Origin of the sequence: Pseudonocardia sp. Ae331_Ps2, from assembly GCF_001932405.1 — a bacterium.
Classification (GTDB): domain Bacteria; phylum Actinomycetota; class Actinomycetes; order Mycobacteriales; family Pseudonocardiaceae; genus Pseudonocardia.
In genome coordinates this window covers 4,999,296-5,056,532 of record NZ_MCIM01000001.1, presented here as the reverse complement: position 1 = coordinate 5,056,532, position 57,237 = coordinate 4,999,296, and the positions used below count along the sequence as shown (strand labels likewise).

The 57,237-nt window shown below is 75.6% G+C and carries 52 protein-coding genes (2 of these 52 running past the window's edge); 30 read left to right on the top strand and 22 right to left on the bottom strand.

Features of this window, described 5'->3' with window-relative positions; translation table 11 throughout:
- The 3 genes from cydD to Ae331Ps2_RS23650 form a co-directional block, all read left to right on the top strand.
- Positions 1-717 carry the 3' end of a thiol reductant ABC exporter subunit CydD gene (cydD, locus tag Ae331Ps2_RS23660; protein ID WP_083695903.1) on the top strand. 1,077 nt of this gene lie to the left of the window's left edge, so the window shows 717 of its 1,794 coding nt (coding positions 1,078-1,794); its start codon lies beyond the left edge, outside the window; the stop codon is at positions 715-717.
- Entirely contained in the window at positions 714-2,420 is a 1,707-nt protein-coding gene (gene cydC, locus Ae331Ps2_RS23655; RefSeq protein ID WP_075306462.1) for a thiol reductant ABC exporter subunit CydC, read from the top strand. The genes cydD and cydC overlap by 4 nt, the downstream gene beginning before the upstream one ends.
- 290 nt (positions 2,421-2,710) lie before the next feature.
- Positions 2,711-4,057 carry a hypothetical protein gene (locus Ae331Ps2_RS23650; RefSeq protein WP_020623148.1) on the top strand — a complete coding sequence of 449 codons (1,347 nt, stop codon included), beginning with the start codon at positions 2,711-2,713 and terminating at the stop codon, positions 4,055-4,057.
- Positions 4,058-4,125: 68 nt separating this feature from the next.
- Here Ae331Ps2_RS23650 and fabG read toward each other — a convergent pair whose 3' ends face one another.
- A complete protein-coding gene (fabG, locus tag Ae331Ps2_RS23645) occupies positions 4,126-4,884 on the bottom strand; it encodes a 3-oxoacyl-ACP reductase FabG (RefSeq protein ID WP_075306464.1) in 759 nt (252 codons plus the stop codon).
- Positions 4,885-5,050: 166 nt separating this feature from the next.
- Between fabG and Ae331Ps2_RS23640 the strand changes: the two genes are divergently transcribed.
- From Ae331Ps2_RS23640 to Ae331Ps2_RS23630, 3 genes are all read left to right on the top strand, one after another.
- Positions 5,051-5,809: a class I SAM-dependent methyltransferase gene (locus tag Ae331Ps2_RS23640; RefSeq protein ID WP_075306466.1), complete on the top strand. Its 759-nt coding sequence runs from the start codon at positions 5,051-5,053 to the stop codon at positions 5,807-5,809.
- Positions 5,810-6,076: 267 nt separating this feature from the next.
- Positions 6,077-6,895: an iron-siderophore ABC transporter substrate-binding protein gene (locus Ae331Ps2_RS23635; RefSeq protein ID WP_369804835.1), complete on the top strand. Its 819-nt coding sequence runs from the start codon at positions 6,077-6,079 to the stop codon at positions 6,893-6,895.
- Positions 6,896-6,914: 19 nt separating this feature from the next.
- Positions 6,915-7,676, top strand: a complete 762-nt coding sequence (locus Ae331Ps2_RS23630) for an SDR family NAD(P)-dependent oxidoreductase (RefSeq protein WP_075306470.1) — start codon at positions 6,915-6,917, stop codon at positions 7,674-7,676.
- A 70-nt stretch (positions 7,677-7,746) separates the two neighbouring features.
- Here Ae331Ps2_RS23630 and Ae331Ps2_RS23625 read toward each other — a convergent pair whose 3' ends face one another.
- From Ae331Ps2_RS23625 to Ae331Ps2_RS23605, 5 genes are all read right to left on the bottom strand, one after another.
- Positions 7,747-8,811: an ABC transporter substrate-binding protein gene (locus Ae331Ps2_RS23625; protein WP_233147537.1), complete on the bottom strand. Its 1,065-nt coding sequence runs from the start codon at positions 8,809-8,811 to the stop codon at positions 7,747-7,749.
- Positions 8,808-9,575, bottom strand: a complete 768-nt coding sequence (locus Ae331Ps2_RS23620) for an ABC transporter ATP-binding protein (protein ID WP_075306472.1) — start codon at positions 9,573-9,575, stop codon at positions 8,808-8,810. Before Ae331Ps2_RS23620 ends, Ae331Ps2_RS23625 begins: the two co-directional genes overlap by 4 nt.
- The gene (locus Ae331Ps2_RS23615; RefSeq protein WP_075306474.1) at positions 9,572-10,582 is read right to left on the bottom strand and encodes an iron ABC transporter permease; all 1,011 of its coding nucleotides are present in this window, start codon (positions 10,580-10,582) and stop codon (positions 9,572-9,574) included. The genes Ae331Ps2_RS23620 and Ae331Ps2_RS23615 overlap by 4 nt, the downstream gene beginning before the upstream one ends.
- Positions 10,583-10,646: 64 nt before the next feature.
- Positions 10,647-11,753 carry a cytochrome P450 gene (locus Ae331Ps2_RS23610; RefSeq protein WP_075306476.1) on the bottom strand — a complete coding sequence of 369 codons (1,107 nt, stop codon included), beginning with the start codon at positions 11,751-11,753 and terminating at the stop codon, positions 10,647-10,649.
- 38 nt (positions 11,754-11,791) lie between these two features.
- Complete coding sequence (locus tag Ae331Ps2_RS23605) at positions 11,792-13,381, bottom strand: Na+/H+ antiporter (protein WP_249265396.1); 1,590 nt, start codon at positions 13,379-13,381, stop codon at positions 11,792-11,794.
- 104 nt (positions 13,382-13,485) lie between these two features.
- Between Ae331Ps2_RS23605 and Ae331Ps2_RS23600 the strand changes: the two genes are divergently transcribed.
- From Ae331Ps2_RS23600 to Ae331Ps2_RS23585, 4 genes are all read left to right on the top strand, one after another.
- On the top strand, positions 13,486-14,019 hold the full coding sequence (locus Ae331Ps2_RS23600; RefSeq protein ID WP_075306480.1) for a YbhB/YbcL family Raf kinase inhibitor-like protein: 534 nt from the start codon (positions 13,486-13,488) through the stop codon (positions 14,017-14,019).
- 11 nt (positions 14,020-14,030) lie between these two features.
- The gene (locus tag Ae331Ps2_RS23595) at positions 14,031-15,074 is read left to right on the top strand and encodes a hypothetical protein (RefSeq protein WP_075306481.1); all 1,044 of its coding nucleotides are present in this window, start codon (positions 14,031-14,033) and stop codon (positions 15,072-15,074) included.
- A gap of 108 nt (positions 15,075-15,182) precedes the next feature.
- A complete protein-coding gene (locus tag Ae331Ps2_RS23590) occupies positions 15,183-15,647 on the top strand; it encodes a nitroreductase/quinone reductase family protein (RefSeq protein WP_083695901.1) in 465 nt (154 codons plus the stop codon).
- 7 nt (positions 15,648-15,654) lie between these two features.
- On the top strand, positions 15,655-16,479 hold the full coding sequence (locus Ae331Ps2_RS23585; RefSeq protein WP_075306483.1) for an LLM class flavin-dependent oxidoreductase: 825 nt from the start codon (positions 15,655-15,657) through the stop codon (positions 16,477-16,479).
- Here the strand turns inward: Ae331Ps2_RS23585 and Ae331Ps2_RS23580 are convergent.
- Complete coding sequence (locus Ae331Ps2_RS23580; protein WP_075306485.1) at positions 16,463-18,181, bottom strand: class I adenylate-forming enzyme family protein; 1,719 nt, start codon at positions 18,179-18,181, stop codon at positions 16,463-16,465. The two genes, Ae331Ps2_RS23585 and Ae331Ps2_RS23580, sit on opposite strands and share 17 nt — an antisense overlap.
- Before the next feature lie 144 nt (positions 18,182-18,325).
- On the opposite strand from Ae331Ps2_RS23580, the gene Ae331Ps2_RS23575 reads away from it, so the two are divergent.
- Entirely contained in the window at positions 18,326-19,405 is a 1,080-nt protein-coding gene (locus tag Ae331Ps2_RS23575) for an AbrB family transcriptional regulator (protein WP_075306487.1), read from the top strand.
- Positions 19,406-19,412: 7 nt separating this feature from the next.
- On the opposite strand, the gene Ae331Ps2_RS23570 is transcribed toward Ae331Ps2_RS23575, so the two are convergent.
- The gene (locus tag Ae331Ps2_RS23570; RefSeq protein ID WP_075306489.1) at positions 19,413-20,294 is read right to left on the bottom strand and encodes an ABC transporter substrate-binding protein; all 882 of its coding nucleotides are present in this window, start codon (positions 20,292-20,294) and stop codon (positions 19,413-19,415) included.
- Positions 20,295-20,348: 54 nt separating this feature from the next.
- Between Ae331Ps2_RS23570 and pgm the strand changes: the two genes are divergently transcribed.
- The 3 genes from pgm (at position 20,349) to Ae331Ps2_RS23555 (ending at position 23,524) form a co-directional block, all read left to right on the top strand.
- Entirely contained in the window at positions 20,349-22,007 is a 1,659-nt protein-coding gene (gene pgm / locus Ae331Ps2_RS23565) for a phosphoglucomutase (alpha-D-glucose-1,6-bisphosphate-dependent) (protein WP_075306491.1), read from the top strand.
- The gene (gene ppgK, locus Ae331Ps2_RS23560; RefSeq protein WP_075306493.1) at positions 22,004-22,753 is read left to right on the top strand and encodes a polyphosphate--glucose phosphotransferase; all 750 of its coding nucleotides are present in this window, start codon (positions 22,004-22,006) and stop codon (positions 22,751-22,753) included. The genes pgm and ppgK overlap by 4 nt, the downstream gene beginning before the upstream one ends.
- 159 nt (positions 22,754-22,912) lie before the next feature.
- Positions 22,913-23,524: a TetR/AcrR family transcriptional regulator gene (locus Ae331Ps2_RS23555; RefSeq protein ID WP_158071490.1), complete on the top strand. Its 612-nt coding sequence runs from the start codon at positions 22,913-22,915 to the stop codon at positions 23,522-23,524.
- Between the two features lie 13 nt (positions 23,525-23,537).
- Here Ae331Ps2_RS23555 and Ae331Ps2_RS23550 read toward each other — a convergent pair whose 3' ends face one another.
- Together Ae331Ps2_RS23550 and Ae331Ps2_RS23545 are read right to left on the bottom strand one after the other, a co-directional pair.
- Entirely contained in the window at positions 23,538-24,083 is a 546-nt protein-coding gene (locus tag Ae331Ps2_RS23550; protein ID WP_075306496.1) for a dihydrofolate reductase family protein, read from the bottom strand.
- A gap of 74 nt (positions 24,084-24,157) precedes the next feature.
- A complete protein-coding gene (locus Ae331Ps2_RS23545; protein WP_075306498.1) occupies positions 24,158-25,639 on the bottom strand; it encodes a mannitol dehydrogenase family protein in 1,482 nt (493 codons plus the stop codon).
- A 207-nt stretch (positions 25,640-25,846) separates the two neighbouring features.
- Between Ae331Ps2_RS23545 and Ae331Ps2_RS23540 the strand changes: the two genes are divergently transcribed.
- From Ae331Ps2_RS23540 to Ae331Ps2_RS23505, 8 genes are all read left to right on the top strand, one after another.
- On the top strand, positions 25,847-26,767 hold the full coding sequence (locus Ae331Ps2_RS23540) for a TetR/AcrR family transcriptional regulator (protein WP_020626422.1): 921 nt from the start codon (positions 25,847-25,849) through the stop codon (positions 26,765-26,767).
- The gene (locus tag Ae331Ps2_RS23535; protein WP_075306500.1) at positions 26,764-27,657 is read left to right on the top strand and encodes a 3-keto-5-aminohexanoate cleavage protein; all 894 of its coding nucleotides are present in this window, start codon (positions 26,764-26,766) and stop codon (positions 27,655-27,657) included. Before Ae331Ps2_RS23540 ends, Ae331Ps2_RS23535 begins: the two co-directional genes overlap by 4 nt.
- A 61-nt stretch (positions 27,658-27,718) precedes the next feature.
- A complete protein-coding gene (locus Ae331Ps2_RS23530) occupies positions 27,719-28,720 on the top strand; it encodes a 3-hydroxyacyl-CoA dehydrogenase NAD-binding domain-containing protein (RefSeq protein WP_256371357.1) in 1,002 nt (333 codons plus the stop codon).
- Complete coding sequence (locus tag Ae331Ps2_RS23525; RefSeq protein ID WP_020622745.1) at positions 28,717-29,178, top strand: thioesterase family protein; 462 nt, start codon at positions 28,717-28,719, stop codon at positions 29,176-29,178. Before Ae331Ps2_RS23530 ends, Ae331Ps2_RS23525 begins: the two co-directional genes overlap by 4 nt.
- A 51-nt stretch (positions 29,179-29,229) precedes the next feature.
- Entirely contained in the window at positions 29,230-30,780 is a 1,551-nt protein-coding gene (locus tag Ae331Ps2_RS23520) for an ABC transporter substrate-binding protein (RefSeq protein ID WP_075306504.1), read from the top strand.
- The gene (locus tag Ae331Ps2_RS23515) at positions 30,777-31,751 is read left to right on the top strand and encodes an ABC transporter permease (RefSeq protein ID WP_020622743.1); all 975 of its coding nucleotides are present in this window, start codon (positions 30,777-30,779) and stop codon (positions 31,749-31,751) included. Before Ae331Ps2_RS23520 ends, Ae331Ps2_RS23515 begins: the two co-directional genes overlap by 4 nt.
- Positions 31,748-32,629, top strand: a complete 882-nt coding sequence (locus Ae331Ps2_RS23510; protein WP_075306506.1) for an ABC transporter permease — start codon at positions 31,748-31,750, stop codon at positions 32,627-32,629. Before Ae331Ps2_RS23515 ends, Ae331Ps2_RS23510 begins: the two co-directional genes overlap by 4 nt.
- Positions 32,626-34,203, top strand: a complete 1,578-nt coding sequence (locus tag Ae331Ps2_RS23505; protein WP_075306508.1) for an ABC transporter ATP-binding protein — start codon at positions 32,626-32,628, stop codon at positions 34,201-34,203. Before Ae331Ps2_RS23510 ends, Ae331Ps2_RS23505 begins: the two co-directional genes overlap by 4 nt.
- Positions 34,204-34,224: 21 nt before the next feature.
- Here Ae331Ps2_RS23505 and Ae331Ps2_RS23500 read toward each other — a convergent pair whose 3' ends face one another.
- The 4 genes from Ae331Ps2_RS23500 to Ae331Ps2_RS23485 all read right to left on the bottom strand — a co-directional run bounded on the left by Ae331Ps2_RS23500 (position 34,225) and on the right by Ae331Ps2_RS23485 (position 40,688).
- Positions 34,225-34,848, bottom strand: a complete 624-nt coding sequence (locus Ae331Ps2_RS23500; RefSeq protein ID WP_043276998.1) for a malonic semialdehyde reductase — start codon at positions 34,846-34,848, stop codon at positions 34,225-34,227.
- Between the two features lie 69 nt (positions 34,849-34,917).
- Positions 34,918-35,820, bottom strand: coding sequence for an aldose 1-epimerase family protein (locus Ae331Ps2_RS23495; protein ID WP_249265565.1), 903 nt, complete (start codon positions 35,818-35,820; stop codon positions 34,918-34,920).
- A 57-nt stretch (positions 35,821-35,877) separates the two neighbouring features.
- Positions 35,878-39,465 (bottom strand): AAA family ATPase, encoded by a 3,588-nt coding sequence (locus tag Ae331Ps2_RS23490; RefSeq protein ID WP_075329796.1) that lies wholly within the window; start codon positions 39,463-39,465, stop codon positions 35,878-35,880.
- A complete protein-coding gene (locus tag Ae331Ps2_RS23485; protein WP_075306513.1) occupies positions 39,462-40,688 on the bottom strand; it encodes a DNA repair exonuclease in 1,227 nt (408 codons plus the stop codon). Before Ae331Ps2_RS23485 ends, Ae331Ps2_RS23490 begins: the two co-directional genes overlap by 4 nt.
- Before the next feature lie 224 nt (positions 40,689-40,912).
- On the opposite strand from Ae331Ps2_RS23485, the gene Ae331Ps2_RS31465 reads away from it, so the two are divergent.
- Complete coding sequence (locus Ae331Ps2_RS31465) at positions 40,913-41,095, top strand: hypothetical protein (RefSeq protein WP_075306515.1); 183 nt, start codon at positions 40,913-40,915, stop codon at positions 41,093-41,095.
- Positions 41,092-41,319 (top strand): hypothetical protein, encoded by a 228-nt coding sequence (locus Ae331Ps2_RS31460; protein WP_139318720.1) that lies wholly within the window; start codon positions 41,092-41,094, stop codon positions 41,317-41,319. Before Ae331Ps2_RS31465 ends, Ae331Ps2_RS31460 begins: the two co-directional genes overlap by 4 nt.
- Positions 41,320-41,326: 7 nt before the next feature.
- Here Ae331Ps2_RS31460 and nhaA read toward each other — a convergent pair whose 3' ends face one another.
- From nhaA to edd, 3 genes are all read right to left on the bottom strand, one after another.
- Positions 41,327-42,652 (bottom strand): Na+/H+ antiporter NhaA, encoded by a 1,326-nt coding sequence (nhaA, locus tag Ae331Ps2_RS23470; RefSeq protein WP_369804834.1) that lies wholly within the window; start codon positions 42,650-42,652, stop codon positions 41,327-41,329.
- Positions 42,653-42,965: 313 nt separating this feature from the next.
- Positions 42,966-43,583: a bifunctional 4-hydroxy-2-oxoglutarate aldolase/2-dehydro-3-deoxy-phosphogluconate aldolase gene (eda, locus tag Ae331Ps2_RS23465; RefSeq protein ID WP_020627317.1), complete on the bottom strand. Its 618-nt coding sequence runs from the start codon at positions 43,581-43,583 to the stop codon at positions 42,966-42,968.
- 31 nt (positions 43,584-43,614) lie between these two features.
- Positions 43,615-45,462 carry a phosphogluconate dehydratase gene (gene edd / locus Ae331Ps2_RS23460; RefSeq protein WP_075306519.1) on the bottom strand — a complete coding sequence of 616 codons (1,848 nt, stop codon included), beginning with the start codon at positions 45,460-45,462 and terminating at the stop codon, positions 43,615-43,617.
- Between the two features lie 139 nt (positions 45,463-45,601).
- Between edd and Ae331Ps2_RS23455 the strand changes: the two genes are divergently transcribed.
- A complete protein-coding gene (locus tag Ae331Ps2_RS23455; protein ID WP_075306521.1) occupies positions 45,602-46,780 on the top strand; it encodes an ROK family transcriptional regulator in 1,179 nt (392 codons plus the stop codon).
- 5 nt (positions 46,781-46,785) lie between these two features.
- Here Ae331Ps2_RS23455 and Ae331Ps2_RS23450 read toward each other — a convergent pair whose 3' ends face one another.
- A complete protein-coding gene (locus tag Ae331Ps2_RS23450) occupies positions 46,786-47,523 on the bottom strand; it encodes a GNAT family N-acetyltransferase (protein WP_337819505.1) in 738 nt (245 codons plus the stop codon).
- Positions 47,524-47,677: 154 nt separating this feature from the next.
- On the opposite strand from Ae331Ps2_RS23450, the gene galK reads away from it, so the two are divergent.
- A complete protein-coding gene (gene galK, locus Ae331Ps2_RS23445; protein WP_075306525.1) occupies positions 47,678-48,814 on the top strand; it encodes a galactokinase in 1,137 nt (378 codons plus the stop codon).
- Between the two features lie 118 nt (positions 48,815-48,932).
- The gene (gene zwf, locus Ae331Ps2_RS23440) at positions 48,933-50,450 is read left to right on the top strand and encodes a glucose-6-phosphate dehydrogenase (RefSeq protein ID WP_198932174.1); all 1,518 of its coding nucleotides are present in this window, start codon (positions 48,933-48,935) and stop codon (positions 50,448-50,450) included.
- Between the two features lie 7 nt (positions 50,451-50,457).
- Here zwf and Ae331Ps2_RS23435 read toward each other — a convergent pair whose 3' ends face one another.
- From Ae331Ps2_RS23435 to cobT, 4 genes are all read right to left on the bottom strand, one after another.
- Complete coding sequence (locus tag Ae331Ps2_RS23435) at positions 50,458-51,135, bottom strand: cutinase family protein (protein ID WP_020627323.1); 678 nt, start codon at positions 51,133-51,135, stop codon at positions 50,458-50,460.
- A gap of 139 nt (positions 51,136-51,274) precedes the next feature.
- Positions 51,275-52,018 carry a precorrin-4 C(11)-methyltransferase gene (gene cobM, locus Ae331Ps2_RS23430; protein ID WP_075306527.1) on the bottom strand — a complete coding sequence of 248 codons (744 nt, stop codon included), beginning with the start codon at positions 52,016-52,018 and terminating at the stop codon, positions 51,275-51,277.
- Between the two features lie 10 nt (positions 52,019-52,028).
- Positions 52,029-53,240, bottom strand: a complete 1,212-nt coding sequence (cbiE, locus tag Ae331Ps2_RS23425) for a precorrin-6y C5,15-methyltransferase (decarboxylating) subunit CbiE (RefSeq protein ID WP_075306528.1) — start codon at positions 53,238-53,240, stop codon at positions 52,029-52,031.
- Positions 53,233-54,951, bottom strand: a complete 1,719-nt coding sequence (gene cobT / locus Ae331Ps2_RS34375) for a nicotinate-nucleotide--dimethylbenzimidazole phosphoribosyltransferase (RefSeq protein ID WP_198932173.1) — start codon at positions 54,949-54,951, stop codon at positions 53,233-53,235. The genes cbiE and cobT overlap by 8 nt, the downstream gene beginning before the upstream one ends.
- Positions 54,952-55,051: 100 nt before the next feature.
- Between cobT and Ae331Ps2_RS31455 the strand changes: the two genes are divergently transcribed.
- From Ae331Ps2_RS31455 to Ae331Ps2_RS23405, 3 genes are all read left to right on the top strand, one after another.
- On the top strand, positions 55,052-55,438 hold the full coding sequence (locus Ae331Ps2_RS31455; RefSeq protein ID WP_075306530.1) for a YchJ family metal-binding protein: 387 nt from the start codon (positions 55,052-55,054) through the stop codon (positions 55,436-55,438).
- 124 nt (positions 55,439-55,562) lie between these two features.
- Entirely contained in the window at positions 55,563-56,159 is a 597-nt protein-coding gene (locus tag Ae331Ps2_RS23410) for a hypothetical protein (RefSeq protein WP_075306531.1), read from the top strand.
- Between the two features lie 92 nt (positions 56,160-56,251).
- A protein-coding gene (locus Ae331Ps2_RS23405) for a CaiB/BaiF CoA-transferase family protein (RefSeq protein WP_075329795.1) crosses the window boundary here: on the top strand, positions 56,252-57,237 show its 5' portion. Its footprint extends 199 nt past the window's final position; only the first 986 of its 1,185 coding nucleotides appear in the window; its start codon is at positions 56,252-56,254; its stop codon lies off the right edge, out of view.

Below are 57,237 nucleotides of genomic sequence, written 5' to 3'. Positions count from 1 at the left end.
GTGCCGGCCGCCGACCCGGCCGGGCGCGGCCTGACCGTCGACGGGCTGCGGGTGCGCTACCCCGGTGCGGACACCGACGCCGTCGCCGGGCTGTCGCTGGGCCTCGCCCCCGGTGAGACGGTGCTGCTGCGCGGCCCGTCCGGGGCCGGGAAGTCCACCCTGCTCGGGGTGCTGCTCGGCACCGTCGCCCCGACCGGCGGCACCGTGATCGTGCACGGCCGGGACGGAACCGCCGCCGAGCTCGCGGAGCTGGACCTCGACGCCTGGCGGCGCGGGGTGGCCTGGGTCCCGCAGCAGCCGCACCTGTTCGCCGACACCGTCGCCGCCAACGTCCGGCTCGGCGCCGGACGGGACAACGTCACCGACGACGCCGTCCGCGCGGCCGCACGCCGGGCCGGACTCGACACCGTCGTCGCCCGGCTGCCCCGGGGCTGGGACACCGTGCTCGGTGAGGGCGGCACGCAGCTGTCCTCCGGCGAGCGCCAGCGGGTCGCGCTGGCCAGGGCGTTCCTGCGCGACGCGCCGCTAGTCCTGCTCGACGAGCCGACCGCGCACCTCGACCCCGACTCCGCCGCCGCGGTCCGCACCGCGGCCACCGAGCTGCTGCGCGGGCGCACCGCGGTCGTCGTCGCCCACGACGCGGGCTGGGCCGAGCACACCGACCGCACGGTCACGATCGCCCCCGCCACGATCACCCCGGCCGGGGGTCCCCGATGAGCCCCTGGTCGCTGGCCCGCAGCGTGCTGGCGCCCCGGCTGCGCGGCGTCGTCGGTGGCGCGCTGCTCGGCGCGCTCGCCACCGCCTGCGGTGCCGGGCTGCTGTCGCTGGCCGCCTGGCTGCTCGCCACCGCCGCCCAGCACCCGTCGGTGACGGCGCTGTCGGTCGCCGTCGTGCTCACCCGTGCCCTCGGCGTCGGACGCGGGGTGGCTCGCTACGCCGAGCGGCTGGTCGGGCACGACGCCGCCCTGCGCGCGCTGTCGGACATGCGCGGCCGCGTCTACGCCCGGCTCGCCGCCACCGAGCCGGTCCACCGGTTCCGGTCCGGCGAGCTCGTCGCCCGGCTGGTCGGCGACACCGACTCCGTGCAGGACCTGGTCGTGCGCGGGATGCTGCCGGTCGTCGCGGCCGCGGTCGCCGGGTCCGGTGCGGTGCTGCTCGCCACCGCGCTCTACCTCCCCGGCGGCGCGCTGCTCGCGGGCGGGCTGCTGCTCGCCGGGGTCGCGGTGCCCGCCCTCGCCGCGGCGCTGTCGCGGCAGCCCGCCGAGCGCGCCGGCGTCGCGCGGGACCGGCTGGCGACCGCCCTGGTCGACCTGCTCGACGGCGGCCCCGAGCTGCTGGCCCACGGAGCGACCGGCCACGCCGTCGACGCGGTCGCCCGGGCCGACGCCGAGCTGACCCGCACCGCCCGCCGCGACGCCGCGCTGCTCGGCCTCGGCGCGGGCTCCGGCGCCCTGGTCGCCGGGCTCACCCTGGCCGGGACGCTGCTGCTGGGCGTCGCCGCCGTCGACGCCGGTGCCCTCGGCGCGGTCCCGCTGGCCGTGCTGGTGCTGACCGCGCTGGCCGCGTTCGAGATCGTCGCGCCGCTGCCCGCCGCCGCGGCCCGGCTCGCCGCGGTACGCGCCGGGATGGCCCGGCTGGTGCCGGTGCTCGACGCCGCGCCCGCCGTCGCACACCGCGAACCGGGCGCCACACCGCTGCCCCGTCGCGGCGACCTGGCGATCCGCGGTCTCACCGCGGCCTGGCCGGGACCGGGACCGGACGGCCGCGGCCGCACCGTCCTGCAGGGGGTGGACCTCGACGTCGGGCGCGGGGAGGTCGTGGCGCTGGTCGGCCCCAGCGGGTCGGGCAAGTCGACGCTGGCCGCGGTGCTGTTCCGGTTCCTCGACCCGCGCGCGGGCACCGTCCGGCTCGACGGGCACGACCTGGCGGTGCGGGCACCCGAGGAGGTCCGCGCGGTGGTCTCCGGGGTGCCGGCCGACCCGCACGTGTTCGACTCGACGGTCCGGGAGAACCTGCGCCTGGCCGCCCCCGACGCCGACGACGCCGTCCTGCACGACGTCCTGCGCCGGGTCGGGCTCACCGGCCTGGCGCTCGACGACGAGGTCGGCGCACACGGTGCCCGGCTGTCCGGTGGGATGCGCCGGCGGCTCGCGCTGGCCCGCGCGCTGCTCGTCGACCCGGCGGTGCTGGTGCTCGACGAGCCCACCGCCCACCTCGACCCGGACACCCGCGACGCCGTCCTCGACGACCTGCTCGCCGCCGCGGCGGGGCGCGCGGTGCTGCTCATCACCCACGACCCGGCGGTGCTGCCGCGGGCCGACCGCGTGTACACGCTGCGCGACAAGAAGGTCCACCTGCGTGACGGGGCTGCGTGCAGCCCTCGCGAACCGCGGCCCTACCCTGCTCCGAACGTCCGATAGCGGGCTCGCGCCGGCTCCGGGCGTGCCCGGGGTTCTCTCAGTCAGGTCACAGGAGGCCCCTGACACGCTGGGAGCACCTCGCCGGGACACCGTCCCGCGCAGGAGTGCAGGAGTCAGTACGAGCCCGCGCGCGCCACGGCATCCGCCCGGCGCCGCGTCCGGTCAGAACGTGAGGTCACCACCCCGTGCGAGCGTCACGCCGTCCCTCCCCGACGACGTCAGGACCGAGGTCCGCGTCCCGGACCCCCCGGTTCCGGTCCGGCCTGCGCCGGGCCCCGGCCCTGGCCCTGGTGCTCTCGGGGGTCCTCGCCCTCGCCGCCTGCACCTCGGGGGTCGGCGGTGACGACACCGCCGGCGGCACCGCGCCGTCGTCGGCCCTGGAGGCCTCCGCGAAGGCCGTCGACCTGGGCAGCTGGCGGTGGGACAAGCAGCCGGGACCGATGGAGATCGGGGTGACCCACACCCAGGACAGCCTCGACGACACCGAGCCGGCGCAGGCCCGCCAGCGCGGGGTCGACATCCTGTCGAGCCTCGGCCAGGAGTACCAGAACCACCACATCATGGGCTTCGGCACGCTCAACCCCGAGCCGCGGCCCGGTGAGTTCGACTGGGGCTCGCTGGACCGCCGGATGCAGCTCACCGAGGAGACCGGCGGCAAGGCGATGCTGACGCTGTGCTGCTCCCCGGACTGGATGAAGGGCGCACCGCGCGACAGCGGCGACACCCGCTGGGACCGGCTCGAGAAGGCCCCGCTGCCCGAGCACTTCGCCGACTTCGCCAACCTCGCCCGCGAGGCCGTGCAGCGGTACCCGCAGGTCGACCGCGTCCTGGTGTGGAACGAGCTGAAGGGCTTCTACAACCAGGCCGAGAACCGCTGGGACTACGAGGGCTACACGAACTTCTACAACCAGGTCTACCAGGCCGTGAAGTCCGTCCGGCCCGACGTGCAGGTCGGCGGCCCCTACGTCGTCATGAGCAGCGTCCCGGTGGACTCGCACGACGCCTCGAACATCCGCGGCCCCTGGGGGGCGCTCGACCAGCGCCCGCTCGACGTCCTGGACTACTGGCTGAAGAACAACGTCGGCGCGGACTTCATCGTCGTCGACGGCTCGACCACCAACCGCGGACAGCAGGACGCGATCTCCCCGGTCGACGTCGGCGCGGAGAAGTTCTCGGTGATCGACCGCTGGATCCAGGAGCGGACGCAGCTGCCCATCTGGTGGGCCGAGTTCTACGCGAACGTCCCCGCCGACGCCCAGGCCGGCTTCGACTCCCCCGCCAGCGCGGTCTCGACGATCGCCGCCCTGCAGGCGATGGCCCGCTCCGGCACCCAGGGCGCGCTGCTGTGGGGTCCCGAGGGCAGCAGCTCGCTCGAGTACTCCTCGCTGTGGACCCCGGCCACCGAGGAGAACGGCGGCCAGGCGACCCCGCTGACCGAGGCGTGGCGCTGGCTGGTGCCCCGGCTCCGGGAGGGCACCGTAGAGCTGGGCCGGGCCACCGACGGCTCCTCGCTGGGCGGTTTCCGCGCGGCCGACGGCTCGATGCTGCTGGTCAACTTCTCCGCCGACGCGGTGCCGGTGTCCGGCCAGGAGGACATCCCCGGCTGGGCGATCGTGCCGATGACCACCAGGTCCTGACAGCTCCGCGACGGCCACGACGGGCCGGCACCGCAGCAGCGGTGCCGGCCCGTTCGTCGTGGGGCGGGTCAGGCCTTCGGGCCACCGGCCACGTAGATGACCTGGCCGCTCACGAACGACGAGCGCTCGTCGACGAAGAACGACACGGTCTGAGCGATGTCCTCGGGCGCGCCGGGGCGCTGCACCGGGATCTCCTTGGCCCGGGCGGCCTTGAAGTCCTCCCAGTCCACGCCGATCCGCTCGGCGGTCGCCTTGGTCATCTCCGAGGCGATGAAGCCGGGGGCGATGCAGTTCACGGTGACGCCGAACTTGCCGAGCTCGATCGCCAGGGTCTTGGTGAAGCCCTGCATGCCGGCCTTCGCCGCGGAGTAGTTCGCCTGCCCGCGGTTGCCCAGCGCGGAGGTCGACGACAGGTTCACGACCCGGCCCCAGGCGGCGTCGACCATGTGCTTCTGCACCGCACGGGTCATCAGGAAGGCCCCGCGCAGGTGCACACCCATGACCGCGTCCCAGTCGTCGACGGTCATCTTGAACAGCAGGTTGTCCTTGGTGATGCCGGCGTTGTTGATCAGCACGGTGGGTGCGCCGAGGCGCTCGGTGACCGCGTCGACGGCGGCGGCGACGGCCTGCTCGTCGGCGACGTTCGCACCGAACGCGGCCGCGGTCCCGCCCGCGGACTCGATGGCCTCGACGGTCGCCTTCGCGGCCGACTCCTCCAGGTCCAGCACCGCGACCTTGTGTCCGTCGGCGGCGAGCCGGATCGCGGTGGCGGCCCCGATGCCGCGCGCCCCACCGGTGACGATCGCGGTCCTCTGCTGCTGGGTCATGTCTCTCCTCGCTGATCGACGGTGATCTCCGGGTGTCTCCCGCTGCCGATCGTGTCACCCCCTACCGCCGCGTCACATCGCGGTCCGTGCGACGTCGCTCACCCCCGATCGGATGCCTCGGGTGCACTAGCGTCGAGGTGTCCGTTCCCGACCAGGAAGGATTTTCATGGCCGTCGAGCGTTCCGAACCGACCTACCGGCTTGCTCTGCCGGAGCCCACGACCTCGTTCGAGCAGGACGCGGAGTACTGCGTCATCGACCTCGGACACGGGTGGACCGAGTACCGCTTCCACGACTACGACGAGCTGTTCAAGATCCCCGGCCTCTACGAGAAGCTGTTCTACGACATCCTGCAGTGCCAGTCCCCGGCCGTGGTCGCGGGCGCGCTGGCCGAGCAGCTCGACGCCGTCGGTGTCGACCCGTCCGGGCTGCGCGTCCTCGACGTCGGCGCCGGCAACGGCATCGTCGGCGAGGAGCTGCGCGCCCGCGGCGTCGGGAAGGTCGTGGGGATCGACATCCTGCCCGAGGCCCGCGACGCCGCCGAACGCGACCGCCCCGGGGTCTACGACGACTACCACGTCGTCGACCTCACCGCCCTCGACGACGAGACCGTCGAGAACATCTCCTCGGGCGGCTTCGACGCCCTGACCTGCGTCGCCGCGCTCGGCTTCGGTGACATCCCACCCGCTGCGTTCCGCACCGCGTTCGACATGGTCGCCGACGACGGCTTCGTCGCGACCACCCTGCGGGACGACTTCCTGACCGACGGCGACACCTCCGGGTTCGCCGGCCTCATCTCGTCGCTGCTGGCCTCCGGCGAGCTCGAGGAGCTCGGCGCGACCGTCTACCGGCACCGGCTCGCGACCAGCCGTGACCCGCTGCTGTACCGGGCCGTCGTGGCCCGCAAGCGCCGCCCGCGCGACTGACCCGGCGCGTTCGCACCGGTCCGCGCCGCGTCGACCGGTGCGAACGCGCAGCCGCGAGACCTTCCGGACATTACGGGTTAGGTAAGCCTCGGCTATTGTCCCGGCGTGCTCCGACGACTGATCATCCTGCTGGCCCTCGCGGGCCTGCTCACCGCCTGCGCCTCCGATCCGGGCCCGGCCGCCGCGCCGGCCGGCTCCGACGGCGCGTTCCCCGTCCGCATCGACAACGCCTTCGGCACCGCGGAGATCCCCGCCCGCCCGCAGCGCGTGGTGGCCCTCGGCGTCACCGACGCCGACCCCGTCCTCGCCCTCGGCGTCACCCCGGTCGCGCTGGCCGGCTACGCCTTCTACGAGGAGACCGGAGGGCTCGGGCCGTGGGCTCGCGGCCTGGTGCGGGGTGAGGCACCGCAGCTCCTCACCGAGACCGAGCCGAACCTGGAGCGCATCGCCGCGCTGCGCCCGGACGTCATCATCGCGCTGTCCTCGAGCATCGACCAGGCCGCCTACGACCAGCTGACCGCGATCGCGCCGGTCGTCGCACGGCCCGCCGGCACGATCGCGTTCGGGGTGAGCCGCACCGACCAGATGCGCGCCGTCGCCACCGCGCTGGGTGAGACCGCGCGCGGCGAGGAGCTGATCCGCACCGCCGACGCCGCGTTCTCCGACGCCGTCGCCGCGCACCCGGAGTTCCGTGGCAAGGTCGGCGCCACGGTGCTGCCCTTCGACGGCAAGTACGGCGCCTTCACCGCCGCCGACGCACGCGGGCAGTTCATGACCGGCCTCGGCTTCGCACAGCCGCCGGCGATCGCCGAGCGCGACGACCGGAAGAGCTTCTACGTCGAGGTCTCCTCCGAGCAGGCCGGCCTGCTCGACGGCGACGTGCTGGTGATGCTGGCCGACGAGGGCACCACGAAGCAGCAGGTCGACTCCGACCCGGTCCTGCGCCAGGTGCCGGTCGTCGCCCGCGGCGACATGGTCGTGCCCGACGCCGACACCCGGGGCGCGATGACCTACAACAGCGTGCTCTCGGCCCCGTTCGCCCTGGAGCGGCTCGTCCCCCAGCTCGCCGAGAAGCTCCGCGGCTGATCCGGGTTAGGGTCCCTGCGTGACTGTGATGGAGCGGTTCCGACTGGACGGCCGGGTCGCCGTCGTCACCGGTGCGTCGTCCGGCCTCGGTGTGGCCTTCGCGAAGGGCCTCGCCGAGGCGGGCGCGGACCTCGTGCTGGGCGCGCGACGGGTCGACAAGCTGGCCGACACGGTGGCACTGGTCGAGGCGACGGGCAGGCGCGCGGTCGCCGTCGCCACCGACGTGGCGAAGCCCGAGGACTGCCGGGCGCTGGCGCAGGCCGCCGTCGACGGGTTCGGTCGGCTCGACGTGCTGGTGAACAACGCCGGGATCGGCACCGCCGTCCCGGCCCTGAAGGAGACCCCCGACCAGTTCACCTCGGTCATCGACGTGAACCTCAACGGCTCCTACTGGATGGCGCAGGCCTGCGCGGCGCACATGGCGCCGGGGTCGAGCATCGTCAACATCTCCTCGATCCTGGGCCTGACCACGGCGTCGCTGCCGCAGGCGGCCTACTCCGCGTCCAAGGCGGCGATCGTCGGCCTGACCCGCGACCTGGCCCAGCAGTGGACCGGGCGGCGCGGGATCCGGGTCAACGCGGTCGCGCCCGGCTTCTTCGCCTCGGAGATGACCGAGCAGTACCCGGACGGCTACCTGGAGCGGATGTCCGAGCGGATCCCGGTGGGCCGCAAGGGCGACCCGGAGGAGCTGACGGCGGCCGTGCTGTTCCTCGCCTCGGCGGCCGGTGGCTACGTCACCGGTCAGACCTGGGCCGTCGACGGCGGCATGACGATCACCTGACCGACCGGCCCGGATCGGATCGGATCGGAGGTCCCGGGGGCGCCGCGCGGCGCCCCCGGGACCTGCGCACTCAGCTGCGGGGCACGTCGTCCGACTCCGGGGTCAGGCCGGAGGCGGGCACCAGGTTCCAGCGCTCCAGCGCCGCCCGCACCTGCTCGGCGGCGTCGACGTTGAGCGGGCCCGAGGTCCACAGGGCGTAGGGCAGGTTCAGGAACCGGTTCTCCCGGACCGCGGGCAGGTCGCGGGTGTCGGGGCGGCTCTTGAGCACCGCGACCTTCTCGGCGAAGGTCTGCGGCGGGTAGTCGACGAACAGGAACGCGGCGGGCTGCGCCGTCGCGACCCGCTCCCACGAGACCTGGGTCCAGGTGTCGTCGACGTCGGACAGCGCGTTGCGCGCCCCGGCCGCTTCCATGATCGCCTGCGGGGCGCCGAAGCGGCCGCTGGAGTACGGCGACTCGGTGCCGCTGTCGAACAGGAACACCGTCGGCGGGGTCGCGGCCTTCGGTGCCCTCCCCAGCGCGGCGAGCCGGTCGTCGAGGTCGGCGACGACGCGGTCGGCGTCGGCGGTGTGCCCGGTGATCGTGCCGAGGTTGTGCAGGTCGTCGCGCAGCGCCGTCCAGGGGTCGACGATGCCGCGGGCACGCTGCCCGTCGGCCTGACGGCAGGACTCGGTCAGCACGTAGGGGGCGATGCCCTGCTCGCGCAGCCGGGCCGGGGTGAGGTTCTTCTCCTCGCTGTAGCCGTAGTTCCAGCCGGCGACCATCACGTCGGGGTCGCGGGCCAGGACCGTCTCCAGGGTCGGGTACTGCGGTGCCGCCTGGGCCAGGCCGTCGACGGCGGCGCCGTAGTGGCGGCGCAGCGTCTCGGCGTCGCGCTGCATGCTCGACACCGCGGCGACCCGGTCCTGGGCACCGAGCGCCAGGACCATCGAGATCATGTTGCCGTCGTTGACGAACATGCGCTGCGCCGGGGACGGGAACGACGCCGGCGCCCCGCAGTTCGTCACGGTGACCGTGCCGGCCGGGGCATCGGCGGCGGGCGGAGCCGGGGCCGGGGCCGAGCAGGCTGCGAGGGCGACCGCCCCCGCGGCGAGGACGGCGGACAGCCGCAGTGGACGGGTGGGCAGGAGCGTCACGGAGTCTCCCCGGGTAGGTCGAGCAGGAGGCGGGACCGCCCGGTCACCGGGTGCGTGACGCGGGCGGCGGCGACCCCGAAGACCCGTGAGACGGTGTCGGGGTCGAGGTCGGGCACGGCCGGGAGGGCCCGGCCGTCGTGCAGCACGACGAGGCGGTCGCACCAGCGGTCCGCGAGGTCGAGGTCGTGCAGGCTCACCACGACGGTCCGGCCGAGTGAGCGCACCAGCTCCAGCAGGCCCAGCGCGTGCCGGACGTCGAGGTGGTTGGTGGGCTCGTCGAGCAGCAGGACCCCGGCGTCCTGGGCGAGCCCGCGGGCGAGCAGCACCCGGCGCCGTTCCCCGCCGGAGAGCCGGTCGACCGGCCGGTCGGCCAGGCCGTCGAGCTGGACCGCGGCCAGCGCGGCGGTGACCGCGGCCCGCTCGGCCGCGTCGCCACCCGACCACGGCGGCCGGTGCGGGACCAGGCCGAGCGCGACGACCTCCCCGACGCACAGGTCCGCGGGGAGGTCCTCCTCCTGGCCGACGAAGGCGATCCGCCGGGCCCGCTGCCGGGCCCGCAGCGCGGTCAGCGGGGTGCCGTCGAGCAGCACGCGGCCCGCGGCGGGTCGGCGAATCCCGGCGAGGGCGCGCAGCAGGGTGGACTTGCCGCTGCCGTTGGGCCCGACGACGCCGAGCACCTCCCCGGGCTCGACCGCGAGGTCGACCCCGGCCAGCACGGTGCGCCCGCCGAGCACGCAGGACAGGGTCTCGGCGCGCAGGCTCATGCCGTGCTCCCGGCGGTCCGGTAGCGGCGGCGCCCCATCAGGACCAGGAACACCGGGGCGCCGATCAGCCCGGTGACCACGCTCAGCGGCATCTCGGTGGGCCGCACCGCGATCCGGGCGGCGACGTCGACGACGACCAGGAACAGCGCCCCGGCCAGCGCCGCCACCGGGACCAGCACCCGGTGCCGGGAGCCGACCAGCAGCCGGGCCAGGTGCGGCACGACCAGCCCGACGAAGCCCACCGCGCCCGAGACCGCGACCAGCACCCCGACCGCGGTCGCGCAGACCGCGAACAGCGCCGCCCGTGCGGCGGTGACCGGCACGCCGAGCGCCGCCGCGGTGTCGGGTCCGGCGTTCAGTGCGTCGAGCCAGCCGCTGGAGGCCAGGAACAGGACGAGCACCAGCCCGACGGTCACCGCGGGCACCGCGACCCGGTCCCACTGCGCCCCGGACAGGCTCCCCAGCAGCCAGAACAGCACGGACTGGGCGGCCGCCGGGTCGCCGGTGCGGAACACGAGGAAGCTCGCCGTCGCCGAGAACGCCGAGCCGAGCACGGTGCCGGTGAGGATCAGCCGGATCGGGGTGATCCCGCCCTGGGCGACGGCGATCGCCCCGACCAGCGCCCCGGCCGCGAGGGCGCCGAGCAGCGCCCCGGTGAACAGCGCCCAGGTGCCGAGCGCACCCAGCACCCCGGTGGTGATGACGGCCGTGGCGCCGACGCTCGCGCCGGAGGACACCCCGAGCAGGTAGGGGTCGGCGAGCGGGTTGCGCACCAGGGTCTGCACCCCGGTGCCGGCGAGTGCGAGGCCCGCACCGACGATCGCGGCGAGCAGCGAGCGCGGCATCCGCAGGTCCCACACGATCGTCGAGACCGGGCCGGGACGGTCCTGCAGCACCGCGTCGACGACCCTCGCGACGGGGAGGACCTCGGCGCCGAAGGCGAGCGAGCCCAGGAGCGCGACCGCCAGCAGCGCGGCCAGGGCCACCGTCACCGTCGCGGAGCGCACCGACCGTCGTTCCCACACCTGCACAGTTCATCATGTGGCGGCAGCTCGGTGACTGCGGGGAAGATCACCGAGCGGGACGCAGGTGCACCCGTAGACCGGCGAGCCGCGGTCCGCCGGACCCGCCGGGGTGCACTTCGACGAGGCCGGTGGCCGGAACGGTGGGCCGGGCGTCGGGGAAGTCGTCGCGCAGCACCTCCAGCATCGTGCGCAGCTCCAGCCGGGCCAGGTGCGCACCGGCGCAGAAGTGCGGGCCGTGCCCGAACGTCAGCGGATGTCCCTGGGTCGGGCGGGCGTCGATCCCCCGGATGTCGACGAGCACCGGAGCCCCGGCAGGCAGCGCCCGCCCGGCGAGGTCGACGGCGGTGCGGGCGAAGCGCCACAGCGAGTAGGGGGCGGGCGGGTGGACCCGCAGCACCTCGGTGACCAGCGCGTCGAGCTCGTCGGCGGTGCGGCCGGCGAGCCCGGAGTCCAGGGCGTGGGCGACGACGTAGCCGAGCGCGGCGTCGGTGGTGAGCTGACCGCCGAACACCAGGCCGAACACGAGGTAGCCGACCTGGGCGTCGTCGAGGTCGGGCAGGGCCGCACGCAGGCCGGCCGCGACGCCGTCGCCGGTCCCGTCGGTGACCGCGGCCGTGCCGATCGCCTGCAGCCGTCCGAAGGCGGCGCCCGCCACGGCCGGGTCGGGGCTCCACATCGCGCGACAGGCGTCGACGGCGTCGTCGAGGAGCCCCGGCGGGGCACCGACGACCTCGAGCACGACGGCAAGCGGGTACCGGATGGTGACGTCCTCGGTGAGGTCGACCTCGCCGGGGCCGAGGCCGTCGAGCAGGCCCGCGGCGATGGACCGGATCCGTCCGGCGTACGGAGCGAGCGCGCGGGCCGACAGCAGCGGAGCGTGCGCGCGGCGCAGCCGGGCGTGCCCGGCGCCGTCGGCGGTGGTGAGCGACAGCCGCTCGACGGCCGGGGGTTCGAGGTCGGTGACGCCGGGCGGGGCGAGCGCGGGGTCCTTGGCGAACCGCGGGTCGGTGAGCACCCGGCGGGCGAGCGCCTCCTCGGTGACCACCCACACGGCGGGCCCGCCGGGGAGCGTCGTGCGCACGACCGGACCTCCGGCCGGCGCGGGGTCCGGTTCGGACAGCGAGCGGGTACGGGCGGTGAACGGGCACGTCATGGCTCGATCGTGCCCGCGGACGCGGACACCTCCGGTCCTCAGTCGAGCAGCACCGTGCGCAGGTCGAGGCGGCGCAGCACCCGGTCGACGGCGTGCGGGTCGACACCGGGCTCGCGCCGCGCGGCCAGCACCTCGGTCCGGGCGGCCGCCAGCGCTGAGGCCTGCGCCTCGGCGAACGCCCGGCGGGCCTTCTTCACCGCCGCGATCCGGGACCGTTCCTCCTCCGACGGCGTCTCCCCCGACAGCACCCGCTCCAGCCGTTCGACGCGCTCCCGCATGGCGGTGCCGACCTCCTCGGGCAGGCCGCGGACCGTGCGTTCGAACTCCAGGGTGGCGACGGCGGCCCGGCGGGCCCGCAGCACGATCTCGCGTTCGGCGCGGTCCTCGGCGTCGGCCTCGTCGTCGATGTCGAGGGCGCGGACCAGCATGCCCAGGGTGAAGCCGGGCACGAGCAGCGTCACGAACAGCACCGACACCGCGATGAGGACGAGCTCGTCGCGGGCGGGGAACGGCGCCCCGGACGCGGTCTGCAGCGGCAGCGACAGCGCGAGGGCGAGCGTCGCGAGGCCCCGCATGCCGCACCAGGACAGGAGCACGGCCTCGCGTCCGGTGAGCGGGGCGGCGCCGGCCGCGGCGGCCCCGTCGCCGTCGCGGGCCAGCACCCGCCAGGCGACGACCATCCAGAGCACCCGCACCGCGACGACGACCACGCACACGACCGCCGCGTGCGCGAGCATCGTCGGCAGCTCGTCGCCCGCGGCGAGCACGACCTGGCGCAGGTCGAGCCCGATCAGGCCGAACGCGAGCCCGGTCACCAGCAGCTCGACGACGTTCCACAGCGAGGACTGGGTGAGCCGCTCGGCCGCCTCGTCGGCGTCCGCCCCGGCCCGCAGCTGCAACGCCAGCACGACGACCGCGATGACCCCGGACGCGCCGAGCTCCTCGGCCGCCAGGTAGGTGGCGAAGGGCAGGACCAGGGTGAGCGCGCTGCGTCCGGTGGCGTCGGTGACCCGGCCGAGCACCCGCCGGGCCAGCCAGGCGACCCCGAGACCGATGAGCACCGCCCCGGCCGCGCCGAGGACGAACCGAAGCCCCAGCCCCAGCGGGCTCAGCTCGCCGCCGGAGACGGTGGCGAGCACCGCGGCCTGGAACACGACCAGGGCCGTCGCGTCGTTGAACAGCCCCTCGCTCTGCAGCACGGCCACCACCCGGCGCGGGATCGGGACCTGCCCGGCGACCGCCTCGACCGCCACCGGGTCCGGCGGGGCCACCATCGCGCCCAGCGCGATCGCCGCGGTCACCGCGATCCCCGGGACCAGCAGCCACACCGTGCCCGCCACGACCGTCGCGGTGACCAGCACCAGCGCGACGGCGAGCAGCGCGATGGACCGCCACCGGGCCCGGAACACCGCCCACGACGTGCGCTGCGCGGTGGCGAACAGCAGTGGCGGCAGGAACAGCGGCAGGATCAGCTCGGGGTCGATGACGAACGCGTCGGGCAGGCCGGGCAGCAGCGCGACGACCACGCCGAGCACCACCATCAGCGCGGGCCAGGGCAGCCGCAGCCGGTCCCCCACCCCGACCAGGACGACCGCGGCCACCATCATCCCGACGAGCACGAGCAGCATCTCCACGGACCGACACCCTGCCCTCCTCGCCGCCGGACGGCAGCCGACGCGCCGTGCCAGGATCACGGCGAGACACCCACCACCGACCCGAGGAGGTCCATCCCGTGCCCCGCAACCCCTACGACGAGCTGCCCCCGGTCCCGTCGTTCACCCTGACCAGCACCGACCTGACCGACGGCACCGCGCTCGCCACCCCCCAGCTGTCGGGGATCTTCGGCGCGGGCGGCGAGGACGTCTCGCCGCAGCTGTCCTGGTCCGGCGCGCCGGAGGGGACCCGGTCCTACGCCGTGACCTGCTACGACCCGGACGCCCCGACCGTCGCCGGGTTCTGGCACTGGGCGGTGTTCAACCTGCCGGCGTCGGTGACATCGCTGCCGTCCGGCGCCGGTGACGACACCGGCTCCGGCCTCCCCGAGGGCGCGGTCCAGCTGCGCAACGACGCGAGCCTGGCCCGCTACCTGGGCGCCGCCCCGCCGCCCGGGCACGGCCCGCACCGGTACTTCTTCGTGGTGCACGCCGTCGACGTGCCCACGCTGGACGTGCCCACCACCGCGACGCCCACGTTCCTCGCCTTCACCCTGTTCAGCCACACCGTCGGCCGTGCCGTCCTGGTCGGGACGCACGCGAACCTGAGCTGAGGCCCGCCGGCGTGGACGCGAACGCGGAGCTGGACCTGCTCTACCGGGTCCCGCCGGAGGACTTCGTGGCCGCGCGCGCCGCCGCCGTCGCCCGGGCCCGCGCCGAGGCCGACACCGACTCCGCCCGGGCGATCGCCGCCGCCCGGCGGCCGACCCGGGCCGCGTGGCTGGCGAACCTGCTGGTCGACGACGCCCGCGACGAGGTCGAGGGGCTCCTGGCGCTGGCCCCGGTGCTCGCCGACGCCCAGCGCTCGCTCGACGGCGCGGCCCTGCGGGAGGTGTCGGCGCAGCGCACCCGGCTGGTCGGTGCGCTGGCCCGGCGGGCCGCGGCCCTCGGCCGCGCCGCGGGGGCCCGGGTGGACCCCGGCCTGGAACGCGACGTGCGGTGGGTCCTGGAGTCGGCGCTGGCCGACCCGGAGCTGGCCGACCGCGTGCGGTCGGGACGGCTGGAGCGCTACGAGCGACACAGCGGCTTCGGCCCGCTCGCGGAGCCGGACTCCGGGCCACCTGCGCCGCGGACCTCGCCGCCGCGCACCCCGCCACCGCCCACCTCGCCACCGCGCACCTCGTCACCGCCCACCTCGACGGACCGCGACGCCGAGCCTGCACCCGGCACCGGGGCTCCCCCGGACACCGCATCCCGACCGGACGGCGACGGGGAGCTGTCCCGGCGCCGGCGCGACGCGCGGCGCCGGGAGGCCGAGCGCCGGGCCGCCGAGGAGCAGCAGCGGCGCGCGGCGCAGCGGCACGCGCGGGCCCTCGCCGAGGCCGAGAAGGCCGTCGAGACCGCCCGGCTGGCCGCCCACGACACCGACCGGGAACGCGAGGACACCCGGGACCGCGCCGCGCAGGCCGCGGGACGCCGCGACGACGCGCACCGCCGCGTGGCGGAGCTGACCGCCGAGCTGGCCCGCGCCCGGGACGAGGCCGAGGACGCCGACCGCGCCCGGGACGAGGCCGAGCGCGCCGCCCGGGACGCGGCGGCCCGGGCCGACCGGGCCGGGGAGGACCTGGCCCGCGCCGAGGAGATCCTGGACGGGCTGCGGTCGGACTGAGGAGGACCCGTCCCTGCCCGGCCGCCACCGGGCACGGCAGCGAGCAGTCCCGCGACCCGTCCGCGGACCCGTGGCATCCTGGCCCGGATCCGACAACGAGGAGCTCCCGTGTCCGACGATCCCCGCCGTCACATCCGTGCCCCCCAGCAGATCAAGGACCACAACGACGACCTGCTCGCCCGGCGCGACCGCGGCGATCTGCCGTTCGAGCTGCCCGTCCTGACCGTCCCCGGCCGGCGCAGCGGCCGGCCTCGGCACACCCCGCTGACGGTGTACGCGACCGGTGGGGAGCGGTTCGTCGTCGGCGGGTTCCCGGGCGCGGACTGGATCGTCAACGTCCGGGCCGCGGGCGGGCACGCCACGCTGAGCACCGGGCACGACGCCGAGCCGGAGCCCGGCGTGCTGGTGGAGGTGCCGCCGGAGCAGGCGCGCACCGTCCTCGAGGCGTGGCCGGAGGTCACCCCGGACGGCGTCGCGATCATGATGGAGAACGGGATCGTCACCGAGCCGACGCCCGAGGCCCTCGGTGCCCTGACCGGCATCTGCCCGGTGTTCCGCATCGACCCGGCCTGAGCGTCCCATGGACGGTCATACGGACGGTCATACGGACATCGGCATCGTCTTCCGGCCCGAGCTGCCCCCCGAGGAGCTGCCGGGCGCAGCCCGTGACGTCGAGGCCGCGGGGCTGGACCAGCTGTGGCTGTGGGAGGACTGCTTCCTGCACGGCGGGACCGCCACCGCCGCCGTCGCGCTGGCCCGCACCGAGGCCCTGACCGTCGGCGTCGGGCTGTTCCCGGTGCCGCTGCGGAACCCGGCGGTCGTCGCCATGGAGATCGCCTCGCTCGCCCGGCTGTTCCCCGGCCGGTACCTGCCGGTCCTCGGGCACGGCGTGCTCGACTGGATGGGCCAGGTCGGCAACCGGGTCACCTCGCCGCTGACCCTGCTCGCCGAGCACACGACCGCGGTGCGGGACCTGCTCGCCGGGCGCGAGGTCACCCGCTCCGGGCGCTACGTCCGGCTGGACCGGGTCCGGCTGGACCACCCGCCGGCGACCGCGGCGCCGGTCCTGGTCGGCGGGCGCGGGCCGCGCACCCTGCGACTGGCCGGGGACCTCGCCGACGGGGTCCTGCTCGACTCGGGTCTGACCCCCGAGGAGGTCCGGTCCTCGCTCGGGTCGTGCGGGCCGGGCGGCGCCGCGGACGGCTTCCGGCGCATCGGCTACGTCGCGCTGCCGGAGGATCCCGCACTCCCGGAGCGGCGGCGGGCGGTCGAGTCGATCGTCGCGACCCACGCCGCGGCCGGGCTGGACACCGTCGTCCTGGTCCCGCCGGCCGGCGCCCCGGACCCGCGGCCCTGGCTGGACGCCGCGTCCGCGGCCCGCAGGACCCTCACCTCGGAGCGGTGAAGCCCGCCCGCAGCTCGCGCTTGCGGATCTTGCCCGTCGCGGTCCTGGGCAGCGGCTCGTCGGTCCACCGCACGTGCGCAGGCGCGGCGAACTCGCCCACCCGCGCGGCGACGGCGGCGCGGACGGCGTCGTCGTCGCGGGCCGCCCCGGGGCGGGCCCGGACCAGCGCGGCGACCTCCTCCCCCAGGCGCGGGTGCGGCACCCCGAGCACCGCCACCTCCAGCACCCCGTCGACGGTGTGGATCGCCGCCTCCACCTGCGCGGAGTACACGTTCTCCCCGCCGCGCAGCACGACGTCCTTGCACCGGTCCACGACGTACACCCAGCCGTCGGTCACGTGCCCCAGGTCGCCGGTGCGGAACCAGCCGTCGACGAACGCCTCGGCATCGGCGTCGGGCCGGTTCCAGTAGCCGCGGACCACGTTCGGGCCGCGGAACCACAGCTCGCCGACCTCGCCGTCGCCCAGCGCCTCCCCGGCCGGGCCCGCGACCCGCAGCTCGGCCCCCGGCGCGGGCCGGCCGACCGAGTCGGGGCGGGCCCGGTACTCGGGCCCGGTGTTCGCGCAGATCGCCGAGGTCGTCTCGGTCAGGCCGTAGCCGTTCGCCGCGCCGGCACCGAGGTCGCGTCCGATCCGGGCGACGAGCTCCGGCGGCACGGGCGCCCCGCCCATGCCGACCGTCCGCAGCGAGGCCAGGTCGGCGGGGTCAGCGCCGTCGAGCAGCTCCGCCGTCGTCGACGGGACACCGTTGGAGCGGGTCAGCCGCTCGGCCCGGACGACCGCCCGCGCCGCGGCCGGGTCCCAGCGGTGCAGGGTCGCGAGCTTCGCCCCGCCGAGCACGGCGCCGACGAGGCCGTTGATCCCGGCGATGTGGAACATCGGGTACATGAGCAGCGTCCCCTGCTGCCCCGGCGGCGGTTCCGTCCCGGCGTCGAGCGCGGTCGCCCGGGCGGTCAGTGCGACGTTGAGCAGGTTCGTCACGTGGTTGCGGTGGGTGCCGACCGCGCCCTTCGGGCGGCCGGTGGTGCCGGAGGTGTAGAGGATCGTCGCGTCGTCGTCGGGGCCGGGCGGGCTGTGGCCGCCCGGGTCACCGGGACCGTCGGTGCGCAGCCCGAGGTCCTCCCACTCGACCACCGGGCCGGGCGCGGGCGCCCCGCCACCGCGGACCCGCACGACGGGTACCCCGACGCCGCGAGCGCTGCTGTCGGTGCCGCTGCCGCACAGGGCGGCGCACCGCTCCGGGTCGGCCACGACCACCCGGGCACCGGAGTCGGCCGCCGCCCAGGCCAGCTCGGGCGCGCTCCACCAGGCGTTCAGCGGCACGACGACCAGTCCCGCGACCTGCGCGGCGAAGAAGACCACCGGCCACTCCGGCAGGTTGCGCATCGCGATCGCGACCCGGTCACCGGGGCGCAGCCCGAACCGCCCGGTGAGCACGCCGGCCAGGTCGGCGACCAGGCTCCGGTGCTCGCCGTAGGTGCGCCGCTCGCCCTGGTACACGGTGAAGGTGCGCTCCGGCCAGGCCGCCGTCGCCGCCCACAGCTCGGCCAGGGTGTGCGGGCCACGCCGGTAGACCCGCATCGCGACGCCCCGCACCTCGGCGTCGACCAGCTCGAACTCCCCGCCGGGTGCGGTCAGCGCCGCGATCACCGGGCCGAGTCCCGTCATCGCCGCTCCGGTGTCGTTCCTCGGGGTGTCTCCCATCGGCGCACCTCCTCGTGCCCGTCCGTCCTACCCCGGCGGCCGCTCCGACGGAAGCGGTGATCGTTCGCTCACGACAACGATCGTGTCCGGACTCACCGCGACTCAGTACGTCCGTACCATTTAGACTCGGGTCGTGATCCCACGGTGAGCTCCCGCCCGTCGCTGTCCGGATGGTGGCGCTGGCCGTTGCTCGCCGCCCTCACCGTGCTGGTGACCGCCGGGCTCGCCACGGTCGACGTGCCCTCCCCCGCCCTGTTCGCCGGGCTGCTGGTCGCGACCGTGCTCGCGCTGTCCGGGCTCGGCCCCACCCGGGTCGCCCGCCCGGCGACGTCGGCCGCCCAGGCGGTGATCGGTGTCGTCATCGGCCTGCTCGCCCGGCCGGACACCCTGGCGGCGGTGGCCGCGGAGTGGCTGCCGGTCCTGCTGATCAGCCTCGCGACGCTGCTGCTCAGCATGGGGTCCGGGCTGCTGATGGGGCTGCAGCGCGGGGTCACCCCGCTCACCGGGATGCTCGCGCAGACCGCGGGCGGCGCGTCCGGGCTGGTCGCGATCAGCCGCGAGCTCGGCGGCGACGAGCGCACCGTCGCCGTCATCCAGTACCTGCGGGTCGGTCTGGTCACCGCGACGATGCCGGTGGTCGCCGCGTTCGTCTACGGCGCCTCGCCCGGTGCCCCGGCCGCCGCGGGCACGGGCCCCGGCGCGCCGTGGTGGGTCGGGCTCGCGGCGACCGCGGTGTGCGTGGGCGTCGGCGTCCCGCTGGGGAAGGTCGCGCGGGTCCCCGCCGGGGCGCTGCTCGGGCCGATGGTGGTGGCGCTGGTGATCAGCCTGGCCGGGTTCTCCCTCGACGCGTCGGTGCCGCTCCCGATCGTCGACGTCGCCTACGCCGTCATCGGCTGGCAGGCCGGGCTGCGCTTCACCCGGGCCGCGCTCGGCACCGTCGCGCGGGTGCTGCCGCTGGCGACCGTCCTGATCCTGGGCGTCGTCGCGCTGTGCGCCCTGCTGGGGCTGCTGCTGTCCTCCCTCACCGGCATGACCCCGCTGGAGGGATACCTCGCGACCACCCCGGGCGGGATCTACGCGGTGCTGGCGACGGCGATCTCGTCCGGAGTGGACGTCACCTCGGTGGTCGCGGTGCAGGTGCTGCGGGTGATCCTGATGCTGCTCGTCGCACCGTGGACCGCGCGGATGGTCGGGCGGCGCCTGGGCCCGGGCACCAGGGAGTGAGGGCCGCTCAGCGGACCCGCGCGACCCGTCCCGGCGGCGGCGCCGGGACCGCGCCGGGGTGCAGCAGGGCCGCGACCGCCTCCACCCCGTCGACCAGGCGCGGACCGGCCCGCACGACGTAGGACGCCGAGTCGATCGCGTGCACCGGGACCCCCGCGGGCAGCCACGGCAGCGCCGCGCGGGCCTGGGCGAGCGCGTCGTCGAGCCCGAAGCCGCAGGGCGCGACAAGCACGGCGTCGCACGGAGGCAGGTCGGCCCGGTCGACCGCGGTGCTGCGCCCACCCGGGGCGGCGGCCACCGGGACACCGCCCGCCGCGGTGACCAGGTCGGGCACCCAGTGCCCCGGCAGGAACGGCGGGTCGGTCCACTCCAGCACCAGCACCCGCGGTGCCGGGCGGCCCCGCACCGCGGCGGCCACCGCGTCCAGGCGCGCCGACAGGCCCGCGACCAGCTCGGCGGCCCGGTCCGGCACCCCGGCCGCGGTGCCGACCGCGGTCACCACGTCGAGCACGTCGGCCAGCCGGTGCGGGTCCAGCGACAGCACCCGGGCCCGGGTACCCAGCTCGGCCTGCACCTGCGCGACGGTCGAGCCGGGTAGCGCGCACACCGCGCACAGGTCCTGGGTGAGGATCAGCTCCGGGTCGGCGGCGGCGAGGCGGGCGCGGTCCACCTCGTACAGCGGCAGCCCGGCCGCGGCCCGCTCGCGGACGACGGCGTCGATCTCCCCCGGCGACGCGACGGTCGGCAGCGCGGTGTCCACGACCACCGGCACCCGGCCCCGCACCCCCGCCGGGTCGTCGCACTCGAAGGTGACGCCGACCAGGTCGGCGGCCAGGCCGAGCCGCCCGGCGATCTCGGTGCCGGCCGGGAGCAGCGACGCGATCCGCACACCGCGCAACGGTAGGCGGTGGCGTGCGCCGCGACGAGAGGGAAGGATCGCCGCATGACCGTGCACGAGCGCGCCGGGACCCCGGCCCGCCCCGAGGACCTCGTCGACGTCGACGCGCTGCTGGCCGCGTACGCCACGACCCACCCCGACCCGTCGGTCGACGTGCAGCGGGTCGCGTTCGGCACGTCCGGGCACCGCGGGTCGGCGTTCACCGCGACCTTCAACGACGACCACATCGCCGCCACCAGCCAGGCGATCGTCGAGTACCGGGCCGCCCAGGGCACCGACGGCCCGCTGTTCCTCGGCCGCGACAGCCACGCGCTGTCCGAGCCCGCCTGGCGCACCGCGGCCGAGGTGTTCGCGGCCAACGACGTCGACGTCGTCGTCGACTCCCGGGACGGGCTGACCCCGACCCCCGCGATCTCGCACGCGATCCTGGTCACCAATGCCGGGCGCGACGGCCGGCACCTGGCCGACGGCGTCGTCGTCACGCCCTCGCACAACCCGCCCGCCGACGGCGGCTTCAAGTACAACCCGCCCGACGGCGGCCCCGCGGGCACCGAGGCGACGACCTGGATCGCCGACCGGGCCAACCAGCTGCTGGAGAACGGCCTGAAGGAGGTGCGCCGCGCCGCCCGGTTCGACGCCGCGGCCGCGCACCGCTACGACTACCTCGGCACCTACGTCGACCAGCTCGACCAGGTCCTCGACATGGCCGCGATCCGCGACGCCGGGGTCACCATCGGCGCCGACCCGCTCGGCGGCGCCTCGGTCGACTACTGGGGCGCGATCGCGCAGCGCTGGGGCCTGGACCTCACCGTGGTCAACCCGGCCGTCGACCCGACGTTCGGGTTCATGGCCCTGGACTGGGACGGGAAGATCCGGATGGACTGCAGCTCGCCGTACGCGATGGCGTCGCTGCGGGCCCGGATGGAATCCGATCCGGCTCCCTTCACCATCGCCACCGGCAACGACGCCGACGCCGACCGGCACGGCATCGTCACCGCCGACGGCGGCCTGATGAACCCCAACCACTACCTCGCCGTGGCCATCGGCTACCTGTTCGCCCACCGCCCCGGCTGGCCCGCCGCCGCCGGGATCGGCAAGACCGCGGTCAGCTCGTCGATGATCGACCGGGTCGCCGGTGACCTCGGCCGGACGCTGGTCGAGGTGCCCGTCGGGTTCAAGTGGTTCGTGCCCGGCCTGCGCTCGGGCGAGATCGGCTTCGGCGGCGAGGAGAGCGCGGGCGCGTCGTTCCTGCGCCGGGACGGCTCGCCCTGGAGCACCGACAAGGACGGCCTGCTGCTCGCCCTGCTCGCCTCGGAGATCACCGCGGTCACCGGCTCGACCCCCAGCGAGCACTACGCCCGGCTGACCGAGCGGTTCGGCGCCCCCGCCTACGCCCGCACCGACGTCGCCTGCTCGCGGGAGGACAAGGCGGCGCTGTCGAAGCTGGACGCCGGCGCCGTCACCGCCACCGAGCTCGCCGGGGACGCGATCACCGCGAAGCTCACCCGCGCCCCGGGCAACGACGCCGCGATCGGCGGGCTGAAGGTCCTCACCGACACCGGCTGGTTCGCCGCCCGTCCCTCGGGCACCGAGGACGTCTACAAGGTCTACGCCGAGAGCTTCCGCGGGCCGGAGCACCTGGCACGCATCCAGGACGAGGCGCGCGGCGTCGTCTCGGCGGCCCTGGCAGGATCGGGCGCGTGAGCAGCAAGCACGCACTCGGGTTCGGCATCGACATCGGCGGCTCCGGCATCAAGGGCGCCCCGGTGGACCTGCACAAGGGCCGGCTGGCCGCGGAGCGGGTGCGGATCCCGACGCCGCAGCCGTCGACACCGGAGGCGGTCGCGGAGACCGTCACGCAGATCCTCGACGAGTTCGACTGGCGTCACTCCTTCGGCTGCACGTTCCCGGCGGTCGTCACGCACGGGGTGACCCGCACCGCCGCCAACGTGGACCGGGCCTGGGTCGACTGCGACGCGGCCGCGGTGCTGCGCCGGGTCACCGGCCGGCACGCGGTGCTGGTCAACGACGCCGACGCCGCGGGCGTCGCCGAGGCCGAGTTCGGCGCGGCCGCCGACCACCACCACGGGCTGGTGCTCGTCGTGACCCTCGGGACCGGCATCGGGTCGGCGCTGGTCAACCACGGGAAGCTGGTGCCCAACACCGAACTCGGGCACCTGGAACTCGACGGGTTCGACGCCGAGTCGCGCGCCGCCGACTCCGCCCGCGAGCGCGAGGACCTGGACTGGGAGCAGTGGGGCGGGCGGCTGCAGCGCTACTTCACCCACGTCGAGAACCTGCTGTGGCCGGACCTGATCGTCGTCGGCGGCGGGGTCAGCAAGAAGTTCGAGAAGTGGTCGCCCTACGTGCGGACCCGCACGAAGCTCGTCCCGGCCGGGCTGCTCAACGAGGCCGGGATCATCGGGGCAGCGCTGCTGGCGCACGGCTGACCCTCGTCCGGTGCCGGATTGCGTCGTGCAGTAGTTTGCGGTGCTCACGATCCTGCGAGCACACTGCAGTGACTGCACGACTGCACTCCCCGCTCGGGTCGAGGGTGCGAGCCGCGCGCCGGGACCAGCGGGAGAGGCGGGACGGGCATGATCGGCGACATGCTGACCGACCAGGAGGCACGCTGCCACGGGCTGCGGGAGCGCAAGAAGGTGCGGACCCGCCAGGCGCTGCGCGCCGCGGCACTGGAACGCGCCCGCACCCAGGGCCCGGACGCGTTCACCGTGGAGGAGATCTGCGCCGACGTCGACGTCGCGCCGCGCACGTTCTTCAACCACTTCCCGTCGAAGGACGCGGTGCTGTTCGACTGGGACGCCGCCTCCCTCGCCGAGCTCGCCACCGAGGTCCGCGCCCGGCCCGAGTCGTCCCCGCTCGGGGCCGCGACGGCGGTGCTCGCCGAGGTCGCCGAGGCGCTGACGACCAGCCCGACCTGGCACGGCCAGATGGAGCTGCTGCGCACCCACCCCGAGCTGCGCCCACGGATCGCCCACGTCGGACGGACCGTGGAGCAGACCGTCGCCGACGCGCTCGCCGAGCGCGACGGCACCGACACCCCCACCACGGCCCACCGGCTCGCCGCGGCCGCCGCGATGGCGATCATGCAGGTCGCCGTCGCCGGCTGGCTGGCCGCCCCGGAGGGCCCGGCGGCCCGCCAGGTCTACGGCGACGTGCTGGCGGCCGCCCGGGAGTCCTTCGCGGCGCTGCCGGACTGAACGCGCCCCCGGCTCAGGCCGCCGGCGGCCCGTAGGTCAGCCGGACCACGCCGTTCTCGTAGGCCTCCGACTCGCGCAGCCGCAACGGCGCCCGGACGCCCTCGGCGAACAGCCGCAGCCCGGCCCCGAGCGACACCGGGTAGACGAACAGGTTGAGCGTGTCGACCAGGCCGTCGGCGAGCAACGCACGGACCAGGGTGACGCTGCCGGAGACGTAGATGCCGCCGCCGGTCGCGTCCTTGAGCTGCTGGATCCGCACCGGGTCGTACGGGCCGAGCACCCGGGCGTTCTCCCACTCCAGCGGGTCGGCCAGGGTCGAGGTGACGACGTGCTTGGGCGCGCCGTTGAAGAACGCCCCGCCGGACTCGACGTCGTGGCCGCGGGCCGACCAGGCCGGGTGGAACATCTCGTAGGTGGTGCGGCCGAGCAGGATCGCCGCGTCGGTCAGCCGGCCGATCGCCTCCCCCATCGCGTCGGGGAAGCCGTACTCGGCCGTCCACGACGGGTCGGACACGACCCCGTCGAGGCTGATGAACTCGTGCACGTCGATGGTGCCCACTGTGGTCTCCCGGGGTCCGGTACGGAGGTGTCGGGGGTAGGACCGCGGCCCGGCCCCGAGCTCATCGGCTCGACTCAGGCCAGGTCCGCGACGGTGGACGCCGCGCCGCGTGACCACAGCGACTCCAGCGCGGCCCGGAACGCGCCCGCGAACCGCTCGTCGGAGCCGAGGTCGCCGAACACCCCGCGGTGGGACAGGAACGACCCCGGGGTGTCCCGTTCGGCGCGGGCCAGCGCGGTCATCTCCTCGGCGAGACGGTCCTGCTGGGGGATCTCGCGGCCCTGCTCGTCGGTGCCCTCGGCGTAGCGGCACCACCCGGCGACGACGGCCGCCGCCCGCGCGACCGGCCCGCCCGCGGCCAGCTGCTCGCGCACCACCGGCAACAGGAAGATCGAGATCCGGTCGGAGCTGCCGTAGTTGATCCGCATCAGCGTGTCGGCGCCACCCGGGTTCGCGAAGCGTTCCAGCAGGGTGTCCTTGTAGGCGTCGAGGTCGATGCCGGGCACCGGGCGCAGCGTCGGGGTGGCCTCGTCGTCCATGTAGGACCGCAGGAACGCCGCGAACGTCGGGTCCTGGGCGACCTCGTGCACGTAGCGGTGCCCGGCGAGGTAGCCGAGGTAGCCGAGCGCCTGGTGGGTGGCGTTGAGCAGGCGCAGCTTCATGAACTCGTAGGGGACGACGTCGTCGACGAGCTGGACCCCGACCCGCTCGAACTCCGGGCGGCCCGCGGCGAAGTGGTCCTCGAGCACCCACTGGGTGAACGGCTCGCACACGACCGGCCAGCCGTCGCGCAGCTCGAAGCGCTCGGCGAGGGCCTCGCGGTCGGTGTCGGCGGTGGCCGGGGTGATCCGGTCGACCATCGAGTTCGGGAAGGTGACCGACTCCGCGACCCAGGCGCCCAGCCCGGCGTCGCGGAGCTGGGCGACACCGGTGAACACCCGGCGGGCGACGTCGCCGTTGCCCTGCATGTTGTCGCAGCTCATGACCGTGAGCGGGCCGGTGCCGCGCTCCCGGCGACGCGCCAGCGCCTCGACGACCAGCCCGAACGCCCCGGTCGGGGCGGAGCCGGCGGCCATCGCGTCCAGGTCGGCGCGAATGCCGGGGAAGTCCGGGTCGAACTCGCCGGTCTTCTGGTCGATCGCGTAGCCGCCCTCGGTGATCGTCAGCGAGACGATCCGGGTGTCGGGGTGGGCGATCCGCTCGATGACGGCGTCGGGGTCGTCGGGGGCGTAGAGGTAGTCGACCAGCGACCCGACCACCCGGGGCGTCAGCGTCCCGTCGGCCTCCTTCAGCACGAGCGTGTACAGCCCGTCCTGGGCGGCCAGCACGTCACGCATCCGGTCGTCGGCGGTGAGCACGCCGACCCCGCAGATCCCCCACTCCGGCGCCCCGCCGGAGGCGAGCAACGCGTCGACGTACATCGCGAGGTGCGCGCGGTGGAACCCACCGACGCCGATGTGGACGATCCCGCGCCCCACGGCGGCCCGGTCGTAGCCGGGGACCTCCACGCCCTCGATCCCGTCGGCCCAGATCCCGGTCTCGTCCAGCGAACGCATGGTCCCCCTTGCCACGTCCCCCGCGCCCCACGGCGCCGTCGGGTGAGACGCCGACCCTACCGCTCGCACCGTGCCGCGCAAGCGCTTCCGCGAGAAGCCCCGCGAACTGGTCCTGCAACCGGTAACGCCTACGAAACAACGTCGTACGCTGCGACGATCAGAGATCAGTACTTGCGCATATCGCAAGTCAGGGCCTACGGTCGCCCGGTGACCGACCCCCGTACCACCCGGACCGCCGAGGACGCGGTCGCCGGACGGGTGCGCGCCCTGCTCGAGCGCGACGGCTGGACCCAGCGCCGGTTCGCGGCCGCGATCGGGCTGGAGGAGACCAAGCTGTCGAAGTCCCTCGCCGGACGTCGCCGCTTCGCCGCCGACGAGCTCGTCCGCATCGCCGAGGTCACCGGCGAGACGGTCGCGCGGCTGCTGCACGGCCGCGACGGCGCCCGGGCCAGGACCGCGGTCCCCACCGGGGCCGCCGCCGCGGCGGCCGAGCCCGACACCGGACGCGAGCCCGGCGGGGCCCACGGCACCCGTGGCCGGATCCTCGACGCGGCCTGGGAGCTGATCGCCGACCACGGTTACCACCGGGTCCGCACCGCCGACGTCGCGCGGGCGGCGGGGACCAGCCCGGCGGCGATCCACTACCACTTCCCCACCCGCTCGGAGCTGCTCGACTCCGCGCTGCGGCACAACGTGCGCCTCGCCTTCGACCGCCAGGTCGCCGAGCTCGACACGATCGCCCACCCGCACGAGCGGCTGCTGCGGCTGATCGACCTGCAGCTCCCCGACGGCGCCCTGCTGCGCCGCGAGTGGTCGATCTGGATCCAGGTGTGGGCGGAGTCGGCGATCGACCCGGCCCGGCGCGCGCTGTACTGGGACGCCTACGACCGCTGGTACCGCAGCATCGCCATGACGATCGCCGAGGGCGCCGCGGCCGGGGTGTTCGTGTCCGGCCGCACCGAGGCCCTGGCCGACCAGCTCACCGCGCTGATCGACGGGCTCGGCATCCAGGTGCTGGCGATGACCCCACGGGCCGGGACCGACCGGATGCGCGCCCTGCTGCACGACTTCATCGACCGGGCCGTGCTCGCGGCGCCGGCAGGCACGGAACGAACGGAGATCGGATGAACCGTGACGTCATCATCACCTGCGCGGTGACCGGGGCCGGCGACACGGTGGGCCGCAGCCCGCACGTGCCCGTCACCCCGGCCGCGATCGCCGCGGACGCGATCGCCGCGGCCCGGGCCGGGGCCGCCGTGGTGCACATCCACGTGCGCGACCCGGAGACCGGGAGCCCGTCGCGGGCGGTGGAGCTCTACCGCGAGACCGTGACCCGCATCCGGGACTCCGGCGTCGACGTCGCGCTGAACCTGACCGCCGGCATGGGCGGCGACCTGGTGATCGACGCCGACGACCCGCTCAAGCCGATCGACGGCACGGACCTCGTCAACGCCCTGGAGCGGCTCCCGCACGTCGAGGAGCTGCTGCCCGACATCTGCACGCTGGACTGCGGCTCGCTGAACTTCGGGGAGGGCAACCAGCTCTACGTCTCCACCCCGGACATGCTGCGCACCGGGGCCAGGCGGGTGCAGGAGCTCGGGGTGAAGCCCGAGCTGGAGATCTTCGACACCGGACAGCTGTGGTTCGCCACCGTCCTGGTCGAGGAGGGTCTGATCGACGCCCCGGCGCTGTTCCAGCTGTGCATGGGCATCCCCTACGGCGCCCCGGCCGACCCGGGTGTGCTGGCGGCGGAGGTGAACCTGCTGCCCGAGGGCGCCAACTTCGCGTCGTTCGCGATCGGGCGCGACCAGCTGCCGTGGGTGGCGCAGTCGGTGCTGGCCGGCGGGCACGCCCGCGTCGGGCTGGAGGACAACCTCTACCTCTCCCGCGGGGTGAAGGCGACCAACGAGCAGCTGACCGAGCGCGCGGTGGAGATCGTGCAGAACCTCGGCGCGAGCGTCGCGACGCCGGACCGCGCCCGCGCGATCCTCGGCCTGAAGGAGCGCGCCGGTGTCTGAGCCCGAGACAGAGTCCGTGTCCGTCACCGAGTCCGAGCCCGACCTCCGGCCCGTCTCCGCGATCCGGACCGTCGCCTGCATCGGCGCCGGAGTGATCGGCGCGGGCTGGGCGGCGTACTTCCTGGCCCGCGGGCTGCGGGTCCGGGCCTGGGACCCCGCCCCGGACGCCGAGGAGACGCTGCGCCGCGTGGTCGACGCCGCCTGGCCGGCGCTCACCGAGCTGGGGCTGGCCGAGGGCGCCGACCGGGACGCGCTGACGATGTTCCCGACCGCGGCCGAGGCCGTCGCGGGCGCGGACTTCGTGCAGGAGAGCGCCCCGGAGGACCTGACGCTCAAGCGCTCCCTGCTGGCCGAGCTGGCCGACGCCGCGGTGGCGGCCGGTCCGGACGTGGTGGTGGCGTCGTCGACCTCGGGGTTCCCGATGACCGACATGGCGACGACCGCGGCGCACCCGGACCGGCTCGTCGTCGGGCACCCGTTCAACCCGCCCTACCTGATCCCGCTGGTCGAGGTCGTCGGCGGGGAGCGGACCGCGGCCTGGGCGGCGTCGCGGGCCGCGGACTTCTACCGGCACATCGGCAAGTCGGTGATCGAGATGGAACGGGAGCTGCCCGGCTTCATCGCGAACCGCCTGCAGGAGGCGATCTGGCGCGAGGCGCTGCACATGGTCGCCGCGGGCGAGGCCACCCCCGAGGAGATCGACCGCTCGATCACCGACGGCCCGGGGCTGCGCTGGCCGGTGCACGGGCCCTGCCTGACCTTCCACCTGGCCGGGGGCCGGGGCGGGATGGCGCACATGCTGGACCACTTCGGACCGTCGCTGAAGGCGCCGTGGACACGCCTGGAGGCCCCGGAGCTCACCCGGGAGCTGCGCGACGACATGGTCGCCGGCGCCGAGGTCTCCGCGGGTGGGCGACCGATGGCCGAGCTGGTGGCCGAGCGCGACCGGGCGGTGATCGCGGTCCGCCGGGCCGTGGCCGCGGCCCGGCAGACCACTGTGCAGACCACCGGGCAGACCACCGGGCAGACCGCCGGGCAGACCGCCGGGGAGACCGCCCGGTGAGCGCGCTGCCGGCGCACCGCGACGTCGTCCGCCCCGAGTGGATCGACTACAACGGCCACCTGTCCGAGCCCTACTACGTGCTGGTGTTCGGCGACGCGACGACGGCGCTGATGGAACACACCGGGATGGACGCCGGCTACCGGGACACGACCGGCTGCTCGCTCTACACCGTCGAGGCGCACGTGCGGTACCTGCGCGAGATCGGCGCGGACGCGGAGCTGGAGGTCACGACCCGGGTGCTCGGCCGCGACGCGAAACGGCTGCGGCTCTGGCACGAGCTGCGCACCGCGGGCCGGCTCTGTGCCACCGAGGAGCTGATGTGTCTGCACGTCGGCCCGGGCGGCACCGCGCCGTTCCCGGACGGCGTCGCCGCCGACCTCGACGCGCTGGTCACCGGCGACCCCGTACCCGAGCACGCCGGACGTGCGGTGCAGGAGGTGACCCGGCCCCCGACCTGACCCGCGACCGCGGCCCCGCACCTGCGGGGCCCTCCCCGAGGAGACAGCTCGATGACCAGCCCGACCCTGACGTCGCTGTCCCGGCGACGCCTGCTGGGCGGCGCGGCGGGACTCGCCGCGGCGGCCGTGCTCGCCGGCTGCGGCGGCCCCGCCGCGGCCCGCGACGCCGGTCCCCCGCGCCGCGGCGGCGTCCTGCGGGTGGGGGTGACCGGCGGCGGATCGTCGGACACCCTGGACCCGCACAGCCCCGCCACGAACCCCGACATCGCCCGCACGCTCAGCCTCTACGAGCCGCTGCTGCACTGGGACGACGCCTACACCCTGCAGCCCGCGGTCGCCGAGTCGGTGACGGCGGAGCCCGGGGCACGGGCCTGGACCGCGGTCATCCGCGCCGGCATCACCTTCCACGACGGCCGTCCGGTCACCCCGGACGACGTCGTCGCCACCTTCGCGCGGATCACCGACCCGTCCGACCCGAAGTCCGGGGCGTCGCAGTTCGGGATCCTCGACGACGTCGTCGTCGCCTCCGACCGGTCGGTGCGGTTCGTGCTGTCCGAGCCGTCCCCGATCTTCGACCAGTACCTGGCCGAGTACTCGTGCGGGATCGTCCCGGCCGACTTCTCGCTGGACAGGCCGGTCGGCACCGGGGCGTTCCGGTTCGCCTCGTTCACCCCCGGCCAGCAGAGCGCCTTCGTCCGCCACGACGGCTACTGGCGCCCGGACCAGCCCTACGTCGACCGCCTCGAGCTGATCAACTTCTCCGAGGACGACGCCCGGATCAACGCCCTGCTCTCCGGGCAGGTCGATGCGATCGACCAGGTCCCGCTGTCGCTGACCGAGGTGGTCGGCTCCTACGACTCGGTGCGGCTGCTGACCTCGGAGACCGGGTCGTGGCTGCCGTTCACCATGCGCGTCGACGTCGCCCCGTTCGACGACGTCCGGGTCCGCCAGGCGCTGCGTCTGGTCACCGGCCGCGGCGAGCTGGTCAACCAGGTGCTGTCCGGGCAGGGCGCCGCCGGCGTCGACCTCTACGCCCGCTTCGACCCGGACTACCTCGACCCGTCCCGCGAGCAGGACCTCGCCCGGGCCCGCGACCTGCTCGCCGCGGCCGGGAAGCCGAACCTCGCGGTGGAGCTGGTGACCTCCCCGATCCAGGCCGGCACCGTCGAGGCCGCGCAGGTGTTCGCCACCCAGGCCCGCGGCGCCGGGATCGACGTCGGGCTGCGCCGGGTCGACACCTCCACGTTCTTCTCCGACCAGTACCTGCAGTGGGAGTTCGCGCAGAGCTTCTGGAACACCCGCAACTACCTGCCGCAGGCCTCGCAGTCCTCGATGCCCGACGCACCGTTCAACGAGACGCACTGGACCGACGCGCAGTACCAGGGCCTGGTCCGCCGGGCCCGGTCCGAGCTGGACGCCGGGCGGCGGGCCCAGCTGGTGCGCGCGGCGCAGCGGATCGAGTTCGACCGCGGCGGCTACCTGATCTGGGGCTTCCCGGACCGGGTGGACGCCCACCAGGCCTACGTCGGCGGGCTCGTCCCGAACCGCACCGGGCTGTCCCTGTCCGGCTACGAGTTCCGGAAGGCGTGGGTGGACGCATGAGCCCGCTCGTCCGCATGATCCTGCGGCGCCTCGCGCTGTCGGTGCTGATCCTGCTCGTCGTGTCGGTGCTGATCTTCGCCGCGACGCTGCTGCTGCCCGGCGACCCCGCCCGGGCCATCCTCGGCCAGCAGGCCACCCCGGAACGGGTGGCGGCGCTGACCGCGCAGCTGGGCCTCGACCGGCCCGCGCCCGAGCGCTACCTCACCTGGCTGGGCGGTGTCCTGACCGGCGACCTCGGCTTCTCCGCCGCCACCGGCGGCCCGGTGTCGGAGCTGCTCGGAGACCGGATCGGGGCCTCGGCGCTGCTGCTGGTGCTGACCGCGCTCGTCTCCACCCCGGTCGCGCTCGCGCTGGGCGCGCGGGCCGCGGTCCGGCGCGGCACCCGGACCGACTCCGCGGTGTCCGGGGCCTCGCTGGTGCTGGCCGCGCTGCCGGAGTTCGTCATCGGCGTGCTGCTGGTCGTGCTGTTCGCGACCTCGGTGCTGCGGATCCTGCCGTCGGTGACGATCGCCCGGCCGGGCGAGCCGGTGTGGGCGCGACCCGAGCAGCTGGTGCTGCCGGTCGTGACGCTGGCACTGGTGGTGATCCCCTACGTGGTGCGGATGACCCGCGCGACGCTGTCGGAGACCCTCGACGCCGGCTACGTCGAGATGGCCCGGCTCAAGGGGCTGCCCGAGCGCACCGTGCTGTTCCGGCACGCCGTGCCGCACACGATCGGCCCGGTCGCCCAGGTGATCGCCCTGCAGCTGGCCTGGCTGGCCGGGGGCGTGGTCGTCGTCGAGTTCCTGTTCCGCTACCCCGGGATCGGGCAGGCGCTGATCGACGCCGTCGCCAACCGGGACGTGCAGGTCGTGCAGGCGATCACCCTCGTCATCGCGGCGTTCTACGTCGTGGTGAACCTCGCCGCGGACGTCGCCGGGATCCTGGCCGACCCGCGGATCCGGCACTCCTCGACCGGAGGTCCCGCATGACCGCCCCGTCCACCCCGTCCGCGCCCTCCGCGCCGTCCGGCCTGCTGCGCCGCACCTTCCGCCGCCGGCAAGCGCGGATCGGAGCCGTCCTCACCGTCCTGGTCGTCGCGGTCGCGCTGCTCGGCCCGCTCGTCGGGCCGCTGCTGACCGGCTACGGCGTCGACGACTTCGCCGGGCGGCCGTTCCGCGCCGAGGGCATCGCCGGCACCGACGACCTGGGCCGCGACGTGTTCACCCGGTTCCTCGCCGGCGGCGGACCGGTGCTGCTCTACGCGCTGGCCGCGACCGCGATCGGCGTCGTCGGCGGGACGGCGCTGGGCATGCTCGCCGGCTACTCCGGCACCACCGGCAGCCGGCTGGACACGCTGATCATGCGGGGCGGCGACGTGCTGCTGTCGTTCCCGCAGCTGGTGCTGGCACTGCTCGCGGTCGCCGTGCTCGGCTCGTCGGGCTGGCTGCTGGTGCTGGTCATCGGCATCACCCACGTCCCGCGGGTCGCGCGCGTCGCCCGGCAGGCGACGCTCTCGGTCGCCGGGCAGGACTACGTGCAGGCCGCCCGGATGTACGGGATGCCCCGGCGACGGATCCTCGCCACCGAGGTCCTGCCCAACATCACCGGCCCGCTGATGGTCGAGCTCGGCCTGCGGCTGACCTACTCGATCGACTACGTGGCGTCGCTGTCGTTCCTGGGACTGGGGGTGCAGCCGCCGGCGTCGGACTGGGGGCTGCAGATCAACGAGAACCGGATCGCGCTGATCGTCACGCCGTGGGGGGTGCTGCTGCCGGTGCTCGCGATCGCGGTCCTCACCGTCGGCACGAACATGATCACCGATGCGCTGGCGAAGGAGTCCGCGGACACGACGGGGGGCGGGGCATGAGCCGGACACCGACGATCGAGTGCACGGGGCTGCGGGTCGCGACGACCCACGGCCGCGAGGTGCTGCACGGCGTGGACTGGGCCGTCGCACCGGGCGAGATCCTGGCCCTGGTCGGCGAGTCCGGGTCGGGCAAGACCACCGCGGCGCTGGCCGCGCTCGGCCACTTCCGCGCCGGGCTGACCCACACCGGCGGGACGATGCGCTTCGCCGGGCACACCGAGTCCCACGACGACCTGCTCACGCTGCCCGCGGCGACGCTGCGCGGGGTCCGGGGCCGGCTGGTCTCCTACGTGCCGCAGGACCCGGCGCTGTCGCTGAACCCGGTGCTGCGCATCGGGCCGCAGGTCGCGGAGGTCCTCACCGCACACGGCTGGGAGGGTGACGTGGCCGCCCGGGTGCGGGAGGTGCTGACCGACGTCGGGCTGCCCGGCGACGACGCCTTCGCCGACCGCTACCCGCACCAGCTCTCCGGCGGACAGCAGCAGCGGGTCGGGATCGCGGCGGCGTTCGTGCACCGGCCCGACGTGGTGGTGCTCGACGAGCCGACGACCGGGCTGGACGTCACCACCCAGGACCTGGTGCTCGACACCGTGCGGGAGCTGGTGACCCGTTCCGGGACCGCCGCGCTCTACATCACCCACGACCTCGCCGTCGTCGCCGGGCTGGCCGACCGGGTCGCGGTCATGCAGGCCGGCGAGGTCGTCGAGACCGGAACCGTGCGCGCGGTGCTCACCGCGCCGGAGCACCCCTACACCCGGGCGCTGATCGCGGCGGTGCCGGACCTGCACCGGCAGACCGGGCGGGAGCCGGCACCGGCCGGTGAGCCGGTGCTGCGGGTGCGCGGTGCCGGGAAGCGCTACGGCGACCGCCCCGTGCTCGACGGCGTCGACCTGGAGCTGGCCGCCGGGGAGTGCCTGATGCTGCTGGGCGAGTCCGGGTCGGGGAAGACGACGCTGGCCCGTGGCCTGTCCGGGCTGCTGCCGCTCGACGCGGGCGAGCTGAGCCTGCACGGCGAGGCGCTCGCCACCCCGCGCAGCTACGCCCAGCTGCGCAGCGTGCAGTACGTGTTCCAGAGCCCGTTCGCGTCGCTGAACCCGCGGCGCACCGTCGCGAGCTCACTGGAGGTGCCGCTGCGGCACCTCACCGACCTCGACGCCGACGCCCGCCGGGACCGGGTGCTGCACATGCTGCGCCAGGTGCGGCTCGACGAGTCCTTCGCCCACCGCTACCCGGGCGGGCTGTCCGGCGGTGAGCGTCAGCGCGCGGCGATCGCCCGCGCCCTGGTCACCGCCCCGGACGTGCTGGTGTGCGACGAGGTCACCTCCGCGCTGGACGTCTCGGTGCAGGCCTCGATCGTCGAGCTGCTGGCGACGGTCCGCCGCGAGCTGGGCACCGCGATGCTGTTCGTGACGCACAACATCGCCCTCGCCCGGGAGGTCGCGGACCGGATCGCGGTGCTGCAGCAGGGCCGCATCGTCGAGCAGGGCACGGTGGACGAGGTCCTCACCGACCCGCAGCACGACTACACCCGCACCCTGCTGCAGCACACACCCTCGATGACGGCCGCACGGTGACGGCAGTGCGGGCGCGCCCGCTCAGGCGAAGTCGAGGACCTGCTCGGCCTCGAGGCGCGGCAGCCGCGGGTGCCAGGCGTCCGGGCCGGGGTGGCCCAGGTTGACCACCAGCAACGCGCGGTGCCGGCCGCCGGGGAAGAACTCCTCGGTGACGGCGTCGGCGTCGAAGCCGGCCATCGGGCCGGTCGCGAGACCGTGGGCGCGGGCCGCGAGCAGGAGGTAGCCGATCTGCAGCGACGCGTTGAACCGGGCCATCGGCTCGCGGCCCTCGCGACCCTGGGACTCCAGGCCCTCGCGGAAGCCGGGCTTGACCGGGAACGTGGTGTCCGAGTGCTCGTGGAAGTCCAGGTCTGCGGCCAGGATCGCGACGACCGGGGCGGCCTGGGACTTGGCCCGGTTGCCCTCGGCGAGCAGCGGCACCAGACGGGCCTTGCCCTCGTCGCTGCGGACGAACGTCACGCGCAGCGGCTGGGTGTTGGCCGCGGTCGGCGGCCACTGCGCCAGGTCCCACACCGCACGGAGCGTCTCGTCGCTGACGGGCTCGTCGGTGAAGGTGTTGGCGGTGCGGGCCTCGGTGAACAGCGCGGCGCGGCCGGCCTCGTCGAGACGGGGCAGGAGCACCGGGGAAGCGGTCTCAGCAGTCACGAAACGTAGAGCGTTCAACGACTTCGCCCGCATTCCCCGTTGCGCCGTGACACGAGTCACGTGCCGCGGTCACCCGGTGGCGTGGACGCCCCAGCGCAGCACCTGCGTCTCGCCAGGGACCAGCTCGATCAGGTCGGTGCCCGAGTTCAGCGCGTCCGGCGGGCAGGTCATCGGCTCGACCGCGATCGCCCGCGACGGCGTGACGACCCCGTCCGGGCCCTGGCGCGGGAAGTCCGACGGGGTGAAGACCTGCACCCAGCCGAACGCCGCGTCGGCCCACAGCTCGGTGCCCCCGCCGTCGCGGGCCCCGACGCGGTGCCGGACCCGGCCGTCGGCTCCGCCGTCCGGGCCGTCGCCGGGCGTGCAGCCGCCGAACGCGCCGTCCAGGACGAGGCCGGCGAGCTTGGTGCGGGAGATCGGGGCGGGCAGCGGCGCCGTCGGGCCGTCGGGCAGCTGCTCGCGCAGCGGCAGCTCGGTCCGCGCGGACAGGGTGAGCTCCAGCTCGTCGGTCGGGACGTCACCGACCCGCAGGTACGGGTGGAACCCCAGGCCGAACGGGACGGTCGCGTCCCCGAGGTTCTCCACCTCGGTGGTGACGGTGAGCCCGTCGCGGCCGACGGCGTAGGTCACCGTGAGCCGTACCGGCTGCGGCCAGCCGGGCTGCACCGGCGCGACGGCGGTCAGGGTGATCCGGTCGCCCGCCCGCTCCACCGGTGTCCACGGCACGTGCCGCAGCAGGCCGTGGATGGCGTTGCCGGCGTCGGGCTCGGTCAGCGCGAGCCGGTGACGGGTCCCGCGGTGGGTCCAGACACCGCCGCGGACCCGGTTCGGCCAGGGCGCGAGCACCGCCCCGGAGCCCTTCGGCGGGCGTGCCGTGGGCGGGTGCGGCTCGGTCCGGACCCGGCCGCCCTGGGGGAACCCGGCCAGCGCCGCCCCGACCTCGTCGACCTCGGCCCGGGAGTCGCCGCTCACGATCACGAACCGTTCACCGCACGCGTCCACGTCGGTGAGTCTCCGTGATCGCTCCGCTCAGCCGGCCAGCGGGGTCGCGCGGGCGGTGTCGGGGTCGCCGACGACCTCGACCGGGGCGGGCGGCCCCAGCTCGGCCACGGTGAACGCGACACCCGCGTCCCGGGCGAGGCCGACGACGTGCTCGTGGTGGGTGAACAGCAGCACCTGCGCGGTGGCGGCCAGCTCCCCCAGCACGGCGACGGCGGCGGCGCCGCGCTCGTCGTCGAAGGTCATGAGGACGTCGTCGAACACGACCGGCACCGTCGGCAGCCCGGCGGCGACCCGGTCGGCCTGCAGCTGCTCGATCCCGGCCAGGCGCAGCGCGAGGTGCACCTGGTCGGCGGCGCCCTCCGAGAGCCGGGTCGGCGCGAGCTCCTCGCCGTCGGCCCGCACCGCGACCAGGCTGCGTCCGGTGCCGCCCGCCTCGGCCGGGGGCCGCAGCGCGACGAACCGGCCGCCGGTGAGGCGTTCGAGCACCACCCCGGCGCGGACCAGCAGCGGGGAGGCGTGGCTGCGTTCGTAGGCCTCCAGCTCGCGGCGCAGGATCTCGCGCTGCAGGTGCAGCACCAGGTAGCGCTCCGCGGCGTCGGCGACGCCCGCCAGCTCGGACTGGGCGCGGGCGTGCAGCTCGGCGGCGCCCTCGGCCTCCTCCAGCTCGCGGCGCCGGGCCCGCAGCCCGCCCAGCTGCTCACGGACCTCGTCCTGCTCGGCCCCGAGCTCGCGCTCGTGGGCCTGCGCCCGGTCGAGCGCCTCGGTCAGCGCACCGGGCTCGGTGTCCGGGGCGGCGGTGACCAGCTCGTCCGCGTCGAGGTCGGGCGCCGCGGCGGCCAGCAGCCGCTCCTGCTCGGCGATGCGGGTGTCGAGCACGGCGACGTGCGCGCCGCGCTGCGCCGCGGCCTCCAGCCCACCCGGCTCCGGGGCCTCGGTCAGCGCCAGCTCGACGGCGAGCCGGTCCAGCACCGCGGTGGCCGCGGCCGCGCTGCGGGCGGCGCGGGTGGCGTCGTCCTCGGCGGCGGCGATGCCGTCGTCGAGGTGGCCCGCCGAGACCGCGGCCTTGGTGACCTCGCGGACCCGGTCGGCGAGCTCACCGAGCCGGTCCACGGCATCGGTACCGGTCGGCGCGGGCTCCAGGTGCCGCTCCACCAGCGCGACGACCGCCCGCCCGTGTACGGCGACGGCGCGCTCCAGGCGGCGGGCCTCCTCGTCGTCCTGGCGGGCGAGTGCCCCCGCGGTCCGGGCGTCGGCGACGGTGTCGCGGCGGGTGTCCCAGCCCGCGGGCTCCAGATCGGTGGGCAGTCCGGCGCCGCGCAGCGCGAACCGCCAGCGCTGGGCGGCCAGCTCGCGCTCGTGCCGGGCGGCATCGGCCGCTCCCCCGGCGCGTTCGGCCTCGCTGCGCAGCCGGGCCAGCAGCACCCGCCGGTCGCGGGCGTGCTCGGCCTCGGTGGCGAGGTCCGCGGCGGCGACGAGCAGCACGTCCAGCGGGGCGCCGTCGCGCGGGCGCCCGGCCGCGGCGAGCGCGGAAGCCAGCGCCCGCTCCTGCACCTCGGCCTGGTCGCGCAGCCGGGCGAGACGCTCGTCGGCGCGGGCGGCGTCGTCCTCGGCGCGGGCGGCCTCGGTCAGCGCGGCGACGACGGCGTCGGCGTCGTCCGGGTCCGGGACGGCGACGCCGTGCGCCCGCCACAGCGTCGCCCAGGCCGCGGCCGCGGCGGCGGTGCGCTCCGCGGCCGCGGTGGCGGCGGCCGCGGTGCGGGCGGCCTCGGCGTCGGCGGTGTCGAGCTCGGCGTCGCGGTGCGCCAGCTCGGCGACCCGGTCCGCGGAGGCGATCATGTCGTCGGCGACCCGGTCGGCCCCGGCGAGGGCGGCCGAGAGCCTGCCCGCGGCCGCGGCGGCGCCGTCCGGCCCGGCGGCGAGCAGCTCGTCCAGCGCGGCGTCGCGGGCGGCCCGGGCGGCGGCGAGCGCGTCCGCGCCGACCGGGCGGCCGTCGGCGGCCACCCCGTCGCGGGCGGCCCTTGCCCGGTGCGCGCGGTCCGCGGCGTCCGCGGCGGCCCGCTCGGCCCCCCGCTGGTCGGACTCCGCGGCGCGCAGTGCGGCCCGCAGCTCCCGGACCTCACGGCGCGGCGGGGCCAGCACGCCGGGACCGACCACCCCTGTGCCGTCCACCGCGGGGCCGTCCACCGCGGGGCCGTCCACCGTGGGGCCGTCGGGGGTGCCGCGGTACCCGGCCGCGACGAGCGCCTCGGCACGGCGGCCACGGGCGGCGTCGCGCTCGGCGACGGCGGCCCGGCACAGCGCGGCGGCCGAGCCCTCGGCCTCGATCGCGCGCCGGACCTCGGCGACCCGGCCGACCCGGTCGGCGTCGAGACCGCCCGGGACGTCGGCCACCTCGCGGACCTCGGCGAGCGCGTCGGCGTGCAGCCGCTCCGCCCTGGTCTGCTCGGCGATCGCCTCGGTGAGGCGTCGGGCGTGCTCGTCGAGATCACGGGCACGGTCGGCCGGCAGGTGGACGGCGGCGAGCCGGTCGGCGGGGCTGCGCCCGTCCTCGGCGACCAGTCCGGCCAGCGCGGTCTCGGCGCGACGGTGGGCCTCGGCGGCCTCGGCGCGCAGCCGGGCCGCCCGCTCGGCGTCGGCGCGCCGGGCCTGGGCGGCGGACTCCAGCTCGCGGACCCGGGTGGCGTCGGCGAGCAGGTCCTCGTCGAGGTCGAGCTCGGCGCGCCGGGCCCGCAGCGCGTCGGCGGTGGCGCGGTGCTCGTCGCGGGCGGTCTCGGCGTCGGCCAGCGCGGCGGTGGCGCGGGTGTACTCCTCCAGGGAGGCCGCATCCAGGGCGGCGCCGGTCGCACACAGCGCGGCGCGCTCGGCCCGCAGCGCGGCCAGCTCCCGGGCCGGCTCCTGGGCGCGGACGGCCTGCCGGGCCTTCTCCGCCGCCACCGCCGCCCCGCGACGGGTGCGGGTCAGCTCCGCGGCGCGGCGCTCCAGCCGGGCGATCTCCTCGGCCAGCGCCGTGACCTCACCGGCCCGCGAGACCCGCTCCTCCACGGCCTTCTCGGTCGCGGTGAACCGGGCGAACGCCGCCCGCACCTCGACCGACCGGTTGCCCCGGTGCTCCTTGAACAGGGCGTCGGCCTCGGTGTCCAGTGCGGCGATCAGGGCTCGGGCGTCGCGGCCGCTGCGCGCGGTGAACACCAGCTCGGCGAGGTCCCCCTCACCCGCGCACAGGGCCCGGCCGCCCTCGCGCAGGTCCTCGTGGCCGAGCCCGAAGCCCTCCCGCCAGCGGCGCCGGGCGTCGGCACCGGACTCGCCCCAGGGCGGGTCGGCGACGGCGCCGGTGTCGTCGTGCAGGCCGCGGGTGGTGCGGCGCAGCACGGTCTCCCCGTCGGCGCCGGTGACCCGGGCCGAGACGGCCAGCCGCGACGGGCCGACGGCGTAGGCGTGGCGCACCGGGCGGGGCATCCCCCACAGCAGGTCGGACAGGGCGTCGAGCAGGGTGGTCTTGCCCGCCTCGTTGGGGCCGGACACGATCGTCAGCCCCTCGCCGAGGGTCAGCTCACGGCCCTCGTAGGCGCCGTAGCGCTCCAGGACCAGGGTGCGCAGCCGGGCGGTCGGGCTCACGACCCGGCCATCCGGGCCAGCAGCTGCTGCTCGGCCTGGCGGGCGAGCGCGGCGAGTCGCTCGTCGTCGCGCAGGTCCAGCAGGCCCGCCTCGCGCAGCCGGCGGCCGACCTCGCGTTCCAGCGGGGCGGCGAGCTCGCGGATGCGGTCCGGCTCGGCGGCCAGGCCGGCCGCGGCCGCGGACACCGCCGCCGTCAGCTCCGGGTCGACGGCGAGCGCTCCGGCGGGCGGCCGGGTGCGGTTGCGGACCTTCTCCAGGACCGCTCCGCAGCGCTCGGCGAGCAGCTCCAGCTCGGTGCGGACCCCGTCCGCGGAGGTGAGGTCCGCGGCGGCCTGGCCCGCGCCGTACAGCGTGACCTGGGCGACGACGGTCCGCGGCGCGGCCACCACGCAGCGCTCGCGCAGCGCGACCTCGACGGCGTCGTAGACGTCGTCGGCGCCGCCCAGGCCGGTGATGTCGACCTCGACGAGCTCCCAGCGGGCGACGTCGAGGACGAGCGGGGTGACCGTCGCCGCTGCGCCGGGGGCCGCGTCGACGAGCAGGGCGCCCTTCGCACCGCGCTCCTGCGGGTGGCGGCCCTGCAGGTTCCCGGAGAACCAGGCCGGGTGCGGGCCCTCGCAGACCGCGCGCTGCTCGTGCACGTGGCCGAGGGCGAAGTACTCGTAGCCGCAGCCGGACAGGTCCTCGGGGCGGCAGGGGGCGTAGGTGTCGTGCCGGTCGTCGCCCTGCACCGAGGTGTGCAGCATGCCGACGTTGACCAGGCCGGGGATCCGGTCGGGGTAGGCGGGCACGAGGTTCTCCAGGACCGCGCGGCGGGCGAAGCCCTGGCCGTGCACGGCGAGGCCGAGGTCGTCGTCGACGACGGTCTCGGGGGCGTCCACCGAGAGCCGGCGGGTGGTCGGCGGGAGCCGCAGCGACCGGGTGATCTCGGACTCGGCGTCGTGGTTGCCGCTGATGAGGAACACCGGGATGCCCTCGTCGTGCAGCCGCGACAGCTGCCGGACGAAGAACGCGCCGGTCGCGTAGTCCTTCCAGTCGCCGTCGTAGACGTCGCCGGCCAGCACCAGCGCCTCGGCCCGGGAGTCGACGACCGCGTCGACGAGGTTCTCGCAGGCCCGCCGGGTCGCCGCGCGCAGCGTCGCGGCGAGCTCGGAGTCCCCGAGCCGCGACAGGCCGCGCAGCGGGCTGTCGAGGTGCAGGTCGGCGGCGTGCACGAAGCGCACGGAGGAACTCCCGGAGCGGTCGGGTACGGGGGAACCGCCGAGTCTAGGACGGGGCCCTCGCCTATCCCCGCCGCGACACCGCCCGCCCGGTCATCGATGACGGCGCCGCAGGTCAGGTGGGGCGCACCACACAGCGGCGCCGGTCACGTTCCGGTGTCCGGATGATGGCCGGTGGGTGGATCCTGGCCGTCCGATCCCGAGAGAGAGCCGCGAGGTCGAGCCCGATGATCCAGCTCTGCGAACGCTGCTTCGCCCCCGTCGACACCGCGACCGAGCGCGTCTACCGGTTGTCCCACATCGAGTCGGCCGACGCGGCGGGCGAGGTGACCTGGCGCGAGGCCGTCGTGCACGTCGAGGCGTGCGTCCCCGCGGGCACCGTGATCCCGGCCGGTCGGTGGGCGGCGTGATCCGGGACGCGCTCTGCGATCGCTGCCTCAACCCGATCGACCCGACGGCCGAGCCGCTGCGGATGCGCACCCACGGCGGGACGGCGCCCGACGGCGGGCCCGTGCGCAGCTTCGTGCACGCCCTGCCCTGCGCGCGCCCGGACACCGGGGACTGGGACCACGGGCGTCGCGGTCTGTCCCCGGCGGCGGTGCAGCACGCGGCGGCCCGCGCCGACCACCGCTGAGCGGCCCTCAGCCGTCCGGGCGGGTCCGGTCCTCCTGCTGGGACTCGACGTCCCGGATCCGCCGGTAGTGGGCGTTGCGGGTGCGCAGCACCACGGTCGCGAGCAGCGCCGCGAGCAGCGAGCCGCCGAGCACACCGATCTTCACGTGGTCGTCCTGCGGGGTGCCGGTGCCGAAGGCCAGCTCACCCACGAGCAGCGACACGGTGAACCCGATCCCGGCGAGCTGCGCGAGGCCGAGCAGGTCCCACCAGGACAGGTCGTCGGACAGCTCGGCCCGGGTGCACCGCTGCACCAGCCACGTCGCGCCGAGCACGCCCACGGTCTTGCCGACCACCAGCCCCGCGACGACACCGAGGGTGACGGTGTCGGCCAGGGCGGCACCGATGCCCCCGCCCCCGCCCCCGCCGTCGCCGTTGCCGTTGCCGTTGCCGCCGACGACGGTGACCCCGGCGGCGAAGAAGGCGAACACCGGTACCGCGAACCCGGCCGACAGCGGGCGCCACCGGTGCTCGAAGTGCTCCGACAGCGACACCCCGTGCACCCGGCGCCGACCGAGGACCGGCACCACGAAGCCGAGCAGCACCCCGGCGACGGTGGCGTGCACCCCCGATGCGTGGACGAGCACCCAGGTCAGGGCGGCGAGCGGTAGCAGCACCCACCAGGACCGGACCCCGCGCTGCACCGCGAGGGTGAACAGCGCGAGCGGGACGAGCGCGCCGAGCAGCGCGGCCACCGACAGCCGGTCGGTGTAGAACACGGCGATCACGGTGATGGCCAGCAGGTCGTCGACGACGGCGAGGGTCAGCAGGAAGGTCCGCAACGCGGTCGGCAGGTGGGTCCCGATCACGGCGAGCACCGCGAGGGCGAAGGCGATGTCGGTGGCGGTCGGGATGGCCCAACCGACCAGGGCGTCGGGGTTCGCGAGGTTGATCGCGACGTAGATCAGGGCGGGCACCGCCATGCCGCCGACGGCCGCGGCGACCGGGAGCAGCGCCGTGCGCGGGTCACGCAGGTCCCCGGCCAGGAACTCGCGCTTGAGCTCCAGCCCGACGACGAAGAAGAAGACCGCCAGCAGCCCGTCGGCGGCCCAGGTCGCGAGCGACAGGTCCAGGTGCAGCGCGGCGGGGCCGACGGTGAACCCGGCCAGCGCGGTGTAGGCGTCGCGCCAGGGCGAGTTGGCGAACAGCAGCGCCGCCGCCGCCGCGCTCACGAGCAGGACACCGCCGACGGTCTCGGTGCGCAGCACGTCGGCGACCCGGCGGGCGCGCGGCCAGGACCCGCGGGGGAACAGGCGTCGGCGGGTGGGGGTGGTGGGCACGGGACCGGTGTTCACGGGGCTCCGGGGAGGTCGGGCGGGCAGCGGACAGCGCTCGCCGACCAGACTTCCCGGCACACCGGTACGGGATCCTAACGGCCGCCGGCGTCGGCGTCAGCCCGTTCGAGGCGCACACCACCGGCGGCCCGACGCCCCGGCGCGGCCCCCTCGTGCCGTCCCCGGGCGTCAGGATCGCGTCCGGATCCCACCCGCCCGTGCCGCAGCGGCGCCACCATGGCGCGGTGAGCGACATCGCCGGAGCGGCCCTGGTCCTCGGCTACGTGCTGCTGGCCGTGCTGGCGGCCCGGGCCGTGCTGCGTTCGCCGAACCGTCAGCCGAGCGCCGCGGCGGCCGCGGCGAGCCCGCGGATCCGGTCGAAGTCCCCCGCGGCGACGGCGTCGGCCGGGGTCAGCCAGGACCCCCCGACGCAGGAGACGGTGGGCAACGCGAGGTAGTCCGGCGCGGAGTCGACGGTGATCCCGCCGGTCGGGCAGAACCGCAGGTCCGGCAGCGGCCCGGCGACGGCCTTCAGGAACGGGCGCCCGCCCGCCGCCTCGGCCGGGAAGAACTTGCACGCGGTGTGTCCGCGCTCGGCGACGGCCATCATCTCCGAGATGGTCGCGGTGCCGGGGAGGAAGTCCAGTCCGGAGTCCTCCATCGCGTCGAGCAGCCGCGGCGTCGCGCCGGGGCTGACCAGGAAGCGGGCGCCCGCCTCGACCGAGGCGCGCACGTCGTCGGGGGTGCGGACGGTCCCGGTGCCGACGACGGCGTCGGGCACCTCGGCCGCGATCCGGCGGACGCCCTCGAGCGCGGCCGGGGTCCGCAGGGTCACCTCGATGACCGGCAGCCCGCCGTCGACCAGGGCGCGGGCGAGCGGGACGGCCGTCGCCGCGTCGTGCAGCACGACGACGGGGACGACGGGGGCCAGCTCCAGCAGCTTCTCGCTCACGGGCGGGGTCCTCTCGGTGGGGCAGGGCGGCTCAGTAGGGCAGGGCGACGGTCGCGCCGGCGTCGGCGGGTCCGACGGCGGCCCGGAACGCGCCGAACAGCTCGCGACCGGTGCCGGTCGTCGGACCGGAGGGGCGGGTGGGTCGGGCGGGCTCGCGGGCGTCGAACTCGTCGGCGTCGACCAGCAGGGACAGCGTGCCGTTCAGGGTGTCCAGACGTACCAGGTCGCCGTCGCGGACGCTGCGCAGCGGTCCGCCCTGTGCGGCCTCCGGGGTGACGTGCAGTGCGGCCGGGACCTTGCCCGAGGCGCCGGACATGCGGCCGTCGGTGACGATCGCGACCTGGTGGCCGCGGTCCTGCAGCAGCCCCAGCGCGGGGGTCAGCTTGTGCAGCTCGGGCATGCCGTTGGCACGCGGGCCCTGGTACCGGACGACGGCGACCAGGTCGCGCCCGTCGAGCTCGCCCGCGGCGAACGCGGCCAGCAGGTCGTCCTGGTCGTCGAAGACCACGGCCGGTGCCTCGACGACGCGGTGGTCGGGCTCGACGGCGGAGGTCTTGACCACCGACCGGCCGAGGTTGCCGTGCAGCACGCGCAGCCCGCCGTCCGGGGAGAACGGGTCGGCGACCGAGCGGAGCACCGACTTGTCCAGGCTCTCGGTGGTGCCCTCGCGCCACACCAGCGCCCCGGTGTCCCCGTCCAGGAAGGGTTCGCGGGTGTAGCGGCGCAGGCCGGGGCCGTCGACGGTGCGGACGTCGTCGTGGGCCAGACCGTGGTCGAGCAGCTCGCGGACCAGCAGAGCCGTGCCGCCCGCGGCGTGGAAGTGGTTCACGTCCGCCGAGCCGTTGGGGTAGATCCGGGCCAGCAGCGGCACGACCGCGGACAGGTCCGAGAAGTCGTCCCAGGTGATCTGCACGCCCGCGGCGGCGGCCATCGCGACCAGGTGCATCGTGTGGTTGGTGGAGCCACCGGTGGCCAGCAGCGCGACGATCCCGTTGACCACGGCCTTCTCGTCGACGACCGCGCCCATCGCCCGGTCCGAGTCCCCCGCGGCGGCGAGTGCGCGGCGGGCGACCTCGTCGGTCAGGGCGTCGCGCAGCGCGGTGCCGGGGTTGACGAACGACGACCCCGGCAGGTGCAGGCCCATGACCTCCATCAGGAGCTGGTTGGAGTTCGCGGTGCCGAAGAAGGTGCAGGTCCCGGGGCCGTGGTAGCTGGCCGACTCGGCCCGGAGCAGCTCGGCGCGGTCGGCCTCGCCCGCGGCGAACGCCTGTCGGACGCGGGCCTTGTCCTTGTTCGGCAGGCCGGAGGTCATCGGGCCGGCCGGGGCGAGCAGCACCGGCAGGTGGCCGAAGGACAGCGCCCCCATCACCAGGCCGGGGACGATCTTGTCGCAGACCCCGAGCAGGACGGCGGCGTCGAACATGTCGTGGCTCAGCGCGATCGCGGTGGACATCGCGATGACGTCGCGGGAGAACAGCGACAGCTCCATGCCCGCGCGGCCCTGGGTGATCCCGTCGCACATGGCGGGGACCCCACCGGCGACCTGGGCGACCCCGCCCGCCGCGCGGGCCGCGGCCTTGATCCGCGCCGGGTAGGTCTCGAACGGCTGGTGCGCCGAGAGCATGTCGTTGTAGGCGGTGACGATGCCGATGTTGCGGGCGGGCGACGCGGTGAGCGTCAGCTTGTCCGGGCCGCACGCGGCGACGGCGTGGGCGAGGTTGGCGCATCCGAGGTCGACGCGGCCGGGACCGGCTGCGGGCCCCGCGGCGGCGGCCGCACGGATGCGCTCGAGGTAGGCGGATCGGGTGGTGGCCGAGCGGGCGACGACCCGCCGGGTGACGGCGTCGACGACGGGGTGCAGCGGGACGGAAGCGGTCACGGTACGTCGATCTCCAGAGGGTGGGGGGCCTGGCGAACCGTTCGATAAGCACTCTATCGACTGACTTATGTACTCACAAGACGTTAGTGCGACTGCATCAGCGTTTCACCAGGTGGAAGCCCTGTGGTTCACTGGACGAATGCGAGGACGCACCCCGACCAGCGCGCCCGCCACGGCGGGCGAGATCTTCCGGCTGGTCCGGGACGGCGTGGCCGGGACCCGGACCGAGATCGGTCGCGAGACCGGCCTGTCCCGGACCGCGGTCGCCGCACGCGTCGACCGGCTGCTCGCCGACGGCCTGGTCACCGAGGTGGTCGGCGCCGCCGCGACCGGCGGGCGCCCCGCCGCGCGCCTGGAGTTCAACGCCGCCGGCGGCACCGTGCTGGCGCTGTCGGTCGGGGTCAGCCGGTCCAAGGCTGCCGTGTGCGACCTGTCCGGCACCGTGCTCGCCGAGGAGGTCGTGGACATCCCCGCCTCCGCCGGTCCGGAGCACCTGCTCTCCGAGGCGGTCATCCGGCTGGAGAAGCTGCTGCTCACCGCCGGTGTGGACGACGCGACGATCCGCGGCATCGGGTTGTCGATCCCGGGCACCGTGGACGGCGAGCGGGGCTGGTCGGTGGGTGTCCCCGCGCTGCCCGGCTGGGAGCGGATCGCGCTGCCGCCGCTGCTCACCGCGCGCTTCCCGGCCCCGGTGCTGGTCGACAACGACGTGAACGTCATGGCCCTGGCCGAGCACGACGCGCATCCCGACGTCGACGACCTGTTGATGGTCAAGATCGGGTCCGGGGTCGGTGCCGGGCTCGTCTGCGGCGGGGTGCTGCAGCGCGGCGCCTGGGGCGCGGCGGGCGAGATCGGGCACACCCCGGTCCACGACGGGCCGGGCATCGGCTGCGGCTGCGGGAACATCGACTGCCTGGAGGTGCTGGCCTCGGGCCGCGCCCTGGTGCGCGACCTCGCCGAGTGCGGGCAGCCGGTCACCGCGATCGCCGACGTCGTCGCGCTGGTCAAGCAGGGCGACCCGGACGCGGTGCGGCTGGTGCGCATCGCCGGGCGCCGGCTCGGCGAGGTCCTCGCCGCAGCGGTGAACCTGGTCAACCCCGCGCTGGTCGCGATCGGCGGGGACCTGGTCGGGGCGTTCGACCCGCTCGTCGCGGGCGTGCGGGAGGCGATCTACCGGCGCTCGATGGCCGCGGCCACCCAGAACCTGCGCATCGAGCCGGGCCTGCTCAGCGGGCGCTCCGGCGTGATGGGCTGCGCGATCCTGGTGCTCGACGAGGTGCTCTCCCCCGGCTCCGTCGACGCCGCCCTGTCGGCCTGAGCCGCTCAGCGGTGCGGCACGCGCAGCAGGTCGAACCGCATCGCGCGGGCCAGCGTGAACCCCATCGCTTCGTAGAGCCGGATCGCGCCGTGGTTGTCGGCGGCCGTGTGCAGCACGGGGCGCTCGCCGCGGGCGACGATCCCGGCTGCGACGGCGTCGACCAGGCGGCGGGCCAGACCGCGGCCCCGGTACTGCGGGTCGGTGCAGACCGCGCTGATCTCGGTCGCCCCGGCGGCACCCTCGCCGCCGAGGCGCATCCGCTCCCCCGCCATCGCGACCAGCCGGCCGTCGTGGCGGACGCCGAGGTAGCGGCCCAGCTCGGCGGTGCGCGCAAGCCACGGCCCCGGTCGGGTGCGCGCGGTGAGATCCGCCATCTCCGGCCGGTCCGCCGGGCCCAGCTCGACGACGTCGTCGGCGGCCGCGCCCGGCACCGCGGAGCCGTCCATCTGCACCCCGGGGATCGCACGGAGCAGCTCCCAGTCCGCCGGGACCCGGGGTGGCCCGTCGGCGGAGCGCACGACGACCACCTCCCCGCCCGGCCCGCACAGCGCCGCGAGGTCGGCCCAGTCACCGGCGCTGCCGTGGCCGTCCCGGTCGAGCGGGAGCGCCCCGAACGGCGACACCTCCGGGTCGAAGCGCACCGCGCCACCGCGGGTCGCGCCGAAGGCGCCGAGCCGCCCGCGCAGGGTGGAGGTCACCGGGTCGTTCAGGACGGACTCGAGGCGATCGGACACGTCGGGCACGGAGGTCATCGTGCCCCGGCTCCCCGGCCCCGCGGCGCGGGGGTCGGCTACCGTGCCCGCGCCCCGGACCGGCCACCGAGTCCGCCACAGGGTCCGCCACAAAGTCCGCCACCGAGCCCGCCAGCGATCACGCACCAGTACGACCGGAGCTGCCATGTCCATCGTCTCCGACGCCTTCACCACCCGTCACGGGGCCGCCCCGACCGGGGTCTGGTTCGCCCCCGGGCGGGTCAACCTGATCGGCGAGCACACCGACTACAACGACGGCTTCGTGCTGCCCTTCGCGCTGCCGCACCGGGCCGTCGTCGCCGCCGCGCCCGCGACCGGTGGCCGCAGCCGCGTCCGGTCGGTGCAGGAGCCCGGCGGAGCGGTGGAGTTCTCCGCGGCATCGGTGGTGCCGGGCCAGGTCCCGGGGTGGGCCGCCTACGTGGCCGGGACCTGCTGGGCGTTCCGCGAGGCCGGGTACCCGGTGGGCGAGGTCGAGCTGGAGCTGGACTCCGACGTGCCGGTCGGGGCCGGGCTGTCGTCGTCGGCCGCGGTGGAGTGCGCGGTCGGCGTCGCGCTCGCCGGACTCGCCGGGATCGACGTCGACCCCACGACGCTGGCCCGGATCGCGCGGTGCGCGGAGAACGAGTTCGTCGGCGCCCCCACCGGCGGGATGGACCAGATGGCCTCGATGCACGGCCGCGCAGGTCGGCTGGTGTTCCTCGACACCCGCGACGACACCGTCGAGCTCGTACCCTTCGACCTGCCGGCGCACGGCCTGGAGCTGCTGGTCGTCGACACCCGTGCGCCGCACGCACACGCCTCGGGCGAGTACGGCGCCCGGCGTGCCGACTGCGAGGCCGCGGCCGCGGCGCTCGGCGTCGCGGCCCTGCGCGACGCGGGCCCGGACGACCTGTCCCGCATCGCCGACGAGCGGATCCGCCGCCGGGCCCGGCACATCGTGACCGAGAACGACCGGGTCGTCGAGACCGTGCGCCTGCTCACCGGCGGCGCGGACCCGCGGGCGATCGGGCCGCTGCTCGATGCCTCGCACGCCTCGATGCGCGACGACTCCGAGATCACCGTCCCGCACGTCGACGTGGCGGTGGAGGCGGCCCGCGCCGGCGGCGCGACCGGCGCCCGGATGACCGGCGGCGGTTTCGGCGGCTGCGTGATCGCGCTGGTCGAGGCCGACGCCGCGGCCGCGGTCGCGGCGTCGGTGCGCGAGGCCTACGCACAGCGCGGCTGGACCGAGCCGGTCGTGTTCACCGGAACGCCGTCGGACGGGGCCGGCCGGCTGGCCTGACCGCACACCCCTTCCGCCTTTCGCGGGCGGAACGGAATCGGTACAGTACGGAAGTGCCCGTCATGCGGGCCCTGGCACCGCTCGACCCGCACCCGTTCGCTTACCGAGGAGACGGCTCGTGCCGCACCCCCTTCCCGTCATGGCCCCCGCCGACGTCGTCGTGTTCGGCGGCACCGGCGATCTCGCGATGCGCAAGCTGCTGCCCGCGCTCTACCTCCGCGACCGCGACGGCCAGCTCGCCGACGACACCCGCATCGTCGCCGTGTCCCGCTCCGGGCTCGACGACCCCGGCTACCGCGACAAGGTCGACTCCGAGCTGCGGCGCACCGCCCCGCGCTGGGCCGGCCCCGACGCCTGCGCCGACGACGCGCAGCACCGCCGCTTCCTGGACCGACTGCACCACGTGACCCTCGACGTCGCCGACGACGACTGGTCGCTGCTGTCGGACCTGATCGGGGCGCCCTCGCCGGGCCGCACCCGGGTGCTCTACCTCGCCTCCGCCCCGCAGCTGTTCGGCCGGATCTGCGTCGGCAGCGCGGCCGCCGGCATCGTCGACGAGCACACCCGCGTCGTGCTGGAGAAGCCGCTGGGCACCGACCTGGCGTCGGCGCAGGCGATCAACGACGAGGTCGGCTCGGTGTTCTCCGAGGAGCAGATCTACCGGATCGACCACTACCTCGGTAAGGAGACGGTGCAGAACCTGCTGGTCCTGCGCTTCGGCAACTCCCTGTTCGAGCCGCTCTGGAACGCCTCGCAGATCGACCACGTGCAGATCACCGTCGCCGAGTCGATCGGCGTCGGGAACCGCGCGGACTACTACGACGGTTCCGGCGCGCTGCGCGACATGGTGCAGAACCACCTGCTGCAGCTGCTGTGCCTGGTCGCGATGGAGCCGCCTGCCAAGATCGACGGCGAGGGCGTGCGCGACGAGAAGCTGAAGGTCCTGCAGTCGCTGCGGCCGCTCGACGGTCCGGACGTGGTGCGCGACACCGTGCGCGGGCAGTACGTCGAGGGGCTCGTCGACGGCACCGCGGTGCCCGGCTACGCCACCGAGCTGGCCGAGTCCCGCGCCGGGACCCCGCGGGAGCGGGAGCGCTCCTCCACCGAGACCTTCGTGGCGCTGCGCGCCGAGGTCGCCAACTGGCGCTGGGCCGGGGTGCCGTTCTACCTGCGCACCGGCAAGCGGCTCGCGACCCACGCGTCGGAGATCGTGGTGCAGTTCAAGCCGGTCCGGCACTCGATCTTCCCCGCGTTCGGCGAGGAGATCCCGGCCAACCGGCTCGTCCTGCGGCTGCAGCCCGACGAGGGGGTGCGGCTGCACATGACGGCCAAGCAGCCCGGCCCCGGCGGGATCCGCCCGATCCCGGCGCCGCTGGACCTGAGCTTCGCCCGCACCTTCGGCGACCGGCTGCCCGACGCCTACGAGCGGCTGCTCATGGACGTGCTGCGCGGCAACCCGACCCTGTTCATGCGCCGCGACGAGATCGAGGCCGCGTGGCGGTGGGCCGAGCCGATCCTGCGGACCTGGGAGGCGACCGACCAGCGGCCGCGCCCCTACAGCGCGGGCAGCCACGGCCCGGCCTCGGCCACCGCGCTGATCGAGCGCGACGGCCGGGCCTGGCACGAGGACTACTGAGCCGGGCTCAGCCGCCGATCCGCTGCACGGCGAACGTCGTGGCGGCGGTCCGGTCGCTCGCGTAGCGGTAGTGCCCCGCGCCGGTCGCCCCGCGCTGGCAGAAGTTGTCTGTGGCGTTGCAGTAGGAGCGGATCGAGGACGCGTAGGCCGACAGCGCGCCGCGCGAGCGGGCGAACACGCCGTTGCGGGCCGCGGAGTAGCTGCCGGTGTTGTAGCTCTCGCGGCCGTTGAACGTCGGGTCGCCGAAGAGCAGCACGGCCGGGATGCGGTCGGCGCCGGGTACGCCGCCCGCGGCCAGGGTGTCCCCGATGACCTGGGCGCCCTGCGAGTAGCCGATCAGGACGAACCGGGTGGACGGACACTGTGCGGAGGTCGCCGCCAGCCTGCTGCGCAGCGCGGACACCCCCTGGCGCACGCTGCTCGCGTAGTTGCCGAGCGAGGCCGGGTAGACCAGGTCGTGGGTCCGGACGGTCTGCGCGGACCGTGACTGGATCGACGACGCCTGCGGGCCCGCGATGCTGCCGCCGCCCTGGGCCTCGGTGCTGCCGCGTACGGCGATCGTCTCGATCTGCGGGCACCCGGTCGGCGGGGCGGGTGCCGCGCCCGCCGTGGGGGCGGCGACGACGCTCGCCAGCACGATGCCGACCGCGGCCGCGATCCCGGTGACGACGGTCCTGATCTGCACGGCTGCTTCCTCCCACCGCCCGACGCCGACCCTCCGATCGGGTGCGTCCAGTGGGCCACGTGCGCGTTCGATCGATGATCGTCGCGCGCCCGGATGCCACCGTCGGGCGGCGAACGGACGACGAGCGGTCGCCGCGTCGTCAGCTCCGGCAGCGGTCCGCGCTGTAGAGGTGCGAGTCCGGGAAGTGCCGGGCCGCGAGCGCCTCGCCGACGATGATCACGGCGGTGCGCTGGATGCCTGCCTCGTCGACGGCCTTGGGCATCTGCTCCAGGGTCCCCCGCAGCACGATCTCGTGTGCGCGCGACGCGTGCGCCACCACCGCGGCCGGGCAGTCGCCGCCGTAGGACGGGGCGAGCGCGTCGACGACCTCGGCGATGCGGTGCACGGCCAGGTGCAGCACGACGGTGCCGCCGGCGTTGCCCAGCTTGTCGAGACCCTCGTTCTCCGGCATCGGGGTCGCGCGCGCCGCGATCCGGGTGAGGGTGACCGTCTGGGCGACCGTGGGGACGGTGAGCTCGCGGCCCAGCGCCGCGGCCGCCGCCGCGTAGGCGGGGACGCCGGGGCACACGTCGTAGGGCACGCCGGCCGCCTCCAGCCGGCGCATCTGCTCGGCCATCGCGGAGAACACCGACGGGTCACCGGAGGCGAGCCGGGCGACGTCGAGCCCGTGCCGGTGCGCGCGCACCATCTCGTCCAGGATCTCGTCGAGCGTCATCAGCGCCGTGTCGACGGTGCGGGCCCCGGGCGGGCAGATCTCCAGCATCTGCGGCGGCACCAGGCTGCCCGCGTAGAGGCAGACCGGGGAGGCCGCGATCAGGTCGCGGGCCCGCAGGGTCAGCAGGTCGACGGCACCGGGTCCGGCCCCGATGAAGTGCACCGTCACGGTTCGGTCCTCACGAGGGGTTCCTCCAGCTCCACAGGGTCACAGGCATGGCGGGGCGCCATCCGTGGAAGCCGCCGACGGGGACGGCGCGGGCGACCTGCACCCGCACGAGGTCCCCGCCGTGCGCGGCGTGGGCGGCGGCCAGGGCCGCCTCGGTCTGCACCGTGACCGCGTTGGCGACCAGGCGACCGCCCGGGCCCAGCGCGGCCAGGCAGGCGTCGAGGACGCCATCGCGGGTCAGCCCGCCGCCGACGAACACGACGTCGGGGCGTTCCAGCCCGGCCAGCACGTCCGGCGCGGGGCCGGTCACCACCCGCAGGCCGGGGACGCCGAGGGCCGCGGCGTTGGCGGCGACCCGGTCGGCGCGCTCGGGACGGCTCTCGACGGCGATCGCGCGGCACCGCGGGTGCGCCCGCATCCACTCGATGCCGATCGAGCCGGACCCGGCGCCGACGTCCCACAGCAGCTCCCCCGCGCGGGGCGCGAGGTGGGCGAGGGTGACGGCGCGGACCTCGCGCTTGGTGAGCTGTCCGTCGTGGTCGTAGGCGTCGTCGGGGAGGCCGGGCGTCTCCCCCGGCGGGACCAGCCCGGCGTCGGGCACGCACTCGAGGGCGACGACGTTCAACGCGTCCGCCTCGCCCCGCCAGGCCGCGGCGGTGGCGGACACCCGGCGCTCGTCGGGCGCGCCGAGCCGTTCCAGGACCGTCATCCGCGACCCACCCCACCCGGCGCCGGCGAGCAGCCCGGCGATCTCGGTGGGCGACCCGGCTCCGGCCGAGAGCACGACCAGGCGGGCGCCCGGGGCCAGCGCCCGGCGCAGCGCGTCGAGCGGGCGGCCGACGACGCTGAGCACCGCGACGTGCTCCGAGCCCCAGCCCAGGCGGGCGCACGCCAGCGCCACCGACGACGGGTGGGTCAGCACTCGCAGCCGGTCCGGCCCGGCGACGCGGGCGAGCGTGGCGCCGATCCCGAAGAACATCGGGTCGCCGGAGGCGAGCACCGCGACGCGGCGGCCGGACAGCTCGTCGAGGATCCCGGGCAGCGCCGGGACCAGCGGCGACGGCCACGCCCGCCGCTCCCCGGCGACGTCGGCGGGCAGCAGGTCTAGCTGGCGGGGCCCGCCGAGCAGCATCTCGGCGTCGCGCAGGGCGTCGCGGTGGGTCTCCGGCAGCCCGGCCCACCCGTCGGCACCGACCCCGACGACGGTGAGCGGGTCACCCACCGGTCTTGTCCGTGACCCCGGCGGCGTCGAAGGTGGCGACGTCGGCCATCGCCCGCGCCGCGCCCTGCAGCACCGGCAGCGCGAGCAGCGCGCCGGTGCCCTCGCCGAGGCGCATGTCGAGCTCCAGCAGCGGCGCCAGGCCGAGATGGTCCAGGGCGAGCGCACCGCCCGGCTCGGCGGAGCGGTGCCCGCCCAGGCAGTAGCCGGTGACCTCCGGGGCGAACGCGGCGGCGACGAGCGCGGCGGAGCCGGCGATGATGCCGTCGAGCACCACGGGGGTGCGCAGCGCGGCGGCGCCCAGGACGAACCCGGCCAGTCCCGCGTGCTCCAGCCCGCCGACGGCGGCCAGCACCCCGAGCGGGTCGGCCGGATCGGGCCGGTGCCGCTCCAGGGCACGACGTACGACGTCGGTCTTGCGGGCCAGGGTCTCGTCGTCGACGCCGGTGCCGCGCCCGGTCGCGACGGCCGGGTCGGCCCCGGTGAAGGCACACACCAGCGCGGCCGCGGCGGTGGTGTTGGCGATGCCCATGTCCCCGGTGAGCAGGCAGCGGTTCCCGGCGGCGACCAGGTCTCGGGCGACCTCGATGCCGTGCTCCAGTGCCGCGCGGGCCTGCTCGCGGGTCATCGCGGGCCCGGCGGTCATGTCCGCGGTGCCGGACGCGACCTTGCGCGGGAGCAGCCCCGGGACGGCATCCAGCTCGGCGGCCACCCCGACGTCGACGACGAGCACCTCCGCCCCGAGCTGACGGGCGAACGCGTTCACCACGGCACCGCCCGCGGTGAAGTTCGCGACCATCTGCGCGGTGACCTCCTGCGGCCACGGGGTGACACCCTGGGCGTGGACGCCGTGGTCGCCGGCGAAGATCGCGACCGCGGCCGGGGACGGCACCGGCGGCACCTCGGCGCCGGCGATTCCGGCCAGCGCGACGGCGACGTCCTCCACCCGGCCGAGCGCGCCACGCGGCTTGGTCATGCGGTCGAGCCGGTCGCGGGCCGCGGCCCGGGCGGCGTCGTCGACCGGTGCGACGGCCTCCACGGTGGACTCCAGCAGCGCGGTGGGTGCGGCGCCGGGCAGCCCGCGGGCACCCCAGGTGTCCTGGTGCACCGCCCAGTCCAGCGGGCGGCGCCGGGCCCAGCCGTGCTGCTCCAGCTCGGGCCGGTCGGGGAAGGCGTCCACGTGGCCGACGCACAGGTAGGCGACGACCTCGACGTGTGCGGGCAGCCCGAGCAGCGCGCCGAGCTCGGTGAGCCCCTCGTCACCGAAGAACGACACCCAGCCGACGCCGAGGCCCTCGGCCCGGGCGGCCAGCCACAGGTTCTGCACCGCGAGCGCGGCGGAGTAGGGGCCCATCTCGGGCCGTTCGTGCCGGCCGAGGGTGTGGCGACCGCCGCGGGTGGCGTCGGCGGTCACGACGACGTTCAGCGGGGTCTCCCGGATCGCCTCCACCCGGATCGCGCGCAGCGCCTCGGCGCGGGCGGCGGGCAGCGACGCGGCGTAGCGGTCGCGCTGGGCGGAGACCAGGGCGTGCACGCGCTCGCGGACGGCCGCGTCGCGGACCAGCACGAAGTCCCAGGGCTGGGAGAACCCGACGCTCGGAGCGGCGTGCGCGGCCGCCAGGACGCGGGTGAGGACGTCGTCGTCGACCGGATCGGGCCGGAAGCCGGTACGGACGTCACGGCGGGAGTGCAGGACGTCGTAGAAGTCCGTCACGTCGGCATTCCTCCTGCGGTACACGGCACGGCGACGGATGAGACGACCACACGTCCGTCGAGGTGGTCAACTGTCCCGTCGGGTCGGTCGGGCACCTCACATGCGGGGTGGAGCATGCTCGACGACCGTGCTCTGCCCCTGCGGTACCGGCCGCCCCGAGGACACCTGCTGCGCCCCCGTGCTCGCCGGGCGCCCCGCCGCCACGGCGGAGGCCCTGATGCGCAGCCGCTACACCGCCTTCGTGCGGGGCGACCGCGCGTACCTGCTGGCGTCGTGGCACCCGTCGACGCGACCGCGGCGGCTGCGGCTGGAGCCGGGGTCGGTGTGGACGGGGCTGGAGATCGTCGCGCGTTCGGGCGGGACGATGTTCGAGACCGAGGGGACCGTCGAGTTCCGGGCCCACCGGACGGACGGGGTGCTGGCCGAGCGCAGCCGGTTCGTCCGGGAGGACGGGCGGTGGTTCTACGTCGACGGGGACGTCGGGTAGGCGCCGCCTCATCAGGGCCGCCTCATCAGAACTGGGGACTCCGTGCAACGCGCCGGACGCGACCGTCGACATGCCGTCCGAACGGACCAGTCGGGAACGGCCGGACAGCGGAGATCGGGAGACCATGAACGTGCAGCAGTGGGAGTCCATGTCGGAGCAGGACCGCCACGAGTGGGCCCGCTTCCGGGAGTGGCAGCACGCCCAGTCCCAGGTCACCCAGACCCGGGTCGCCCAGACCCCGGTCCCGCTGCCACGGGCTCCCTGGGCCGCTGCCGCGACGCCGGGCCATGTCCAGCTCGGGTCCCGGACCTCCCGCCGTCTCCTGGCGGCCGCCGCGGTCGCGGTCGTCCTGGCCCTCGCGACGGGGCTGCTGCTCGCCCTGGCGGACGCCTCGACCCGGAGCATCACCGGAGCCATGACGGTCGTGAACGGCACGAGTTCGCTCTACTCGAGCTCGTCCTACGGTTCCTGCCGCCTGTCGAGCGGCTACGACGACATCGTCGCCGGGACGGCGGTGACCGTCCGGGACTCCGCCGGCAGGATCGCCGGCGTCGGTGCGCTCGACAGCGGGACGGGCAGCAGCTACGGCTGCACCTTCTCCTTCGTCGTCGACGACGTACCGGCTTCGGACTTCTACACCGTGGAGGTCGGCCATCGCGGTGAGGTGACGTTCACCGACGCCGCCGTCCGGAACGGGGACATCCAGCTCTCCCTGGGATGATCCCTGGCCATCGAACGCCTCGGGCCCGACCCACCGTAGGCGCCCGACCCACCGTGAGCGGCCGGGCGTCGTCGCGGCTAGCGTGCCGGGACGTGGACCACTCCCCGTTCGGCGACGACCCCACCGGCGGACCACTGGACGGCGTGCTGGTGGCCGACTTCTCCCGCGTGCTCGCCGGGCCCTACGCCACGATGATGCTGGCCGACCTCGGCGCGACGGTGATCAAGGTCGAGGGCCCGGGCGGCGACGACACACGCACCTGGAAGCCCCCGGTGGTCAGCGACCCCGAGCAGGGCGAGATCTCCACCTACTACCTGTCCATCAACCGGAACAAGCGGTCGGTCGTGCTCGACCTGACCGACCCGGGCGACCTCGCGGCGGCACGGGAGCTGGCGCGGCGGGCCGACGTCGTCGTCGAGAACTTCCGGCCGGGCGGTGCGGCGCGGTTCGGGCTGGACCACGACAGCGTCGCCCGCGACAACCCCGGGGTCGTGTACTGCTCGATCACCGGGTTCGGGGCCCACGGCGGCGCCCACCTGGCCGGCTACGACCTGCTGGTCCAGGCGGTGTCCGGGCTGATGAGCCTGACCGGCGACGCCGACGGTCCCCCGTTCCGCGCGGGGGTCGCGGTCTTCGACGTCCTGACCGGGCTGCACGCGGCACTCGCGGTCAGCGCGGCGCTGCGGCACCGCGAGCGGACCGGGCAGGGCCAGCTGCTGGAGACCAACCTGCTGTCGGTCGCGATGTCCACCCTGGTCAACCAGAGCGAGGCCTACGTCGCCGCCGGCGCGTTCGGCCGCCGGATGGGCAACGCCCACCCCAGCGTGTTCCCCTACCAGCCGATGCCCACCGCGGACGGCGACCTCATCGTCATCGCCGGCAACGACGGCCAGTTCCGCAAGCTCGCGACCGTCCTCGGCGACCCGGCCATGGCGCAGGACCCGCGCTTCGCGACCATGTCCGACCGGATCGGCCACCGCGAAGAGATCGAGCAGCGGCTGCGCGCCCGCCTCGCCACCCGCACCGCCCAGGAGTGGTACGACGCGATCACCGCCGCCGGCGTGCCCTGCGGCCCGAT

Bases quoted from the DNA above. Each gene is read 5' to 3' on its own strand.
- cydC (WP_075306462.1), top strand. From the start codon at position 714: ATGAGCCCCTGGTCGCTGGCCCGCAGCGTGCTGGCGCCCCGGCTGCGC.
- fabG (WP_075306464.1), bottom strand. From the start codon at position 4,884: ATGACCCAGCAGCAGAGGACCGCGATCGTCACCGGTGGGGCGCGCGGC.
- Ae331Ps2_RS23640 (WP_075306466.1), top strand. From the start codon at position 5,051: ATGGCCGTCGAGCGTTCCGAACCGACCTACCGGCTTGCTCTGCCGGAG.
- Ae331Ps2_RS23620 (WP_075306472.1), bottom strand. From the start codon at position 9,575: ATGAGCCTGCGCGCCGAGACCCTGTCCTGCGTGCTCGGCGGGCGCACC.
- Ae331Ps2_RS23610 (WP_075306476.1), bottom strand. From the start codon at position 11,753: ATGACGTGCCCGTTCACCGCCCGTACCCGCTCGCTGTCCGAACCGGAC.
- Ae331Ps2_RS23605 (WP_249265396.1), bottom strand. From the start codon at position 13,381: ATGCTGCTCGTGCTCGTCGGGATGATGGTGGCCGCGGTCGTCCTGGTC.
- Ae331Ps2_RS23585 (WP_075306483.1), top strand. From the start codon at position 15,655: ATGGACGGTCATACGGACGGTCATACGGACATCGGCATCGTCTTCCGG.
- Ae331Ps2_RS23580 (WP_075306485.1), bottom strand. From the start codon at position 18,181: ATGGGAGACACCCCGAGGAACGACACCGGAGCGGCGATGACGGGACTC.
- pgm (WP_075306491.1), top strand. From the start codon at position 20,349: ATGACCGTGCACGAGCGCGCCGGGACCCCGGCCCGCCCCGAGGACCTC.
- Ae331Ps2_RS23555 (WP_158071490.1), top strand. From the start codon at position 22,913: ATGCTGACCGACCAGGAGGCACGCTGCCACGGGCTGCGGGAGCGCAAG.
- Ae331Ps2_RS23545 (WP_075306498.1), bottom strand. From the start codon at position 25,639: ATGCGTTCGCTGGACGAGACCGGGATCTGGGCCGACGGGATCGAGGGC.
- Ae331Ps2_RS23535 (WP_075306500.1), top strand. From the start codon at position 26,764: ATGAACCGTGACGTCATCATCACCTGCGCGGTGACCGGGGCCGGCGAC.
- Ae331Ps2_RS23520 (WP_075306504.1), top strand. From the start codon at position 29,230: ATGACCAGCCCGACCCTGACGTCGCTGTCCCGGCGACGCCTGCTGGGC.
- Ae331Ps2_RS23515 (WP_020622743.1), top strand. From the start codon at position 30,777: ATGAGCCCGCTCGTCCGCATGATCCTGCGGCGCCTCGCGCTGTCGGTG.
- Ae331Ps2_RS23510 (WP_075306506.1), top strand. From the start codon at position 31,748: ATGACCGCCCCGTCCACCCCGTCCGCGCCCTCCGCGCCGTCCGGCCTG.
- Ae331Ps2_RS23505 (WP_075306508.1), top strand. From the start codon at position 32,626: ATGAGCCGGACACCGACGATCGAGTGCACGGGGCTGCGGGTCGCGACG.
- Ae331Ps2_RS31465 (WP_075306515.1), top strand. From the start codon at position 40,913: ATGATCCAGCTCTGCGAACGCTGCTTCGCCCCCGTCGACACCGCGACC.
- Ae331Ps2_RS23455 (WP_075306521.1), top strand. From the start codon at position 45,602: ATGCGAGGACGCACCCCGACCAGCGCGCCCGCCACGGCGGGCGAGATC.
- galK (WP_075306525.1), top strand. From the start codon at position 47,678: ATGTCCATCGTCTCCGACGCCTTCACCACCCGTCACGGGGCCGCCCCG.
- Ae331Ps2_RS31455 (WP_075306530.1), top strand. From the start codon at position 55,052: ATGCGGGGTGGAGCATGCTCGACGACCGTGCTCTGCCCCTGCGGTACC.
- Ae331Ps2_RS23410 (WP_075306531.1), top strand. From the start codon at position 55,563: ATGAACGTGCAGCAGTGGGAGTCCATGTCGGAGCAGGACCGCCACGAG.